General features: G+C 62.5%; 60 protein-coding genes (2 of these 60 cut by a window edge). 27 read left to right on the forward strand and 33 right to left on the reverse strand.

Annotation, left to right across the window (positions count from 1 at the left end):
* Nucleotides 1-140, forward strand: partial view of a SulP family inorganic anion transporter gene (locus ACFQ6H_RS06225; protein WP_378532343.1) — the 3' portion only. 2,137 nt of this gene lie to the left of the window's left edge; the window shows 140 of its 2,277 coding nt (coding positions 2,138-2,277); the start codon falls outside the window, past its left edge; the stop codon is at nt 138-140.
* Nucleotides 141-145: 5 nt separating this feature from the next.
* Here the strand turns inward: ACFQ6H_RS06225 and ACFQ6H_RS06230 are convergent, their stop codons facing one another.
* Genes ACFQ6H_RS06230 through ACFQ6H_RS06240 form a run of 3 tightly spaced genes read right to left on the reverse strand, consistent with a single transcriptional unit; the run spans nt 146 to nt 2,806 of the window.
* Nucleotides 146-1,489 (reverse strand): sensor histidine kinase, encoded by a 1,344-nt coding sequence (locus tag ACFQ6H_RS06230; RefSeq protein ID WP_378532345.1) that lies wholly within the window; start codon nt 1,487-1,489, stop codon nt 146-148.
* Complete coding sequence (locus ACFQ6H_RS06235) at nt 1,486-2,190, reverse strand: response regulator transcription factor (protein ID WP_378532347.1); 705 nt, start codon at nt 2,188-2,190, stop codon at nt 1,486-1,488. The genes ACFQ6H_RS06230 and ACFQ6H_RS06235 overlap by 4 nt, the downstream gene beginning before the upstream one ends.
* A 40-nt stretch (nt 2,191-2,230) precedes the next feature.
* Nucleotides 2,231-2,806 (reverse strand): TetR/AcrR family transcriptional regulator, encoded by a 576-nt coding sequence (locus ACFQ6H_RS06240; protein ID WP_378543261.1) that lies wholly within the window; start codon nt 2,804-2,806, stop codon nt 2,231-2,233.
* Nucleotides 2,807-2,895: 89 nt separating this feature from the next.
* On the opposite strand from ACFQ6H_RS06240, the gene ACFQ6H_RS06245 reads away from it, so the two are divergent.
* Nucleotides 2,896-3,891: an ABC transporter permease gene (locus ACFQ6H_RS06245; protein ID WP_378644723.1), complete on the forward strand. Its 996-nt coding sequence runs from the start codon at nt 2,896-2,898 to the stop codon at nt 3,889-3,891.
* Here ACFQ6H_RS06245 and ACFQ6H_RS06250 read toward each other — a convergent pair.
* Complete coding sequence (locus tag ACFQ6H_RS06250; RefSeq protein WP_378543265.1) at nt 3,888-4,265, reverse strand: DUF952 domain-containing protein; 378 nt, start codon at nt 4,263-4,265, stop codon at nt 3,888-3,890. The genes ACFQ6H_RS06245 and ACFQ6H_RS06250 overlap by 4 nt on opposite strands.
* Nucleotides 4,266-4,341: 76 nt before the next feature.
* Here ACFQ6H_RS06250 and ACFQ6H_RS06255 point away from each other — a divergent pair, with 76 nt between their 5' ends.
* Together ACFQ6H_RS06255 and ACFQ6H_RS06260 are read left to right on the forward strand one after the other, a co-directional pair.
* On the forward strand, nt 4,342-4,929 hold the full coding sequence (locus ACFQ6H_RS06255) for a TetR/AcrR family transcriptional regulator (protein ID WP_378543267.1): 588 nt from the start codon (nt 4,342-4,344) through the stop codon (nt 4,927-4,929).
* Nucleotides 4,930-4,939: 10 nt separating this feature from the next.
* Nucleotides 4,940-6,286, forward strand: coding sequence for a cryptochrome/photolyase family protein (locus ACFQ6H_RS06260; RefSeq protein WP_378644726.1), 1,347 nt, complete (start codon nt 4,940-4,942; stop codon nt 6,284-6,286).
* Nucleotides 6,287-6,290: 4 nt separating this feature from the next.
* Here the strand turns inward: ACFQ6H_RS06260 and ACFQ6H_RS06265 are convergent, their stop codons facing one another.
* From ACFQ6H_RS06265 to ACFQ6H_RS06275, 3 genes are all read right to left on the reverse strand, one after another.
* Entirely contained in the window at nt 6,291-6,659 is a 369-nt protein-coding gene (locus tag ACFQ6H_RS06265) for a VOC family protein (RefSeq protein ID WP_020970460.1), read from the reverse strand.
* Between the two features lie 138 nt (nt 6,660-6,797).
* Nucleotides 6,798-7,250 (reverse strand): hypothetical protein, encoded by a 453-nt coding sequence (locus ACFQ6H_RS06270; protein WP_378446279.1) that lies wholly within the window; start codon nt 7,248-7,250, stop codon nt 6,798-6,800.
* 134 nt (nt 7,251-7,384) lie between these two features.
* The gene (locus tag ACFQ6H_RS06275) at nt 7,385-8,623 is read right to left on the reverse strand and encodes an MFS transporter (RefSeq protein WP_378644728.1); all 1,239 of its coding nucleotides are present in this window, start codon (nt 8,621-8,623) and stop codon (nt 7,385-7,387) included.
* Between the two features lie 113 nt (nt 8,624-8,736).
* Between ACFQ6H_RS06275 and ACFQ6H_RS06280 the strand changes: the two genes are divergently transcribed.
* Nucleotides 8,737-9,324, forward strand: a complete 588-nt coding sequence (locus ACFQ6H_RS06280) for a TetR/AcrR family transcriptional regulator (protein ID WP_378532361.1) — start codon at nt 8,737-8,739, stop codon at nt 9,322-9,324.
* Here the strand turns inward: ACFQ6H_RS06280 and ACFQ6H_RS06285 are convergent.
* Both ACFQ6H_RS06285 and ACFQ6H_RS06290 read right to left on the reverse strand, forming a co-directional pair.
* Nucleotides 9,314-9,913, reverse strand: coding sequence for a GNAT family N-acetyltransferase (locus tag ACFQ6H_RS06285; RefSeq protein WP_378543275.1), 600 nt, complete (start codon nt 9,911-9,913; stop codon nt 9,314-9,316). The genes ACFQ6H_RS06280 and ACFQ6H_RS06285 overlap by 11 nt on opposite strands.
* A gap of 56 nt (nt 9,914-9,969) precedes the next feature.
* Nucleotides 9,970-10,554 carry a TetR/AcrR family transcriptional regulator gene (locus ACFQ6H_RS06290; protein WP_378446283.1) on the reverse strand — a complete coding sequence of 195 codons (585 nt, stop codon included), beginning with the start codon at nt 10,552-10,554 and terminating at the stop codon, nt 9,970-9,972.
* Between the two features lie 87 nt (nt 10,555-10,641).
* On the opposite strand from ACFQ6H_RS06290, the gene ACFQ6H_RS06295 reads away from it, so the two are divergent.
* The gene (locus ACFQ6H_RS06295; RefSeq protein WP_378543279.1) at nt 10,642-11,028 is read left to right on the forward strand and encodes a DUF1304 domain-containing protein; all 387 of its coding nucleotides are present in this window, start codon (nt 10,642-10,644) and stop codon (nt 11,026-11,028) included.
* 8 nt (nt 11,029-11,036) lie between these two features.
* Here ACFQ6H_RS06295 and ACFQ6H_RS06300 read toward each other — a convergent pair whose 3' ends face one another.
* From ACFQ6H_RS06300 to ACFQ6H_RS06310, 3 genes are all read right to left on the reverse strand, one after another.
* The gene (locus ACFQ6H_RS06300; RefSeq protein WP_378532367.1) at nt 11,037-11,546 is read right to left on the reverse strand and encodes a hypothetical protein; all 510 of its coding nucleotides are present in this window, start codon (nt 11,544-11,546) and stop codon (nt 11,037-11,039) included.
* Between the two features lie 301 nt (nt 11,547-11,847).
* Entirely contained in the window at nt 11,848-12,693 is an 846-nt protein-coding gene (locus ACFQ6H_RS06305; RefSeq protein WP_317828775.1) for a mycofactocin-coupled SDR family oxidoreductase, read from the reverse strand.
* Between the two features lie 92 nt (nt 12,694-12,785).
* Nucleotides 12,786-14,702, reverse strand: coding sequence for a propionyl-CoA synthetase (locus tag ACFQ6H_RS06310; protein ID WP_378644731.1), 1,917 nt, complete (start codon nt 14,700-14,702; stop codon nt 12,786-12,788).
* 191 nt (nt 14,703-14,893) lie between these two features.
* Between ACFQ6H_RS06310 and ACFQ6H_RS06315 the strand changes: the two genes are divergently transcribed.
* On the forward strand, nt 14,894-15,580 hold the full coding sequence (locus ACFQ6H_RS06315) for an MFS transporter (protein ID WP_378644734.1): 687 nt from the start codon (nt 14,894-14,896) through the stop codon (nt 15,578-15,580).
* Between the two features lie 9 nt (nt 15,581-15,589).
* Nucleotides 15,590-16,165: an MFS transporter gene (locus tag ACFQ6H_RS06320; RefSeq protein WP_378644806.1), complete on the forward strand. Its 576-nt coding sequence runs from the start codon at nt 15,590-15,592 to the stop codon at nt 16,163-16,165.
* Nucleotides 16,166-16,169: 4 nt separating this feature from the next.
* Here the strand turns inward: ACFQ6H_RS06320 and ACFQ6H_RS06325 are convergent, their stop codons facing one another.
* The 6 genes from ACFQ6H_RS06325 to ACFQ6H_RS06350 form a co-directional block, all read right to left on the reverse strand.
* Nucleotides 16,170-17,225 carry a hypothetical protein gene (locus ACFQ6H_RS06325; RefSeq protein WP_378644737.1) on the reverse strand — a complete coding sequence of 352 codons (1,056 nt, stop codon included), beginning with the start codon at nt 17,223-17,225 and terminating at the stop codon, nt 16,170-16,172.
* Nucleotides 17,222-18,709 carry a carboxyl transferase domain-containing protein gene (locus ACFQ6H_RS06330; RefSeq protein ID WP_378446289.1) on the reverse strand — a complete coding sequence of 496 codons (1,488 nt, stop codon included), beginning with the start codon at nt 18,707-18,709 and terminating at the stop codon, nt 17,222-17,224. The genes ACFQ6H_RS06325 and ACFQ6H_RS06330 overlap by 4 nt, the downstream gene beginning before the upstream one ends.
* 93 nt (nt 18,710-18,802) lie before the next feature.
* Nucleotides 18,803-19,996, reverse strand: a complete 1,194-nt coding sequence (locus ACFQ6H_RS06335) for an ABC transporter permease (RefSeq protein ID WP_378644739.1) — start codon at nt 19,994-19,996, stop codon at nt 18,803-18,805.
* Nucleotides 19,993-20,889, reverse strand: a complete 897-nt coding sequence (locus ACFQ6H_RS06340; RefSeq protein ID WP_003939757.1) for an ABC transporter ATP-binding protein — start codon at nt 20,887-20,889, stop codon at nt 19,993-19,995. The genes ACFQ6H_RS06335 and ACFQ6H_RS06340 overlap by 4 nt, the downstream gene beginning before the upstream one ends.
* Nucleotides 20,890-20,932: 43 nt before the next feature.
* Entirely contained in the window at nt 20,933-21,478 is a 546-nt protein-coding gene (locus tag ACFQ6H_RS06345; RefSeq protein ID WP_378644742.1) for a hypothetical protein, read from the reverse strand.
* Entirely contained in the window at nt 21,471-21,821 is a 351-nt protein-coding gene (locus tag ACFQ6H_RS06350) for a helix-turn-helix transcriptional regulator (RefSeq protein WP_378644745.1), read from the reverse strand. Before ACFQ6H_RS06350 ends, ACFQ6H_RS06345 begins: the two co-directional genes overlap by 8 nt.
* Before the next feature lie 106 nt (nt 21,822-21,927).
* Here ACFQ6H_RS06350 and ACFQ6H_RS06355 point away from each other — a divergent pair, with 106 nt between their 5' ends.
* The 3 genes from ACFQ6H_RS06355 to ACFQ6H_RS06365 all read left to right on the forward strand — a co-directional run bounded on the left by ACFQ6H_RS06355 (nt 21,928) and on the right by ACFQ6H_RS06365 (nt 23,413).
* Nucleotides 21,928-22,347 (forward strand): hypothetical protein, encoded by a 420-nt coding sequence (locus tag ACFQ6H_RS06355; protein ID WP_378644748.1) that lies wholly within the window; start codon nt 21,928-21,930, stop codon nt 22,345-22,347.
* Between the two features lie 76 nt (nt 22,348-22,423).
* Entirely contained in the window at nt 22,424-22,837 is a 414-nt protein-coding gene (locus tag ACFQ6H_RS06360) for a VOC family protein (protein ID WP_378644750.1), read from the forward strand.
* The gene (locus ACFQ6H_RS06365) at nt 22,838-23,413 is read left to right on the forward strand and encodes a TetR/AcrR family transcriptional regulator (RefSeq protein ID WP_378644752.1); all 576 of its coding nucleotides are present in this window, start codon (nt 22,838-22,840) and stop codon (nt 23,411-23,413) included.
* A 12-nt stretch (nt 23,414-23,425) separates the two neighbouring features.
* Here ACFQ6H_RS06365 and ACFQ6H_RS06370 read toward each other — a convergent pair whose 3' ends face one another.
* The 3 genes from ACFQ6H_RS06370 to ACFQ6H_RS06380 all read right to left on the reverse strand — a co-directional run bounded on the left by ACFQ6H_RS06370 (nt 23,426) and on the right by ACFQ6H_RS06380 (nt 26,726).
* On the reverse strand, nt 23,426-24,265 hold the full coding sequence (locus tag ACFQ6H_RS06370) for an aldo/keto reductase (RefSeq protein WP_378644755.1): 840 nt from the start codon (nt 24,263-24,265) through the stop codon (nt 23,426-23,428).
* A gap of 143 nt (nt 24,266-24,408) precedes the next feature.
* Nucleotides 24,409-26,040 carry an ABC-F family ATP-binding cassette domain-containing protein gene (locus tag ACFQ6H_RS06375; RefSeq protein WP_378644758.1) on the reverse strand — a complete coding sequence of 544 codons (1,632 nt, stop codon included), beginning with the start codon at nt 26,038-26,040 and terminating at the stop codon, nt 24,409-24,411.
* An 89-nt stretch (nt 26,041-26,129) separates the two neighbouring features.
* Nucleotides 26,130-26,726: a class I SAM-dependent methyltransferase gene (locus tag ACFQ6H_RS06380; protein ID WP_378543303.1), complete on the reverse strand. Its 597-nt coding sequence runs from the start codon at nt 26,724-26,726 to the stop codon at nt 26,130-26,132.
* A 130-nt stretch (nt 26,727-26,856) separates the two neighbouring features.
* Here ACFQ6H_RS06380 and ACFQ6H_RS06385 point away from each other — a divergent pair, with 130 nt between their 5' ends.
* Nucleotides 26,857-27,705, forward strand: a complete 849-nt coding sequence (locus ACFQ6H_RS06385) for an aldo/keto reductase (protein ID WP_019744860.1) — start codon at nt 26,857-26,859, stop codon at nt 27,703-27,705.
* A gap of 63 nt (nt 27,706-27,768) precedes the next feature.
* Here the strand turns inward: ACFQ6H_RS06385 and ACFQ6H_RS06390 are convergent, their stop codons facing one another.
* Nucleotides 27,769-28,920, reverse strand: coding sequence for an NADH:flavin oxidoreductase (locus ACFQ6H_RS06390; protein WP_378644809.1), 1,152 nt, complete (start codon nt 28,918-28,920; stop codon nt 27,769-27,771).
* A gap of 203 nt (nt 28,921-29,123) precedes the next feature.
* Here ACFQ6H_RS06390 and ctaD point away from each other — a divergent pair, with 203 nt between their 5' ends.
* Genes ctaD through ACFQ6H_RS06405 form a run of 3 tightly spaced genes read left to right on the forward strand, consistent with a single transcriptional unit; the run spans nt 29,124 to nt 31,872 of the window.
* Complete coding sequence (ctaD, locus tag ACFQ6H_RS06395) at nt 29,124-30,878, forward strand: cytochrome c oxidase subunit I (RefSeq protein ID WP_378644761.1); 1,755 nt, start codon at nt 29,124-29,126, stop codon at nt 30,876-30,878.
* A 45-nt stretch (nt 30,879-30,923) separates the two neighbouring features.
* Entirely contained in the window at nt 30,924-31,397 is a 474-nt protein-coding gene (locus ACFQ6H_RS06400; RefSeq protein WP_378446301.1) for a MarR family winged helix-turn-helix transcriptional regulator, read from the forward strand.
* A gap of 55 nt (nt 31,398-31,452) precedes the next feature.
* Complete coding sequence (locus ACFQ6H_RS06405) at nt 31,453-31,872, forward strand: DUF5313 family protein (protein WP_378543847.1); 420 nt, start codon at nt 31,453-31,455, stop codon at nt 31,870-31,872.
* Nucleotides 31,873-31,880: 8 nt separating this feature from the next.
* Here ACFQ6H_RS06405 and ACFQ6H_RS06410 read toward each other — a convergent pair whose 3' ends face one another.
* Nucleotides 31,881-32,909 (reverse strand): NAD(P)/FAD-dependent oxidoreductase, encoded by a 1,029-nt coding sequence (locus ACFQ6H_RS06410; protein WP_378543309.1) that lies wholly within the window; start codon nt 32,907-32,909, stop codon nt 31,881-31,883.
* Between the two features lie 71 nt (nt 32,910-32,980).
* On the opposite strand from ACFQ6H_RS06410, the gene ACFQ6H_RS06415 reads away from it, so the two are divergent.
* Complete coding sequence (locus ACFQ6H_RS06415; protein ID WP_037128769.1) at nt 32,981-33,568, forward strand: helix-turn-helix domain-containing protein; 588 nt, start codon at nt 32,981-32,983, stop codon at nt 33,566-33,568.
* Between the two features lie 56 nt (nt 33,569-33,624).
* A complete protein-coding gene (locus ACFQ6H_RS06420; protein ID WP_378644763.1) occupies nt 33,625-34,083 on the forward strand; it encodes a GNAT family N-acetyltransferase in 459 nt (152 codons plus the stop codon).
* A 7-nt stretch (nt 34,084-34,090) separates the two neighbouring features.
* Here ACFQ6H_RS06420 and ACFQ6H_RS06425 read toward each other — a convergent pair whose 3' ends face one another.
* From ACFQ6H_RS06425 to ACFQ6H_RS06450, 6 genes are read right to left on the reverse strand one after another with little or no spacing between them, the layout of a single operon-like run.
* Entirely contained in the window at nt 34,091-34,633 is a 543-nt protein-coding gene (locus ACFQ6H_RS06425) for an AAA family ATPase (RefSeq protein ID WP_378644765.1), read from the reverse strand.
* A gap of 53 nt (nt 34,634-34,686) precedes the next feature.
* Nucleotides 34,687-35,481, reverse strand: coding sequence for an MHYT domain-containing protein (locus tag ACFQ6H_RS06430; protein WP_378644766.1), 795 nt, complete (start codon nt 35,479-35,481; stop codon nt 34,687-34,689).
* A 40-nt stretch (nt 35,482-35,521) separates the two neighbouring features.
* Entirely contained in the window at nt 35,522-36,109 is a 588-nt protein-coding gene (locus ACFQ6H_RS06435) for an ATP/GTP-binding protein (protein ID WP_378446307.1), read from the reverse strand.
* Entirely contained in the window at nt 36,090-36,464 is a 375-nt protein-coding gene (locus tag ACFQ6H_RS06440; protein ID WP_019744850.1) for a DUF742 domain-containing protein, read from the reverse strand. The genes ACFQ6H_RS06435 and ACFQ6H_RS06440 overlap by 20 nt, the downstream gene beginning before the upstream one ends.
* Before the next feature lie 5 nt (nt 36,465-36,469).
* The gene (locus ACFQ6H_RS06445) at nt 36,470-36,886 is read right to left on the reverse strand and encodes a roadblock/LC7 domain-containing protein (RefSeq protein WP_003940329.1); all 417 of its coding nucleotides are present in this window, start codon (nt 36,884-36,886) and stop codon (nt 36,470-36,472) included.
* Entirely contained in the window at nt 36,883-39,747 is a 2,865-nt protein-coding gene (locus ACFQ6H_RS06450) for an ATP-binding protein (RefSeq protein WP_378644767.1), read from the reverse strand. The genes ACFQ6H_RS06445 and ACFQ6H_RS06450 overlap by 4 nt, the downstream gene beginning before the upstream one ends.
* Before the next feature lie 353 nt (nt 39,748-40,100).
* On the opposite strand from ACFQ6H_RS06450, the gene ACFQ6H_RS06455 reads away from it, so the two are divergent.
* A complete protein-coding gene (locus tag ACFQ6H_RS06455; RefSeq protein ID WP_378644769.1) occupies nt 40,101-40,643 on the forward strand; it encodes a hypothetical protein in 543 nt (180 codons plus the stop codon).
* 4 nt (nt 40,644-40,647) lie between these two features.
* Here ACFQ6H_RS06455 and ACFQ6H_RS06460 read toward each other — a convergent pair whose 3' ends face one another.
* The gene (locus tag ACFQ6H_RS06460) at nt 40,648-42,090 is read right to left on the reverse strand and encodes a phospholipase D-like domain-containing protein (protein WP_378543321.1); all 1,443 of its coding nucleotides are present in this window, start codon (nt 42,088-42,090) and stop codon (nt 40,648-40,650) included.
* The gene (locus ACFQ6H_RS06465) at nt 42,087-43,190 is read right to left on the reverse strand and encodes an NAD(P)-binding domain-containing protein (protein ID WP_378543323.1); all 1,104 of its coding nucleotides are present in this window, start codon (nt 43,188-43,190) and stop codon (nt 42,087-42,089) included. The genes ACFQ6H_RS06460 and ACFQ6H_RS06465 overlap by 4 nt, the downstream gene beginning before the upstream one ends.
* 112 nt (nt 43,191-43,302) lie before the next feature.
* Between ACFQ6H_RS06465 and ACFQ6H_RS06470 the strand changes: the two genes are divergently transcribed.
* Nucleotides 43,303-44,034: an enoyl-CoA hydratase gene (locus ACFQ6H_RS06470; RefSeq protein WP_378446313.1), complete on the forward strand. Its 732-nt coding sequence runs from the start codon at nt 43,303-43,305 to the stop codon at nt 44,032-44,034.
* A gap of 62 nt (nt 44,035-44,096) precedes the next feature.
* A complete protein-coding gene (locus ACFQ6H_RS06475) occupies nt 44,097-45,212 on the forward strand; it encodes an MBL fold metallo-hydrolase (protein ID WP_378532416.1) in 1,116 nt (371 codons plus the stop codon).
* Nucleotides 45,213-45,247: 35 nt separating this feature from the next.
* Here ACFQ6H_RS06475 and ACFQ6H_RS06480 read toward each other — a convergent pair whose 3' ends face one another.
* Entirely contained in the window at nt 45,248-45,835 is a 588-nt protein-coding gene (locus ACFQ6H_RS06480) for a hypothetical protein (RefSeq protein WP_378644772.1), read from the reverse strand.
* 137 nt (nt 45,836-45,972) lie between these two features.
* Here ACFQ6H_RS06480 and ACFQ6H_RS06485 point away from each other — a divergent pair, with 137 nt between their 5' ends.
* Nucleotides 45,973-48,477: an HAD-IC family P-type ATPase gene (locus tag ACFQ6H_RS06485; RefSeq protein WP_378532418.1), complete on the forward strand. Its 2,505-nt coding sequence runs from the start codon at nt 45,973-45,975 to the stop codon at nt 48,475-48,477.
* Between the two features lie 6 nt (nt 48,478-48,483).
* On the opposite strand, the gene ACFQ6H_RS06490 is transcribed toward ACFQ6H_RS06485, so the two are convergent.
* Nucleotides 48,484-49,626 carry a diguanylate cyclase domain-containing protein gene (locus tag ACFQ6H_RS06490; RefSeq protein WP_378644774.1) on the reverse strand — a complete coding sequence of 381 codons (1,143 nt, stop codon included), beginning with the start codon at nt 49,624-49,626 and terminating at the stop codon, nt 48,484-48,486.
* A 180-nt stretch (nt 49,627-49,806) separates the two neighbouring features.
* Here ACFQ6H_RS06490 and ACFQ6H_RS06495 point away from each other — a divergent pair, with 180 nt between their 5' ends.
* From ACFQ6H_RS06495 to ACFQ6H_RS06520, 6 genes are all read left to right on the forward strand, one after another.
* Nucleotides 49,807-49,998, forward strand: a complete 192-nt coding sequence (locus ACFQ6H_RS06495; protein ID WP_214884047.1) for an antitoxin — start codon at nt 49,807-49,809, stop codon at nt 49,996-49,998.
* Nucleotides 49,999-50,120: 122 nt separating this feature from the next.
* Nucleotides 50,121-51,764 (forward strand): Na+/H+ antiporter, encoded by a 1,644-nt coding sequence (locus ACFQ6H_RS06500; protein WP_378532423.1) that lies wholly within the window; start codon nt 50,121-50,123, stop codon nt 51,762-51,764.
* Nucleotides 51,765-51,779: 15 nt separating this feature from the next.
* Nucleotides 51,780-52,997: a lipase family protein gene (locus ACFQ6H_RS06505; protein WP_378644776.1), complete on the forward strand. Its 1,218-nt coding sequence runs from the start codon at nt 51,780-51,782 to the stop codon at nt 52,995-52,997.
* Between the two features lie 4 nt (nt 52,998-53,001).
* Nucleotides 53,002-53,388 carry an MmcQ/YjbR family DNA-binding protein gene (locus tag ACFQ6H_RS06510; protein WP_378644778.1) on the forward strand — a complete coding sequence of 129 codons (387 nt, stop codon included), beginning with the start codon at nt 53,002-53,004 and terminating at the stop codon, nt 53,386-53,388.
* Nucleotides 53,385-54,602 (forward strand): sensor histidine kinase, encoded by a 1,218-nt coding sequence (locus ACFQ6H_RS06515; protein ID WP_378532429.1) that lies wholly within the window; start codon nt 53,385-53,387, stop codon nt 54,600-54,602. Before ACFQ6H_RS06510 ends, ACFQ6H_RS06515 begins: the two co-directional genes overlap by 4 nt.
* A 12-nt stretch (nt 54,603-54,614) precedes the next feature.
* Nucleotides 54,615-55,119, forward strand: the 5' portion of a protein-coding gene (locus tag ACFQ6H_RS06520; RefSeq protein WP_378543337.1) for a LytR/AlgR family response regulator transcription factor. It continues 326 nt past the right edge of the window; 505 of the gene's 831 nt are visible here — the first part of the coding sequence; it begins with the start codon at nt 54,615-54,617; its stop codon lies beyond the right edge, outside the window.

Genomic DNA, 55,119 nt, shown 5'->3' on the forward strand with positions numbered 1-55,119 from the left:
AGACTCTCGAACGACATCCACTCGTCGGTAAGGCCCGCGTCGACGGTCGCCTGCGTATCGCCGGGTTGTTCTTCGACATCGGATCGGCTCGGGTCATCGAAGTGAGTTCGTCCGGGATCGGGGAGCTGATCGAGACCTGAAAGGGCTAAACGGATCCGGGTTGATCCCTGAGCTCGACCAGCAGGCGAGCCCCGCCGAGCGGACTGTCGTGGAATGTCGTGCGTCCGCCGTGCAGGGCCGCCTGTTGCGCCACCAATGCCAGGCCCAAACCGGAGCCCGTCTTGCCTGCCGTCGACCCGCGGGTGAACCTTTCGAAGACGCTCGAGCGTTCCTCGGCCGGTATTCCGCAACCGTTGTCGTCGATCGTGATCGTGACTGTGTCCGGTGAATCGACCGGGCGCGCGAGGGTGATGCGCACGGTGCTCGCGCCACCGTGGCGGACGGCATTGGTGATCGCGTTGTCGAGGATCAACCGGATTCCGCCGGGAAGAGCCCGGATGCAATAGGGGAGTGGGGAATCCACGGTGACGACGCTGACGTCGAGGCCGCGATGATGTCGGCGTGCGTCGTCGGCAGCGATGTCGCAGACCTCGGTCAGATCCGTGTCCTTGAAATCCTCGGCAGTCGAGAGTTCACCCTTCGCCAGTCGCTCGAGGTCTCGCAGCGTTGATTCGACGCGGCCCTGCGCGCGGGCCAGATCTGTGAGGATCTCGCGTCTTTGTTCGTGATCGAGGTCGTGAATGGACAACACCTCGATGTCGGTTCGCATCGCCGTCAACGGAGTTCGGAGTTCATGAGCCGAGGCGGAAGCGAAGTCTCGCGCGGCGGCAAGGGCCGAGTCGGTCGCGGCCTGTGCCCGGGCGACATCGCTGAGCATCGATTCTGCTGCTGCGGCAAGCTCGTCCGCTTCACGGATGCCGGAAATTTCGGTGGCGAGATCGGGATCGCGTCGGGCGATCCGGCGGGTCAGTTCCACGAGTGGGCGCACCGCCGGGCCGCCGAACAACCACCCGAGAGCTGCAGCGGCCCCGACGGCACCGACGCCGAAGAAAGCGACCTGGCGTTGTTGGTCGACGGTGATGTCCCGCGCTTCGGCGTAGGGAACTGCCAGCGAGACAAGGGCGTTGATGCCGTCGGCCTCGGCGGTGTATGCCCGGTACTTGGTGCCGTCCACATCGACGGTGGCCGAGCCGACCGGGAGTTCGGGCAGACGGGTCGGGGTGCTGGATTTGACGGTTCCGTCGGTGTCGGAGCGGATGGTCACGGAAAACGCGCCGCCATCTCCGAATGCTCCCAGGAACGGTCCCGCAGTGGCGGCGTTGGCCACGATCACTGTCGACGCCGTCTCCAGCCGACGGTCCAGCTGGGACAGGTTGTTTCGAGCGATGGCCAACGCAACGACTACACCGAGAGCGATGACGATGAACGTCGCCCCCAGTGCCGCGGCCGCGGCAACGCGGGTTCGAAGTGAGAAGCGGCGACGCTTCACGGGTTCTCCCGAAGCACGAACCCGACGCCGCGGACGGTATGGAGAAGGCGAGGTGAACCGCCGGATTCGAACTTGCGACGCAGGTAGCCGATGAACACGTCCACGACGTTCGTGTCGGCGACGAAGTCGTAGCCCCACACCAGTTCGAGGAGGCGTTCGCGAGTGAGCACGATGCCGGAATTGTGAGCGAGTACTTCGAGGAGTTCGAATTCGCGTTTGGTGAGCGGTACTTCCTTGCTGTCGACACGAACTCTGCGGCCGGAGAGGTCGATGTCGAGGTTGCCGACGCGCAGGGTGTTCGTTCCCTCGGTGTGATCGCCGGCAGGGGTGTTGCTGCGCCGGAGCATCGCGCGGATCCGGGCAACCAGTTCGGCGAGGACAAAAGGCTTGACCATGTAGTCGTCTGCACCGGATTCTAGCCCGGCGATGCGATCGTCGACCGAGTTGCGTGCGCTGAGCACGCAGATCGGGATTTCGTTGCCGGCGGCTCGAAGCGCCGTCACCACTCCGGTGCCGTCGAGCACCGGCATGTTGATGTCGAGGACGACCGCGTCCGGTCGCTTGTCGGAGATCACTCGGAGCGCGTCGGCGCCGTCCACTGCCGTCAGTACGGTGAATCCCGAGAGCCGCAATCCGCGTTCGAGCGAGGTGAGGACGTCTGCGTCGTCGTCGACTACGAGGATTTTCGGTATCTCGGTCACAGCCCCATTGTGCCTTGCCTGGTACGTCGTGTTTCGCCGATCAGACCGGCAAGTCGGTACCGTCCGGACGCAGACCGGCCATGAACACCGCGACCAATCGAGGGACCAGGTTCGGCATGGCCTCGTCGGACAACTCGATTTGCGGGCGTGTCAGTTTGGCCAGAGCCATGACGAATTCGAGCGGTTGTAGATCGGAGCGAACCAGTCCGGCGCTCTGAGCGGCGCCGATTGTCGCGGTCATCTTCGCTTTCGTCACCTCGCGCACGGCCAGAACTTCGGGGGCCAACTCGGTGAAACTGCGTTCCACCAGTGCGGGAATGAGTGCACCCAGTCGCAGTTCCACGAGCCGATCCACCAACGTGTGCCACGCGCTTGTCGGATCGGTGGGCATGTCCGCAAGCGCGATGTCGGCGGCCTCTCGGACGTCGGTCAGCGTTGCGACGGCGACGGCGGTCACCAGGTCCTCGCGCGTCGGAAAGTTCCGATACAGCGTGGCTATGCCCACTTTCGCGAGTTCCGCGACGGCGTCGAGGGGCGCATCGTGCCCGCGCTCGGTGAACACCGCTCGGGCGGCGTCGACTATTGCGTTCCTGCGTTCGCGTGCATCGGCTCGCACATTCACCTCCGGTATTGACAGTTCATCATAACTGGAGGAATATCTTCCATAAAGAGTGGAGGAAAAACTTCCACTTAGGGAAGGTAGTGATGAACGTCGAAGCCGAAGCGCGGGACCGTAAGAAGCTGGTGGCCGTGGTGTTGGGCCTGTCTGCTGTGATCGGGCTGATGTTGCTCGCCTTCGTGTTGCCGTCGGTGAACAGTGGCCCGCACGAACTGAAGTTGGGTATATCCGGTCCGGCTCAGGCGACCACTCAGATCAGTGCCTCGCTCGAGGCGAGCAAGCCGGGTGCCTTCGACACCCAGGACTTCGCCGACGCCGACGCGCTTCGTGACGCGATTCGAAATCGAGACGTGGTCGGCGGAATCGTTGTCGATGCGACCGGCCCTCACGTGCTGATCGCGACCGCGGGCGGTACCCCGATCGCGCAAACCCTGACCGGAGTGGCCAGTGGACTCTCGGATGCTTCGGGAACGGAGGTTCCCGTCGAAGACGTGGTGCCGTTGACGGCGGACGACCCGACCGGTGCGGGGCTCACAGCCCTGGCCTTGCCGCTGGTGTTCGGTGGAATCATGCCCGCTGTTGTTCTCGTGCAGCTGTTTCCGCGAAGCATTGCCAAGCGAGTGCTGGGCGCCGTCGGCGTCGCGGTTGTCGCAGGTTTTGCCCTGACTGCCATTCTGCAGTTCGGCACGAACAGCCTTGACGGAAACTACCTGCTCACCGCACTCGCACTCACCATGGGCATTTCGGCTATCTCGCTTCCCATTCTGGGACTCGAATCCCTGCTCGGGATGAAGGGATTCGCATTGGGGGCCGTCACGATGATGTTCGTCGGCAATCCGCTCTCGGGGATGGCGACAACTGCGGCCTGGTTGCCCGCGGGGTGGGGTGCATTGGGACAACTGCTCCCGCCTGGTGCCGCAGGGGCATCCGTCCGATCGATGGCTTTCTTCGACGGCCACGGTGCCGCCGCACCACTTCTGGTGCTGGTGTGCTGGATCGCCGTCGGGATCGCGCTGTGCGTGGCTGCCGGTCGGAAGAAGGCGTCGACGCCGGTGGTCGAACCAGAGGTAGCCCTGGTCTAGCCGGTGCGGGTTGCGTACGGGGTGAGGTCGGGAAGCGGCCAGACCCCGTCAACGCGTTCCACGGCCAGTTCGGCGACCACCGTGTCCTCGTCCATCGGTAGGGGTCGGAGGATTCGGGGCTTTCCGGCCTCCCATTCGACGTCGATGCCTGCGGAGGTCAGCGCGTCCTCGTCGATGACGGCGACGATCAGTGGCAAGGTCAGGTCGCCGAACACCAGATCGAGCACCGAAGCGAGTGCGTCCGGGGTGGTTGCGCGAATGAATCCCGCCTCGTCGTAACTGATTCCGCGCGTCGAGACCTCGTACTCACCGAAGCGCTTGCACGCTTCCCAGTCGTCGGCGATGGCGACGTGGACGAGTCGTTGTCCGGTCATGCAGTGCTCCTGTAGTGTTCGAAATAATGAAACGTCAACGTAGCATTAATACACTGGCACGGTAACAGGAGACTTGATGGAGCAACCGCGCAGACGTGGGAGAACCAGTGACGCCGAGCGCGCCGATCGACGCAACGAGATTCTCGACGTCGCGGTCGACTCGTTTCGGGAAGTCGGGTTCGCTCGAACAACGATCGACGCGATTGCCACGGCGGCCGGCGTCGCAAAGCGCACCGTGTACAGCTACTTCGGCGACAAGTCCGCGGTCTTTGCAGCTGCGGTAGCGCGTCAGCACGCGTACGTCGACAATGCCGGCGAGGGCCAGTCCGACCTGCTGGCCGCCGCAGTGGACATCGTCATCGCCCTGCACAGTGAAAACTCGATTGCGCTGCACCGCATGATGATCGGCGAGGCACTGCAGTTCCCTGAGCTGGCTGCCGCGTTCTACGAATCCGGACCGGCCAAGTCGATTGCCTTCCTGGAGAAAATCTTGCTCGATCAGCACGGACAGAAGGCTGCGCTGAGTGCGGATCAGTTGTACACATTGCTACTCGGTGAGGAACATCGGCGGCGACTGCTCGGGCTGGCCCCAGAGCCGACACCCGAGAGAGCTGCGCAACTTGCTGCTCGTGCGACGGGGTGCATTCTGGGATCTGATCGGTAGGCTCGACGGGGTGAACAACTCTGTGGTCTGGTTTCGACGCGATCTGCGGGTAGGTGACCTTCCCACCCTGAGCGCGGCGTCGGATGGCGGCGGGCAGGCATTGGGATTATTTGTTCTCGACGAGAAACTGCTCGGACCGGCGGGCTCACCCCGCCAGGATCAACTGTTCGCCAACTTGGCGGCCCTCGACAACCAGCTCGACGGAAAATTGATGGTTGTTCGAGGTGATCCGGTGGACGTGGTGCCCCGTATGGCGGAATCCGTTGGCGCCGAAGAAGTTCACATCAGTGCAGACTACGGACCATACGGCCGACGCCGTGACGCAGCAGTGGCGGAGAAGGTGGAGTTGATCGCCACCGGTTCTCCGTACGCCGTCGCGCCCGGTCGCGTCACCAAGGCCGATGGCGATCCGTACAAGGTGTTCACACCGTACTTCCGTCAGTGGATGGAACACGGTTGGCGAGGTCCCGCGTCGACCGATGCGCAGACGGTCACTTGGTTCGATCCGAGTGAGAAGGACGGCGGCCCGCGCCGGGTGAACATTCCCGTGCCGTCTCGCGAGGTCAGCCAATTCGTGGGTGAGGCCGGTGCGCTTGAACAGTGGAAAGAATACTGCGAGAACGATCTTGACCGGTACGACGATGAACGAAATCGGCCGGACCTCGACACCACGAGCCGGATGTCGATCCCGCTCAAGTACGGCACGATCCATCCGCGAACCATGTTGGCAGATCTTTCCAAGCGGCTCGGCGACGGCGCTCAGGCTTACCGTCGCCAGCTGGCTTGGCGAGACTTCTACGCAGAGATCCTGTTTCAACGCCCCGACAGCGCACGGAAGAACTACGACAACAAGTTCGACCGCTTACGTCACGACGGCGGAGTCGACGCGGACGCTGCCTTCACTGCCTGGTGTGAGGGCAAGACCGGCTTCCCGATCGTCGATGCGGGCATGCGGCAACTCGCCGCCGAGAACTGGATGCACAATCGGGTGCGAATGATCGTTGCGTCATTCCTGGTGAAGGACCTGCACATTCCGTGGTGGCGCGGCGCACGGTACTTCATGTCGCAACTGGTGGACGGTGACTTGGCGTCCAATCAGCACGGGTGGCAGTGGACTGCGGGGTCGGGCACGGATGCCTCGCCGTTCTTTCGGGTCTTCAACCCGATCACTCAGGGGGAGAAGTTCGATCCCGACGGCACATACGTCCGTCGGTGGGTCCCCGAACTTCGCGATGTTCCAGGCAAAGCGGTCCACTCACTGAAAGCGATGCGGCCGGTCGACTATCCGGACCCGATCGTCGACCATGCGCATGAGCGTGAGGAAGCCCTCCGCCGGTACGGCGAGATCAAAGGCTGAGTGCTCAGTGATCGGCGGGCGCTACGCGGAGGCGGTTTCCGTCCAGATCTGAAATGACGAATGTCAGGCCGAAGACATCTTCGTTGGGTTCTTCGACGACCTCGACGCCCTTTGCCACCCACTCGTCGTAGATCGCCCGAATTTCGTTGCTCCCGCCGTCGACCAATATGCCGACTTCGAAATTTCGTGGTGTCGCGGGATCGAGGTCGCGTGACTTGCCGCTCCACAGTGCAAGGACCACACCGCCGCCCAGGTCGAAGGTCATGTACCGAGGGCTGAGTACCTCCGGCTTCGCGTCGAACAATTCGCCGTAGAACGCTGCTGCGGAGGCTGCATCGCTGACGTAGATCAGAAACTGATTGGGTAGTCGCACTGTGGTTTTCCCTCTCCCGTTGACATTCGGACCACCTGCAACGAGGCGTGTGCCTTCTCGTGCGGGGCCGCGTTCAACAATCCCCTCACGCCGGACGAATGTCCAAGAACGAGTGCGTCTGAGAGGCAGACGGATTTCTTATGACGACGCCGCACCGAGGTGGTAGCCGACGCTCAGGTTCGGGTAGTAGCCGTCGATGTAGCTCGAGATGAAGTAGTGATCAGGGTCGGTTGTGCGAGTTCCGTCGGTGTCGAACTGCGGATAGTCGTTGGCCATGAAGACTGCTTGTCCGCCGCCGGGGGTGGAGTAGACGACGTCGACCGTCAGGCCTCGCGGGTCCTGGTTGTATGCGGTGACGATCTCGGTCTCGTGGGGCGCGAGCGACTGGCGTGGGCTCTGCATCCACTGTCCGTAGGGATTGTCGGCGCCTACGAGATGAATTGTCTGTTCGGTGTCGTTGCTGATCGTCATCGTGATGGTATTGCCGGTTGCCGGAAGAGTTCCGGCGCTGGCGATTCCGCTCAACCCCAAAGTGAGGGCACCAGCGGCCAGGGCCGTGATTGCGGCAACTACGTAGCGTGGGTTCGTCATCGTCGGTGTCCTTTGTCCGGGTGAGCGTTCGGTTGGCTCTCTCGAAGACAACTATGTCGAAGCGGATCGATGCCGTATGTCCACTGCCCGGACCGTACGAAGGAGGAACTGTGTGTCCACCGATCGGGGGACATCTACTCCGACACTGGGACAGCTTTGACCTTTCGCTCGCCGGTGACCAGCAGTCCGATCAGTGCGACGGCCGCGAGAACCATGACGAGTGCTCCGTAGCCGCGCGTCGTATCCACCAACCCCACCTTGCCGACCAGGTAGCCGGCCAGCAATGCCGGAAGGCTGTTGGCCAGATAGGCGATGACGTAGACGGTGGACAACAAGCCCGCGCGTTCGTGGTTCTCGGCCAGCGGCATGACTGTGAGGATGGTTCCCTGGAATCCTGCTCCGAAGCCGATACCTGCCACAGCCGTACCAACCAGAATCAATACTGCAGAGGACGTTTCAGCGCCGATGAGCGTGATGGCCACCCCGAGCACCAGGGCGGTGGTTCCGATCAGCATCACGGTTCGCCCGCCGAGTTTGCGGAAGGTGAGTACCGCTGCAGCTCCGAATCCCGTCAGTGTTGCGACCATGATGGCACCGATGAGTGAGCTGTGAACGTCAAGTGCGTTGCGCGCCAACGCCGGTCCGAGTGAGAGGTAGAAACCGCCCAACGCCCAGACTGCGATCAGGCACGGTGCGGTGAGCGCAATCATCGTTCGGGCTTCCCGAGGAACGGCAAGGGTGGGGCGTAGCGACTGCCAGGCTCCGGGTCGTCCGCCCGATGTCTCGGGAGCGGCCCAAACCCCGAGGATTTCGAGAACGACCAGTACGAGAAGGACCAGGTAGACAGTGCTGGTGGGCCGGGGGAGGTGCTCGCTGATGAGACTCGAACCCACGGCGCCGACGGCAAGTCCCACTGTCGGAGCGACGCTGTTGATGATCGATCCGCGGCCGGGAGTGCGTTCGAGGTCGATCAAGGCCGAGCCCAGAGCGCTGATTGCAGCGCCGGTGGCAACACCTTGTACGACGCGGGCGATCAGCAGAATGGTCAGACCGTCGGCCGAGGCGAACAGTGCAAGCGAGATCGCCTCGAGGACGAGTGCTCCGAGCAGGACCGGGCGCCTGCCGATGTGATCGGACAGGGAACCGGCGGTCAAGAGTGTGGCGAGCAGTGCGAGAGCGTAAATGCCGAACACGAGCGTCGACGCGAGCGAGGAGAATCCCCACAACTGTTGATAGTGCTCGTACAACGGTGTCGGGGTCGCGGAGGCGCCCAGGAACGTAGCGATGATGACGGCGATGAGTGCGAAAGCGGCGCCTCGCCCCAAGCGTCGGCGTGAAGTGCTCTCGGTCGGTGGTGAAACGGTCGTTGTCATTGTCGTAGCGCTTCCCGTGCGGGTGGTGAAGACTTCAAACGCAAATACTTTGCGTTTGGGACGCTACGCCTGGCCGTAGCCTAATGCAACATCTTTGCGTTAGTATTGGATTTATGAGTCCGTCCGCAGGTCCGCGCCCCGGTGGCCGTAGTGCGCGTATCCAACAGGCCGTGCACGCGTCGGCGCGCAAGTTGCTGGAACAGCGTGATCGAGCCGAGATCACGGTGCCGATGATCGCGACCGATGCGGGAGTGACCCCGTCGACCATCTATCGGCGGTGGGGCGACATCAACGAAGTTTTTGCCGATGTCTCGATCGAGAGATTGCGACCGGACGCCGACCCGCGTGAAACGGGTTCGCTCCGAGGAGATCTGACGGTCTGGGCGCAGGACTATCTCGAGGAGATGTCGGCGCCCGTCGGTCGTGCTTCGCTGCGAGACGTGTTGATGAGCGACGATCAGACGCACGCACCGGACGGTACGAAGAAGTTCAAGTGCGCCTTCTTCTGTCGGACGCAGATCGATGTGATCCTCGCGCGTTGGCCGGAAGCTGCTGGTGTGGATGGTGATTCGGTGGTGGACCATGTGGTGGCACCGATCGTCTACCGAATCCTGTTCGACCTCGAGCCGGTCACGCCGCAGAGAGTTGCGGAATTGGTGGATCAGACTCTTGCCCTCTCGGCGCGGGTGGTTATCGAGTGACCTGCGGCTGATCGCTGCCTAGTCGGGCGTGGACGTGCATGTCGTGCCAGCCGTCGGCGTGCCTCGCGGAGCCTCGTCGAACGCCTTCTTCGCTGAACCCTGCTTTGGTGGCGACTCGGCATGACGGTGGGTTGTGGATCGAGTGCTGGAGTTCGAGTCGGTGAAACCCTGCTTTGCGAAATGCCCACTCGGACAGTGCGACTACAGCCTGGGTGCAGAGTCCACGGCCGCGCGCTGCTGGGGTCATCCAATACGCGAGTTCGGCAGTGCCGTCCCACAAGTTCACCCCCTTTACTGCGATTCGGCCGAGGAGTTCATTTGTCTCGGGAGCGGCGATCGCCCAATGGCATTCGGATTCGCGTGCCCACCCGTCTCGCCACGCGGTGAGCCAATCCCGCGCCTCGTGGATCGAGTCCGCACGGCGGACGTGCCAACGCTGAATCGACGGATCCCGAAACGCTTCCATCACGGCCGGTGCATCGTCGGGGGTCCACGGCCGGAGAATCGCGGAAGTCCCCACGCGTATCGAGGGTTGGTCCATTCCCCGGAGATATCCAGCGGCGATAGCGGGCGTGGTCAACTTGGGCACGTGAAGCATCATCGCCTACCCGTCCGATGGCAGGCAATGGCGTGAGCTTCCTGTCTTTATCGCTGCCACTCTGCGTTCAGTCGGCGCGCAGATTCCAGAGTCGCGATGGCCTCTTCGGTGTCAACTCGCGCGAGGACCAGTGCACTTACCGTGCAGGAGAGAAGGATTCGAGTGCGATCGGAGAGCGTGGCGTCTGTCTCGGCTGGAAATGCGGCATGTAATCCACTGTTGATCGCGTCTGCGAGTTCTTGGCGGTAAGCGCGGATGACGGCGGCCGCCGCGTCGTCGTGCGCGCCGAGTCCGGCAGCAGTGTTGAGGAGTAGGCAACCTCGCCGCGGTGAGTCGGCGGTCATGGTGCCGATCGCTTGTTCCAGCGAGGAAAGGTAGTCGTCGACGGCGTCCGGTCCCGGATTCGTAGTGAGATTGCGCAGACGCGGACGGATGACATGTTCGAGGTACAGCTGCACTGCGGCGTCGAACAATCCGCGCTTGTTGGTGAACGAGTTGTAGAGACTTGACCGGCTCAGTCCCGTCGCGGATTCGAGGTCGCCGAGCGATGCGCCTTCGTACCCATGTGCCCAGAACACGTCCAAAGCGGCAGCGACCACGGCTGTTGTGTCGAATTCTTGTGATCTGCCCATCAAAGCCTCGCTCTTTCTGTATCGTTCGGTCCAGTATATATTGGACCGAACGATACAGAATTCACTCTATGCAACAGGAGCTCACCGATGAACGTCGCCGGCTACATCTTCGCGGGACTGGCCGCAGCAGTGCACGTGTACATTTTTGTCCTCGAATCGATTCTCTGGACGACCCCGAAGACACGCGCCACATTCGGCGTCAAGTCAGAGGAAGAGGCGATCACTACGCAGTCGCTTGCCTTCAACCAGGGCTTTTACAACCTTTTCCTGGCAATCGTGTCCGTGATCGGCATCGTGATTGCGGCGACCGGTTCCGCGTCGGTCGGAATCGCCCTCGTACTGGCGGGCACAGGATCGATGGTTGCCGCGGGGTTGGTGTTGATTCTCTCGTCTCCCGACAAGGCCCGCGCAGCCGTCGTGCAGATGCTTTTCCCAGCCATTGCCGTCGTTCTGCTGGTTATTCACCTGCTCTGAGTTCGGCCTTACCCGCCGCCGAGCACCAGTGATTCGATCAGGGCAAAAGCGCCGTTGAGTGCTCCGCAGTCGAATGCTTCGGCCAGGGCGTAGCCGATGACGACTTCGTCGTTGCTCGGAGTGCTCGACCAGACTGCGTCGGTCTGTCTGGGGTCGGATTCCTCGTTCTTGGAGAACAGCGCGATGCGAACCCCGTCCCGGGTGAAGGCGCTGTTCGCGTCGTCGACGGGCGCGAAGGTCAGTGTCACGCCCTCGACGAGTGCCGATACCGAATACGAGCGCCGGGACAGAAACCCTTTGCCGACAGTGAGTTCGACTTCGTCGCCACCAAGAGTGAAGAACAGGTCCGCGGCAGCCCGCGTTCCGATGGGTGTGCCTTCGCGGCGTGGGGCGTCGACTCGGCGCGTCAAGAGAGCGCGTGATTCGCCGTTTCGGACGTCCACGACCCCGGTGTCGACGTCGAAGGAGATCTCGACTTTTCCGTGAATCGGGTCCATCGCGGCGTAATTGACCGTCACTGTGCCTACCCCCTGTAAGTGTGAACTCGGGTCCATAATACGTGGTGGGAGCGTTGTCCAGTATGCCCGAATCCGAAAAAATACTGCCGAATGACGCGCGTTTGAGGCCAAATGCTTCTACTCTGGGTCTTGGGTTTGTTGCGCATCCCACAAAGGTTTTTCCCACGCCAGACGAGGAGCGCCTATGAGGTTGTCGACTACTTGTTCTGTTGCTACGAAGGCTTGATCAAGCCGGAATTGCCTCTGCCGGATGGTGCTCGAGACCCATCCGGCAGAGGCAATTCTGCATCAGTTCGGGCCTTTAGCCGCCGGCGAATTTTTCCGAGGTGCCGAGATCGATCGGCAGTGCGATCCCGGTGATCCCGCGTCCGGCCGGCCCCACCAGGTAGAACACCGCATCCGCAATCACTTCGGGGTCGACCCACGGATGGGGCAGCAGATTCAGCTTCGACATGATGGGAGCGGTGTCCGCGAGGACGGGATTCTCCAAGTCTGGACGGAACGCGCGAACCATCGGTTCGTTGTCGATCATCGTGGTTCGCACATTGCCCGGGTGCACGGAGTTGACCCGAATGTCCGCCCAGCCGAGTTCGTTGGCCAGAGACTTCGCCAAACCGCGAACGGCGTGCTTGGACGCGGAATAGTGTGCGATACCCGGCACGCCGCGAAGGCCGGCCATCGAGCTGATCAACACGATCGACCCACCCCGATTGCCGTTCATGATGTGCGGAATCGACACTTTGGTCGTCAACCAGACGCCGGTGACATTGATGTCCATCAGCTCGCGGAACTCTTCGGCGCTCAGATCCCAGGACAGCTTTGCCGACGCCGCGATTCCCGCGTTGGCAATCACGATGTCCAGCCGGCCGAGCTCCTCGACTCCGGCGTCGACTGCCGATTTCAGGGCATCGAGGTCGCGAGTGTCCGCTACGGACGCGACGATGCGCCTGCCCTGAGCTTCGACCAGTGCGACGGTCTGGGCGAGGTCGGCCTCGGTGGCCATGTCGTACCCCGCCGTTGCGACCGGCGCGCAGAGATCCACCGCGATGATGTCCGCGCCCTCGGACGCGAGCTTGACGGCATGCGCGCGCCCTTGACCACGCGCCGCTCCGGTGATGAATGCGACCTGACCGTCCAAATTGCCCATCGAACTTCCCCTGCCCGTGTAAAGCGCCAAAACTGGAACGTGTTCATACTGCTATGTCCGGTGCCGGGCAGGCAGGGGAATTCGCGAAATCCTTATCCGCGAAGGAGTTTGGACAGCTCGTCTAATACGCTCGCGTCCTCGATGGTCGACGGGACCGTGTACTCCTCGTTGTCGGCGATCTGCCGCATGGTCTTGCGGAGGATCTTGCCGGAACGAGTCTTCGGTAGTGCGGCGACGACGGTGACGTCCCGGAACGTGGCGACAGCACCGATCTGGTCGCGCACCCGCGCGACCAGTTCCTGTCGGAGAGTTTCGGGATCGATGTCGACGCCGGACTTGAGCACGACGTAACCGCTCGGCCGTTGCCCCTTGAGTTCGTCGTGAATGCCGATGACGGCGCATTCGGCGACCGCCGGGTGGCCCGCGACGACAGCTTCCATGCTTCCGGTCGAAAGACGGTGTCCGGCAACGTTGATCACGTCGTCGCTGCGCCCGAGGACAAAGACGTAGTTGTCCTCGTCGATGTATCCGGAGTCTCCGGTGAGGTAATAGCCTTCGAATGTCGACAGGTAGGACTTCACGTACCGATCGTCGTCACGCCACAGTCCGGCGAGTGTTCCGGGAGGAAGTGGCAGGCCGATCACGATGTTGCCCTCGGTGCCCGGTCCCACGAGTTCGCCCTTGCCGTCGACGATTTCGACGCGGTATCCGGGGCAGGCGACGGTGGGTGAGCCCGCTTTGATCTCCATGGGTTCGAGGCCGCGCAGATTCGCGCAGATTGCCCAACCGGTTTCTGTCTGCCACCAGTGATCGACCACCGGGCGATCGAGAATCCGAGTAGCCCACTCGTAGGTGTCGGGATCCAAGCGCTCGCCGGCCGCGAACAGCGTGTCGAGCGACGAGATGTCGTACTTGGCGAGCTCTTTTGCGTCCGGGTCGGCCTTGCGGACCGCGCGGATGGCTGTCGGAGCGGTGAAGAGTGCCGATACCTTGTATTCGGAAATGATGCGCCAGAATGCACCAGCGTCGGGGGTGCCGACGGGCTTGCCTTCGTACATGACCGTCGTGGCTCCGGCGAGCAAAGGTCCGTAGACGATGTAGGAGTGGCCGACCACCCAGCCGACGTCGGAGGCGGTCCACCAGACCTGGCCGGGGCTGATGTCGTAGAGATTCTTCATCGTCCACGTCAACGCAACGGCATGGCCACCGTTGTCCCGGACGACGCCCTTCGGCTTACCGGTTGTTCCCGAGGTGTAGAGGATGTAGAGCGGATCCGTCGCGGCGACCGACACCGGGCCGGCAGGTGTGGCATCGGCGATCAGCTCGTCCCAGTCGAACCAGGCTGCGGCACTTGACTTGTAGTCGGCAGCAGCGCCGGGAATCTGCTCACGATTCTTCACGATCACGGTGTGAGCGGGGGTGGCGGACAGTTGCAGAGCCTTCTCGACCATCGGCAGGTACTCGATGGTTCGGCCGGGCTCGAGGCCACCGGACGCCGTCACGAGCACCACGGGGCCGGCGTCGTCGATACGCGTGGCAAGTTCCTTGGCTGCGAAGCCGCCGAACACCACTGAATGCACAGCACCGATACGGGCACACGCCAGCATGGCGATCGCAGCCTCGGGGATCATCGGCATGTAGATGATGACACGGTCACCCGCGACAACACCCTGATCTTTCAGGAGACCGGCGAAGAGTGAGACCTGCTCGAGGAGTTCGGAGTAGGTGTACGTGGCCTTGGTGGGGACCATCGCGGAGTCGAAGATCAACGCGGTCTGATCGCCGCGGCCGTCGCGGACGTGCCGATCGAGGGCATTGAAGCTGGTGTTGAGCGACGCATCCGGGAACCAGCGATAGATCGGTGCGGCGGAATCGTCGAGGGCCCTCGTGGGCGCGACATCCCAGTCGACGGCACGCGCTGCATCGAGCCAGAACTTCTCCGGCTGATCCATGCTCTCGCGATACGCGTCGGCATACGTGTTGTGGGACGCCTGCTCAGAAGAGCTCATCGACGTGTGTCCTCTCGTGAACTTCGCTAACCCGTGACTTGAAACACCTTAGGTTACTGCCAGTGCCGTGCGCCTCAGTGTTTGTGCGAGTACCGTCCGTTTGCGCCGGACGGGCCTGTCCCGTCGGCCAGTGGTGCGTCGCGGGTGGGATAGGCAGGTGGGATCAGGCAGCGACTGAAGGGGGAATCGGTGTGACGGATACGGCGCAACGTGCGGGCTTCTGGGGAGTCCTCACTCAGCGCGATTTCCGGCTTCTGTGGACCGGCGACGCCGTCAGCGGCATCGGAAACGGTGTCACGACCGTCGTGCTGCCGCTGATCGCGCTTCGCGAATTGGAAGCGAGTAACTTTCAAATCGGGGCGCTGGCCTCGGCGGTGTGGTTGCCGTGGTTGATCGTCGGACTACCCGCCGGTGCCTGGATCGACCGGCTGCCTCGCCGTCCGATCATGGTGATCGCGAACGCTGCGTGCGCGCTGCTCTTCGCGAGCGTCGCGATCGCCGGCCTCATGGAGGCGGTGACATACGGCCACTTGCTTCTGGTTGCGCTGCTCACCGGTACGGCCACCGTTTTCTTCCAGGCGGCCTACCACGCATATCTCCCCACGGTGCTCGACGAAGCGGATCTGGTCGAAGGGAACTCGAAGATACAGGGCGCCGAGGCCGCAACCCGGGTGATCGGCCCGAGTATCGGTGGACTGTTGGTAGCGACTGTCGGGCTGGCAGCCGGTCTGCTGGTCGATGCTTTCACCTTCGTCGTCTGCTCAGTGTGCATCTGGCTGATTCGTGCGCAGGAAACGGTTGACCGCGGACAGGGCCGCCGAGAACCGTTTCGGCGCCAGATAGCGCTCGGACTGCGATTCGTCGCAGCTGATCCGTAGCTGCGGCCCATCGTCGTCTACGGGACTCTTCTCAATTTCGGTCTCGCCGGGTACACCACGATCCAGATCGTTTTCCTCGAAAAGACAGTTGGCGTGGGGGAGTTCGGACTCGGACTTCTGTTGGCGATTGCCGGGGTCGGCGGAATTGTCGGGTCGATGGTCGCGCGCCCGCTCGGGCGCCGATTCGGTACTGCCCGAAGCGTTCTCATCTGTCAGTTGGTGACGGGGCCGTTCATCCTGTTGGCACCTCTGACGACGTACGGCGCCGGCCTGTTCTGGTTCTGTGCGGGAGGAATGGTGATGATTGCCGGCGTCGTGTCCTGCAACGTAGTGCTCGGCAGCTTCCGTCAGAGTTACTGTCCGCCGGACCGTCTCGGTCGAGTGGTGGCGACGAGTATGTTCCTGTTGCACAGCACTATTCCGCTGGGTGCACTATCCGCAGGCTTCCTGGGTGATCTCGTAGGTGTGCGCGGAACCATGTGGATCATGGCCGGGTTGATCGCGCCGTGCGGATTGGTCTTGCTCTTCAGTCCACTGCGCGGCATCCGCGATCTACCGAGTCGGCCCGCCGAGTCACTGCGCTAGAGAATCACTGTGGCAGCGAATCACGGCGGTGAGCTGCTGCGGCCTCTTCGCTTCGAATCGCGATACGAAGAGTCGCGAGCATGAACAGCGAGACGGCAAAACCGAATAGCGCGCCGAACTGGTCCTGCGTGAACAGGTACACCTGCGTCACCAGAAGGCTCACCACGATCGATGCGCGCAGTAGCCGCAAGGCCCGGAGGTAAGGACCGCGGAAGAGGAACCACACTCCCAGAACCACAAGAACTCCGGTTGCAGCCGTGGAGATCTGGACGACGAGGTCGGAGACGTCGTCAGCTTCGACGCCGTTCTCGGAGACGAGTGCGTAGATCACCTGGGCTATCGCGAGGAGGGCCTGCAAGACGAACAGTGTCAGTACCAGTCGGCGGACAATTCGGTGCCCGAGCAGTGCTTCGGCCCGTTGGAAGAACACGTTGCGAGCACGCGTGATCTTCGATTCGATACCGCCGACCGGCGGAGTCTGTGTGTGCAAGCCGGCCTTGATCGAGTCGACGAGACCGATGAGGCTGCGGTCTTCGACGCCGTCGAGTACGCGGAGGGCGTGGTTGTACTGGATCTCGTCGAGCTGACCGAGAGCGAGGTCCGAGAGCGCTCGCGCGCCGATGGCGAGCCGATGACGATCATTCATACCGCGCCGAATCACCACCTCGCGCGCGGCCAGATAGAAGAGGACGAAGACGACGTACATGATCGCGATGGCAGGCTGGTAGAAGTAGTCGACGTCGGCGGTGACAAATTTTCCGACCTCGTCGATGAAGAGGCCGAATCCGATTCCGCCGACGAGGGTCGCCAGATCGCGCATGCGAGAGCCCTCGGTGATGGCAGTCGAGACGATGGCGACGGCCATCAGCAATCCACCCCACAAAACGTGGGCGATGTGGAGGGAACCGCCCCCGATCTGGGGATAGCCGGTTGCCGCAAGGTAAGCGCGGGTGATCAGCACGGTCGCAATGGCAGCGAACAGGAAGAGCTCGAAACGAGCCAGTGCTGCACGGTCGTAACTGTGCGGCAGAGTCAGTGCAGTCCGATCCTTCGTCGTCATTGCGGAACTCCCAGGTTTCGATAGCGCGCGATACGGGAGGACTGGCGATCGGTGTCTGACTCCTCGGCGAGAATGAAGAGCTCGTGCGCGATTGCTGCCCCTACTCTCTTGGAGAATTCCACGGGCTCGTCGGCCGCGTCAGGGGTTTCGGGAATGATGGCGTCGATCACGCCGTCTCGAAGCAGATCCAACGAACGAATTCCCTGCGCTGCGGCCATCTCCGGGGCGTGACTGATGTCGCGATGGACAATCGCGCTTGCGCCTTCCGGTGGCAGGGGAGCGAGCCACCCGTTCTGTGCCGCGAGTACCCGGTCGGCAGGTAACAGCGCCAGAGCGCCACCGCCGGTTCCCTGACCGAGCAGCACTGACACTGTCGGGGTTTTCAGCGTCACGAGGTCGGCGATGCAGCGGGCGATCTCAGGGGCCAGTCCACGTTCCTCCGCTTCTTTGGACAACGACGCGCCCAAAGTGTCGATCACGAGGACAAGCGGGAGTTGTAGTTCTTCGGCAAGTTTCATGCCCCGTCTCGCTTCACGAAGCGCGGCCGGTCCCATCGTGGTGAGCGCGGATTGTCCACTGCGGTCCTGGCCGAGCAGGATGCACGGAAAGCCTCGGAAGCGGGCGAGCGAGAGCAAGATCGTCTTGTCGGTTTCACCCTGCCCGGTGCCGCTGAGTGGTACCTGTTCGGTCGCGGCATGGCGGAGCAACTGCCGGATGCCTGGTCGATCCGCCCGGCGCGAGAGCATCACCGACTGCCAGGCAGGGACATCGGGAATCTCGGGCGAGGGAATCGGGTCCGCGACTGCCGGAGTCGGGGGATCGGTGAGCACGCACAGCGCTCGGTTGACCAGCAGACGGAGGCGGTCCACCGGGACGACGCCGTCGATCACGCCGTTGCGGTACAGGTTCTCGGAGGTTTGGATCCCGTCGGGAAACTTTTCGCCGTAGAGGGATTCGTAGACACGGGGGCCGAGGAAACCCACCAGGGCGCCCGGTTCCGCGACGGTGATGTGGCCGAGAGATCCCCACGACGCAAAAACCCCGCCAGTGGTGGGATTACGCAGGTACACCAGGTAGGGCAGGTGTGCAGCCTTGTGAACAGCCACTGCCGCAGCGATCTTCACCATCTGAACGAACGCGACGGTTCCCTCCTGCATTCGTGTTCCGCCAGAGGTGGGCGAGGCGAGCAGTGGGAGTTGTTCTGCCGTAGCACGTTCGACGGCGGTCACGATCCGTTCGGCTGCAGCAACTCCGATCGAACCGGCGAGAAAGCTGAATTCACAGGCAATCACCGCGACCCGACGCCCCCGAACTGTGCCGACGCCGGTGACGACGGACTCGTCTACTCCGCTCTTCTCGCGGGCCTTCTTCAGGTCTTCCGCGTACTTCGGCCCAGGCCCGACGTCGACGGGCGGGGAGTCCCACGAGACGAAGCTCTCGGGATCGAGTACCGCAGTGAGTAGTTCTTCGGCCGAGATTCGCACAACGTCCTCCAAGTAAGCAGCACCCCGTCCAGGATGAACCTACCTGGACGGGGTGCCGCCGGGATCGCGTGGCGTCAGTTGTGCGCCGGAGAATCAGCGTCCGAACGCTTCCTTCCATGAAACGACCTTGCCGATGCGAAGGATGGAGCGCTGGTAGATCTTTGCCGCGATCATCGACAACGCAGCAGTCACGACCAGCATCAACAGAATGGTTCCTACGATCTGGAAAGGAGAAGCTACACCGGCGGAAATGCGCAGGGGCATGAGGATCGCCGAGAACGGCGGAATCCAACTCAGCACGTTGCTCAGGGTTCCTTCGGGATTGCTCACCGAAACGAAAGCCACGCTGACCATTGCCATGACAAGCAGTGCGAGTGGCATCGCGGTGGCATTGACGTCCTCCTGCCTCGAGACCATGGACCCGGCAGCGGCGTACAGCACGGCGAAGAAGAGGAAGCCGAGAATGAACCACCCGAGAGTGCCGAACAGAACACCGATCGCGGTGCCCGTCACGGTCAGGACGCCCGTCGCCAATCCGGTCGCGACGCCCGCGACAGCATAAGCAGCCATCTGGATCAGGCCGACAGCGCCGATTCCGAGAACCTTGCCCCACAACAACTGCAGCGGACGCAGAGTCGAGAGCAACAACTCGACGACGCGACTGGACTTCTCCTCGACGACGCCCATCGCCACGTACGTTCCGAACAGCAAGATCTGCATGTACAGGAGCACCACGGCAGCGATCGACATCGCTATGCGTTGTCCCTGTTCGGGATCCGGCGGATCGATGGCATCGATGGTGACCACTGCGGTGGACGTGGCTTCGGTGAGCTGAGCCGGATCGATCCCCGCGGCGGACAGCGCATTCGACTGTGCCTGTTGTGCAACGGAACTCTCGATGACGGCGCGCAGATTCGTGGGCACTTCTTTCTTGGTCACGACAGTGACGCCGCCGCCCGATCCAGCGATCACGGCCACGTCGAGGTCGCCGTCCTTGACCTGACCACGCGCGGTCCCGTCGTCGGAAACCTCCGTCACCGTCACCGGATTTCCGAGGGTGTCGCCGATGGACACCATCGTGGCACTGAGCGACTGGTTGCCGACCAAGCCGATCTTCGACTTGTCCTCGTCGCCACCGGAAAAGAGTGAGAAGGCGATGATGCCGCCGATGATCGCGACCAGAATGATGACGTTGCTGATCACAAAACTCTTCTTCGAGATCTGCGTCATGAATTCGCGTCGAGCGACCAACCCGATGGCTCGACCTCCACTCAACTGGTTGCTCATGCGGCTACTACCTCTCGGAACAGATCGGTCAGTGACGGACGTCGTAGCGTGAACTCGTGCACCGGACCGGTTTTCAACGCTGCATGCAGGATCTGCTGATCGTCGGCGGTGCCGTCGACGCTCAGGAGTGTTCGACCGTCGAGGTGGCTCAGCGTGGTGACACCGATCAGATGGTGTGCCCAACCGACCGGCGCGTCAGGGGCGAAGACTTCGATTCGGCCGTCCCCCTTGCCTCGTAGTTCGTCGACAGTTCCGATCTCTCGCATGCTGCCGCGGCTGATGATGCCCACGCGATCGCACAGGCGCTCCACCAGATCCAGCTGATGGCTCGAGAAAATAACGGGAACACCGGTGCGGGCCTTCTCGACCAACACGTCACTCATGACGTCGACCGCTACCGGATCCAGACCCGAAAATGGTTCGTCCAGAACGAGTACCGAAGGATCGTGAACCAGCGCCGCTGCAAGCTGAACTCGTTGCTGATTGCCGAGGGAGAGGGAGTCGACGGTGTCCTTGACGCGTTCGGCGATGCCCAGACGTTCGGTCCACCGCTCAGTGGCCGCATGCGCGTCGGCTTTCGAGAGTCCATGTAGTTCGGCCAGATAGGAAAGTTGCGCTCCCACCTTCATCTTGGGGTAGAGGCCGCGTTCTTCCGGCATGTATCCGATAGTGCGACGCACGTCGAGGTCGACGGGTTTGCCGCCGAGACGAACTTCCCCCGAATCTGCTCCGAGGACACCCAACGCAATGCGCATCGTGGTCGTCTTGCCGGCGCCGTTACTGCCGACAAATCCGAAGATCTCGCCCGGGCGGACTTCGAAACTCAGGTTGTCGAGTGCAACGACGTCGCCGTAGCGTTTCGAGATGCCGTCGATCGTGAGGGTGGCTGACATGGGTCCTTCCCATCGGTCGAGTGGTGCGCTTCGGTAATACGGGTCAGAAGTCGAACTCTTCCGAATCAATCGGATCCGGGTCTGGATTGGTCCACGAGAGAATCATCGCGGGCGTGCACGCGCCGATCAGCATTGCAGTCAGTGCCAATAAACCTCCCGTGTAAGGCAGCCTCTCTACATTCCACTGCACCGACGAGGTGAAAATGAGGAAAATGGCGACAATGAACACCAACGTTTGGGTCACGCTCAACCCGACAGAGCGAGCGTCATTGCGTTGCTGGATCTCCCATTCGTCCAAAGCCTGCCGCGGCGCATCCCCTTGCCGACCCGACACGATTTGAAGTGAGGACCACGTCGGCAGGAACAACAGGGTGAGGATCGGCCAAGCCACCGCGAAGAGCGGATTGAACAGGCACGCTATGCCGACGGCAACCATGGTGGTGAACAGGACTCCGAGGGCGACGACGAGTACGCGCCGACGTCGACGGGTCCGCCACTTCGGGAGCCAATGTCGGAACGTCTCCTCGTTCTGCAGGAACCGCCGAGTGCGATGGGCCTGGTAGCGGTCGATCAGATTCGATTCAGGCACTTGGCTTTTCACTCCCCTCGATAATGCGGTCAGTCCGGTAGACCTCCGTCGACGGTGCGTTTCGGTAGACCTCCGTCGACAGTGCATTCCGGTAGACCTCCGTCGACAGCGGCCCGAACTCCGTCCGCGAGAACACCGCCTCGACCGGTAGGTCGAATACCCAGCAGATCCGAAATGCAAGATCCAGGCTGGGGTAGTGGTCGCCGCGTTCGAGTGCCCCCACCGTCTGCGGATTGACGTCGACGAGTTGTGCAAGCTGGGCCCGACTCATCTTCCGCTCGGCGCGAAGCACTCCGATGCGATTGAAGATAGGGAGCGCGTCTCCCCGCCGGACTGGGCTCATGTATCAAAGTGTTGTAAAAACCCAACAGTTTGTCAACACGAACCGCGATTGTCTCGCTTCTGGGTGATGCCGGCGGATAAGGTTCGGGCAATGGAAGGGGCTTCACATGGTGGTCGAACAGTTGGTGCTCGAGAAGTCCCGCCTGGTCGTGCAGGTGCGCGAGGACGGTAGCTACAGCGTGGGACCGCAAGGGCGCGAACCGCTCTGGCGCGATCCGATGGAGAAAGGTGCCGTCATCGGTATCGGTCAGCACACTCCGGGGGATGTCGAAGGTGAGTCATGGTGGGTCGTGTACGGCCAGTCGGACACGACGGGTGACGTCACCGTTCGACTCGAGGACGGGTCGCACGTGCCGGTTTTGCGTCTCGGCGAGATCTTCGCCAGTGAATGGGTGAGCACCCCGCAGCAGGCGTTGTTGTACCGGTCTGATCGCCCGGTGGAGTCGCAGCCCACCAAACTGTCGGTCTTGTTCGCCAGACCGAAGTTCATGCCCAAGGCGGCGTTTCCGGAGAATGATCGTTTGTAGGTCTCGCGAGGTCGGCTGTGGAGGGGCGGTCGGGCTTGTGCTCAAAATGTTACGGTACGTACTGTACCGTTTGATGATGACAACTTGGCCGAACGACCTCGCAGTGGCGCAAGTGCGCGTAGCGCGACCCACCGACCGACTCGACGACGTGATTGCGTTCTATCGCGACTGCCTTGGATTGCCGGAGCTCTACCGGTTTTCCGGACATGCCGGCTACGACGGAATCATGCTGGGTCTGCCGGATGCGAACTATCACCTCGAATTCACGACCCACGAAGACGGAAGCCCGTGCCCGGCGCCGACGCAGGACAACTTGTTCGTGCTCTACTTCGCCGGCGAGTCGGCGATGTACGAGGTGGTTCAGCGACTGGGTGAGGCGGGGCACGAACCCGTCGAAGCCGAGAATCCGTACTGGGAGGAGAATTCGGGAATGACTTTCGAGGACCCTGACGGCTGGCGGCTGGTGCTCATGCCGCGGCCGGTGCTGTAGATGGTGCGCGCCCGCGACGAGCGGATCGACGATGCAGTACTGTCCGCGACCCTGGAATTGCTGGGGGAGAACGGGTATGCGGAGCTGTCGATCGGATCGGTGGCGACGAGGGCGGGTGTGCATCGTCCCGCCATCTACCGGAGATGGCAGTCGAAGCGGCACCTGGTGGTGGACGTCGTCGTGGCGCATATCGGCACTGATCCAACGCCGGACACCGGCGATCTCAGGGCGGACCTGGTCGCCGGCATCACGACATTGGTTGTGGGACTGAGCGAAACGGTAGTTGGTCGGATACTGCCCGCGTTGGTCGCGGATCTGGCCGCGGACCCGGAATTGGCGCGGGATTTCCAGTCGGCGTTCTTTCAGCCGCGACGCGATTCCACTGCAGCAGTGCTGGAATCGGCGCGTCTACGCGGCGACATTCGGAGCGACTTCGACCTGGACTTCGTCCTGGACGCCTTGGCGTCCCCGATCTATTACCGGGCGTTGTTCCGTCACTTACCGCTGGACACGCTCCTGGCTGAGCAGGCCGTCGATTCTGTTCTGCTGACGTTGGCTCCGCACGAGAATCTCTGAAGACGTTTGGGCTCAGTTCAATTCGAGTGGATCAGGTCCGACACGGCTGTCGGTGTTCAACGATGCGATGGCAGCTGACTCGTCGGCATCGAGTGCGAAGTCGAAGATCGCGGCGTTCTCGCGCATGCGGGCTGGTGTGACCGACTTCGACAGTACGGTGTGTCCCTGCTCGAGATGCCAGCGCAGAATGATCTGCGCCGGGCTCTTTCCGTGTGCTGCAGCAACTTTCCCGATGGTCGGGTCGTCGAGGATAGTTCCCTGTCCCAACGGACTCCAGGCCTCGATTTCGATGCCGCGGCTCTGTGCGTACTCTCGTGACGCGTGCTGTTGCAGTCTGGGATGCAGTTCGACCTGGTTGACGGCTGGGGTGATCGAGCTGTGCTGGGCCAGCAGGTCGAGGTGTTCGGGGAGGAAGTTGGAGACACCGATCGCACGGGCGCGACCGGAGGCGAGAATCTCTTCGAAAGCGGCCCAGGTCTCCACGAACAGGCCCTTTGCCGGCGCCGGCCAGTGGATCAGATACAGGTCGACGTAATCGACGCCGAGCTTGTCGAGGCTCGAGTCGAATGCGGCGAGCGCTCGGTCGTGGCCTTGATCGTCGTTCCACAGCTTGGTGGTGACGAACAGCTCTGACCTAGGGATATCCGAACCTGCGATGGCGCGGCCGACCCCGGCTTCATTTCCGTAGATCGCGGCCGTGTCGATGTGGCGGTAGCCGATCTCGAGAGCGGTGGCAGTGACCTCTTCGGTCTGGGCGTCCGGTACCTGGAAAACGCCGTACCCGACTTGCGGGATGGTGATCGGTTCGCCGGTGGTTCCGTGAGTCAGTGTGCGGTCGGGGATCGACAACATTGAAGAGCGCCTTTCAGGACTGTGTATGGCGGTCCGACCGGGGATCGTGTCGCCCGTGAACCACCTATGCCGCGCATGCAACTATTGCGTGCGCCTGATAAATAGTTGCACACGCGGGTTGTCTGCGCAAGCAGCGCTGTCGGCTACTCCTCGAAGAGTTGTCCGTTCTCCATCCGCCACCGCCGCGTGCTGCGGGTGGATTGGAGCATGCGTCGATCGTGAGTGACGAGGAGGAGGGTTCCCTCGAACGACTCCATCGCCTGCTCGAGTTGTTCGATCGCCGGAAGGTCGAGATGGTTCGTCGGCTCGTCCAGTACCAGTAGATTCACGCCGCGAGCCTGCAGTAAAGCCAGTGCAGCCCTTGTTCTTTCGCCAGGGGAGAGTGAAGCGGCAGATCTGAGCACGTGGTGTCCACGCAGGCCGAACTTGGCGAGGAGCGTGCGGACATCGGCGTCTGGCCAGTCCGGAACCTGAGCACCGAAGGCCTCGACTACTGGTTGATCGCCTTCGAACAATCCGCGCGCCTGATCGATCTCACCGATCGCGACACCTGAACCCAAAGACGCGATGCCCTCGTCTGGGACGAGTTTGCCGAGCAGGACGTTCAGGAGGGTGGTCTTGCCTGCACCGTTCGCGCCCGTGACGAGGATTCGATCGCCCCAGTCGATTTGCGTCGTAACCGGACCGAAAGTGAACTGACCGCGCGTCACCTTGGCGCCGTTCGTGGTTGCGACAACGGAACCGGACCGCGGAGCCGCCGCGATCTCCATACGAAGTTCCCACTCTTTACGCGGTTCCTCGACCACTTCGAGTCGCTCGATGCGGCGTTGAGTCTGGCGGGCCTTCGCGGCTTGCTTCTCCGTCGACTCGGTCCGCAATCCGCGTCCGATCTTGTCGTTGTCCTTGGCCTTACGACGCGCGTTGCGGACGCCGTGTTCCATCCAGTTGCGCTGCATCTGTGCACGATCTTCGAGATCGGAGCGGGTGCCGGCATATTCCTCGAAGGCCTCACGTGCGTGCTGGCGGGCTATCTCACGTTCGGCGAGGTACGACTCGTAGCCGCCGTCGTACACTGCGATGTCCTGTTGTGCCAGATCGAGTTCCACGATCCCCGTGACGGTGCGCGAGAGGAACTCGCGATCGTGGCTCACGACGACCAGCGCCGCTCGGGTCTCGGCGACAAATCGTTCCAACTGCTCGAGACCTCGCAGGTCGAGATCGTTGGTGGGCTCGTCCAACAGGAGAATGTCGTAGCGCGAAAGCAGCAGCGACGCGAGGCCGGCGCGGGCGGCCTGACCGCCGGACAATGCCGTCATGTGAGCGTCGAGGGATACGCCAAGTCCGAGTTCTTCGACTACCTTCTCGGCGCGCTCGAACAGATCGGCGCCGCCCAGCGCGAGCCAGCGCTCCAGCGCCGGGGAGTACAGATCCTCTTCGGCTTCAGCCAGCGTTTCGGCCGCGGTGTTCATAGCCGCCTCGGCGTGCGCGACCCCGGTGCGTCGGCCGAGGAACTCGAGGACGGTTTCACCCTCGATGCGGTCAGGTTCCTGCGCGAGGTAACCGACCGCAGCATCCGGCGGGCTGAGGATGATCGAACCCTCGACGTCGGCGGTTCCGATTCCGGCGAGGGCAGTGAGAAGCGTCGACTTGCCGGCGCCGTTTGCCCCGACGAGGCCGATGACGTCGCCAGGCGCCACTGTCAGATCGAGGTCGGAGAACAGGGTGCGTTCTCCCCGGGAAGCAGAGAGGCCGCTGATGCGCAGTGTTGCAGTCACCTGAGAAGTATCCCTGGTGCTGTGCGCCTCTGTTAATCGGTGCTGTGCGCCTTTAATAACCGCGGGCGGTTAACAAAGGCGCACAGCAGTCAGTCCCGAACCAGGTGATACCAGCACGGATGCGCCGCACGGACTGGAAGTGGCGATTCGCTCACGTCCGCGGCCATGCTCGAGGCCGTCGACCATCCGTCGAATGCGCGCATGACGTCTTCTTCGGAGACGCCGTGTGGCATCGGCCAGCGGTGACCTGGCCCGAACGCGAACATGACCATGGACGCGCCCGGCGCGGTGATCGCGTTGACCGACCTCCCGTAGTCCCGTCGTTGATTTTCGGACAGCCCGTGAAAGCAGCCGATGTCGAGCACCAGCATGTGCCCACCGTCGACGGCTATGTGCAGGTCTGCCGCGTCCTCGTGGAGAAACCGGACGTCGACGTGGGCTTCACGTGCATGGATGCGCGCTTTGTCCAACGGTTCCTGCTCGGCGTCGACGCCGGTGACGTGCCAACCGCGTTGCGCCAGCTCGATCGAATGACGTCCGGTGCCGCAGCCGATATCGAGGGCACGGCCACCTTCCGGAACGGGAATCGCGTCGAGAAGTCCGGACAGCTGAGCGTCGAACCCGTGCCCGGTGTGCTCCCACGGAGTGACGCCGACCTTGTAGGCGAGACGATATGAAAGATTCATCGCTCTCTCTTTTCTCGAGGCGATTCCAATACTTGTCTTCCAAGGTAGACCGGCATTTCGGGCGGTACAAGGGCACTCACCGGATGTTCGGCGGGGAATGCCTCCGTGCTCTGACGCGTTGGTTCCGAATATGACCGAAACCAACGATGTGACCTCTGTACCGACAATTGTTCTGAACGACGGTAAGACGATCCCCGCGCTGGGATTCGGTGTGTTCCAGGTTCCGGACGACGAAACGCAGGAAGCCGTCTCCACCGCCCTGAAGACCGGCTACCGCAGTATCGACACCGCCAAGATCTACGGCAACGAGGTGGGCGTCGGCCGCGCTATCGCCGAATCCGGCATCGCCCGCGAAGACCTCTACATCACGACCAAACTGTGGAACGACGACCAGGGCTACGACTCGACGCTTGCCGCATTCGACGCCAGCCTCGACAAGTTGGGTCTCGACTACCTCGATCTGTACCTGATCCACTGGCCGGTTCCGTCGAAGGACCTGTACGTCGAGACGTTCAAGGCATTCCAGAAGCTCAAGGCCGACGGACGGGTTCGATCCATCGGCGTCTCCAACTTCACCATCGAGAACCTCGAGCGTGTCATCGGTGAAACCGGAGAGGTGCCGGTCCTCAATCAGATCGAGCTTCACCCCAAGTTCAACCAGGCAGAACTGCGCGCCTTCCACACCGGCAAGGGAATCGCGACGGAGGCGTGGAGCCCGCTCGGCCAGGGAACCGTTCTCGGCGACCCCGTCATCACTGCCATCGCCGACGCTCATGGCGTCACCGCGGCTCAGGTCATCATTCGCTGGCACCTGCAGATCGGCAACGTGGTGATCCCGAAGTCGGTGACCCCCGAACGTATCGCCGCCAACTTCGACGTCTTCGGCTTCGAACTGACTCCGGAACAGATCAACGCGATCGGCGCTCTCGACGACCCAGCCGGCCGTATCGGCCCCGACCCGGTCACGCTCGGAAGCTAGAACTTCCGGTAGATCCACAAACGGCACTCCCGCAGTCGCGGGAGTGCCGTTTGTCGTGTGCGGTCAGTTCAGATGTGTTCGATGTTCTGCAGTGAATGCGATGTGCTCGTCCGTGCGTCCGGTGCGGAGCTTGTCGACCCACTCGGGATCGGCGAGCAGCGCGCGTCCGATGGCAACCATGTCGAATTCGCCGTTCTCGTACTGAGCTTCGAGACGCTCCAGTCCAGTCACAGCCGATGCAGCGTCGCCGGTGAATGCCGTCGTGAACACGGAATCGAGTCCGACCGAGCCGACGGTGATAGTCGGCAACCCGGTCAGCTTCTTGGTCCAACCGGCGAGGCCGAGCTTGCCGTCTTCACCGTCGAGCTCAGCGAATGCCGGTTCCCAATGACGCCTCGTCGACGGATGCAGGACGTCGACGCCGGCGTCGACCAGGGGAGTGAGGATGCGGCCGAGTTCTGCCGGGCTCTGCGCGATACGAGCGTCGTACTGGCCGGACTTCCACTGCGAGAATCGGTAGACGATCGCGAACTCGTCCCCGACTGCCTCTCGGATTGCGGCGACGACCTCGGCCGGGAAACGGGTGCGAGCTTCGAGCGATCCGCCGTATCCATCGGTCCGGACATTGGTTCCTGCCCAGAGGAATTCGTCGAGCAGGTAGCCGTGTGCGCCGTGCAACTCGAGACCGTCGAAGCCGGTGTTCTTCGCGTTGAGCGCGGCATCCACCCACGACTGCTTCAAGTCGTCGAGATCCGACGTGGTGAATTCGCGTCCCAAACGGGTGCCGTCCAGCGCCAGACCGGAGGGGCTGACGGTTTCGACCTCGGGGTTCAGGTGCGAGTTCTCGCCGCGCTCGACTCCGAGGTGCCACAGCTGAGGAATGATCGATCCACCCTCGGCGTGGACGGCGTCGACAACCGACTTCCAGCCGCCCAGGCTCGAATCACCGTAGATGCGCGGTACGCGGGTGTGCGGGCCGGCTGCCGGGTCGGGGATGTAGGTGCCTTCGGTGATGATCAAGCCGACACCACCTGCTGCGCGACGACGGTAGTACTCGGCGACGTCGGCGCCGGGGATTCCGTCGGGAGAGAAGGCGCGCGTCATCGGGGCCATCGCGAAGCGGTTGCGCAACGAGAGTGATTTGACCTCGAAAGGCTCGAAGAGGCCGCGCAACGCGGAGGCCTCGGGTGCTGTCGATGTGTCGGGAAGAGTCACGGGTTTGTTCAACACAGCGGACCCTCGACCTATTCCGGCGCATGAGTTTATCTCCCTGAAACCTGCAAAAGGTTGCGTACGTTCGGTTTTCGATCAGTGGTTATGTAAACCCAACTTAGTTTGTGCATTAACTATTAACATGCGATATAGTCGTGCGGAAAGTTTCTGAGGGCGGTATCGAGCACGAAAGAGGACGCGCGAGCATGACAACGACGGTGCCGAACGAGCGGGCCGGAGAGTTGGAGCCGATTCCGGAGCGGCCGTATCCGAAGCGTCGTGATCCCAAGGGGTCGTGGATGCTCGAGATGATCAAGACGACCGATCACAAGAAGATCGGGATCATGTACTTGATCACTGCGTTCGTGTTCTTCCTGATCGGCGGTCTGATGGCGCTGTTCATGCGCGCAGAACTGGCCGTTCCCGGGATGCAGTTCCTCTCCAATGAACAGTTCAATCAGCTGTTCACCATGCACGGCACGATCATGCTGCTGCTGTACGCGACCCCAGTCGTCTTCGGATTCGCGAACTACATACTTCCGCTGCAGATCGGTGCGCCCGACGTGGCGTTCCCGCGCTTGAACTCATTCGGGTTCTGGCTCTTCACTTTTGGTGGCCTCATCGTCCTCGGTGGATTCCTCACTCCGGGCGGCGCCGCCGACTTCGGTTGGACGGCGTACACCCCGCTCTCCGGCGCGGTGCACAGCCCCGGTGTCGGCGCCGACCTTTGGGTATTCGGTCTGACGGTTGGTGGCCTCGGCACCATTCTCGGTGCGGTCAACATGATCACCACCGTGATCTGCCTGCGAGCACCCGGCATGACGATGTTCCGCATGTCCATCTTCACCTGGAACATCTTCATCACCAGCATCTTGATCTTGATGGCGTTCCCGCTCTTGACCGCCGCGTTCATGGGTCTGTTCGTCGACCGTCACCTCGGTGGACACATCTTCGACCCGGCGTCGGGTGGAGTTCTGTTGTGGCAGCACCTGTTCTGGTTCTTCGGTCACCCTGAGGTGTACATCATCGCGTTGCCGTTCTTCGGCATCGTCTCGGAGATCTTCCCGGTCTTCAGCCGTAAGCCGATTTTCGGTTACACCGGATTGGTCTATGCGACGCTCGCGATTGCTGCCCTCTCGATCGCGGTGTGGGCTCACCACATGTACGCGACGGGTGCTGTTCTCCTGCCGTACTTCTCGTTCATGACGTTCCTGATCGCCGTGCCGACAGGTGTGAAGATCTTCAACTGGATCGGAACGATGTGGAAGGGGCAGTTGACTTTCGAATCGCCGATGCTGTTCTCGGTGGGTTTCTTGATCACCTTCCTCTTCGGTGGTCTGTCGGGTGTCATCCTTGCGAGCCCGCCGCTCGACTTCCATGTCACCGACACGTATTTTGTTGTGGCCCACTTCCATTACGTGGTCTTCGGTACGGTCGTGTTCGCTACGTATGCCGGTATCTACTTCTGGTTCCCGAAGATGACGGGGCGTCTGCTCGACGAACGGTTGGGCAAGTGGCACTTCTGGACCACGTTCGTCGGCTTCCACGGCACGTTCCTCGTGCAGCACTGGCTTGGCGGCGAGGGCATGCCGCGTCGTTACGCCGATTACCTGCCCTCGGACGGATTTACCGTGCTCAACTCGGTGTCCACGATCTTCGCCTTCGTACTCGGTGCGTCGACGCTGCCCTTCCTGTGGAACGTCTTCAAGAGTTACCGCTACGGCGAAGTTGTCACCGTCGACGATCCGTGGGGCTACGGAAACTCGCTGGAGTGGGCGACAACCTGCCCGCCGCCGCGTCACAACTTCACCGAGCTGCCGCGCATCCGCAGCGAACGCCCGGCCTTCGAACTGCACTACCCACACATGGTCGAGCGAATGAGGGCGGAAGCGCACGTGGGTCTCACCGGGCAACCCACGTCGACGTTGGAGAAGAGTGACGATCATCGCCAAATTGATTAGTGCAATAATAGTTACTGCACTAATTAATCTGATAACATCGGATTCATGACGACGAAGGCTCCGCAGACGCAGATGGACGATCCGCTGGCTCTCGACCGGCAGGTGTGCTTTGCACTTGCGGTCGCGAACCGGGCGGTGCTGTCCGTTTACCGGCCACTGCTCGAGCCGATGGGCCTCACGCATCCCCAGTATCTGGTGATGCTGGCACTGTGGGGAAAGTCGCCGATGGCGGTCAAGGAAATCGGGCAGGCACTGCAGCTCGATTCGCCGACGCTGTCGCCGCTCCTCAAGCGACTCGAGGCGTCCGGGTTGATCACGCGAACCCGTAGCCGCGCCGACGAACGTCAACTGGACGTGGACCTCACCGAGGCGGGTGTGGCGCTGCGCACGGAGGCGGAGAAGATCCCCCCGGCGGTTGTCGCGAAGCTCGGCGTGAGCCTCGCCGAACTCGAAGAACTCCACAACGTTCTGACGCGGGTCAACGAGGCCGCGCTCCGCGCCGGAGCCTTGGACCAATGAGAGAAATGTGATGACTGCATCCGAAAGAAACGTGATGACTGCGTCAGTACCGTCGATGCGTACCGAACAGGTGACTTCCGTGACTTCCAAAAAGCAACGTACGAGCCCGAATCCCCTTCAGTGGTTGGGTTATTCAGTGGGGCGCAAGCTGCCCGATTCCATGCAGGAATGGGTGCGAAACGACCTGATCGGTGACTGGGCTGTGCCGCGTCACCTGATCCGAAGCATGGTGCCGTTTATTCCAGTCTTCGCGGCCTTCATGCTCTTTCCCGGGCCGTTGGCCCTGCGGGCATCGATGGTGCTGCTCGGAGTACTTCTGGCACTGTTCTATTCGGTCTCCTACATGGCTCAGAACAGGTCGCGTCGCCTCGAGCGTCACGGTTTGCCTTCCGACCTCGAGAACCCGAAGAAGATCTCGCGCCACGACGCCGAGAAGGCCGCCTACGAGAAGCTGCACGGCGGCCCCGCGACGTAGCACCTCGGTCACATGCCGTGGAGGGCGCTGCCGCCGTTCATCTCACAGACGCGTTGCTCCACGGCCGCCGAGAAGCCGCCCACAGGCTCGGTCGAACGAAGAGCCGATGCGACATCTTGCTCGACCAGGTATCCGTTGATCGCGATTGCCGCCGTCGACCCGGCAGCGGCAGCGCCTATCACCTGAGCGCGAGGGTCGACGACGTTGCCGGCGCCCCAGACGCCTGGAACGCTGGTGGCGCCGGAAGGGTCGACAGCCACGAATCCCGTAGGGCCGGTTTTGCACCCGAGTCGCGTCAGATGCGCGTCGTTCGGAATGAAACGCGGCGCAACGAACAGTGCTGAGCGAGGGACCAATTGCCCGTTGTCGAGTTCGACGGCCTTCAGTTCGCCTCTCTCGCAGATCAATCCAGAGACTAGTCCGTCTACGACAGTCACCCCACGCGCAGCAAGTCGCGCGCGTTCGTCACGGGTGAGCGAGATGTGGTGGGGGAAGAACATCACATCCGACGACCACTGTCGGAGTAGAAACGCCTGGTGAAGTGACATCTCGCGAGCGTCGCCGCCGAGAACGCCGATCGGCTCGTCACTGATCTCGTATGCATGGCAGTACGGGCAATGGAGCACGCTCTGTCCCCAAAGCTCCTGGATACCCGGTATTTCCGGGAACGAATCCCACAAGCCCGTGGCAACGAGCAGAGTGCGGGTCTCGAGGGGTGTGCCTCCTGAAAGTTCGACGACAAAGCCGGGTTCGATACCGCGCCAGGAGACGTCGACAACGTCATCCTGTTTGAATTCCACTCCGTACGTCTGCAATTCGCTGCGCCCGACGGCGAGCAACTCACCGGGCGCCATGCCGTCTCGCGAGAGGAAGCCGTGCATGTGTGCTGCGGGCGCGTTGCGCGGTTTGCCGGAATCGATGACGGCGACCGTGCGTCGCGCACGACCCAACACCAGGGCTGCGCTGAGTCCGGCGGCGCCACCGCCGACGATCACGGCGTCGAGGATCTCTGTTTCAGTGTGTGTTCGCATGAGCACAGGTTGCCTGCGGACGCGAGGGGTTAGCAACTATTGTTGCCATTTCTGGGAATCGTCGTCAGACTCGGACCATGAATGTCAACGGTCCGCACATCGATGCCGCTATTTCGCAGATCGGCGCGCGCCTCAAACGCATTCGTACTCAGAGGAACGTCACGCTCACAGCGCTGTCCGAGTCCACCGGTATTTCGAAGAGCACTCTGTCGAGGCTCGAAGCGGGCGAGCGCCGCCCGAGTCTGGAGTTGCTGCTTCCGATCGCGCTTGCCCACCAAGTGCCGTTGGACCAACTGGTGGCGGCACCGCAGGTCGCCGATCCACGCATCCAGAGTGCGCCTCGAAGCGTCAGCGGCCGAACGGTATTGCCGTTGACTCGGCAACCGGGTGGGCTGCAGGCATTCAAGATGACCATCCCGGCAAGCCAGACGGAACCGGACCCTCAAGTGCACGACGGTTACGAATGGCTGTATGTGTTGTCGGGGAGGTTGCGGTTGGTGTTGGCCGATCACGACATCGTGATGGGCACGGGTGAAGCTGCTGAATTCGACACCCGAAACCCACATTGGTTCGGCAGTGACGGGCGCGGCCCGGTCGAGGTGCTGAGTCTGTTCGGCCCGCAAGGAGAACGCATCCACGTACGGGCCAAGCCTTCGGCGAAGTGACGGACAGTCATACTTTGTTCGATGCAGGCGGAAGCAAAGTGGACGGTGAGGGATCTGTGCGAATCGAAGTTGACGACTTGAGCCGGGATGCGGTCCGTGCCTTACTGACCGAACATCTCGCCGACATGCATGCGACCTCGCCTGCGGACAGCGTTCACGCGCTGGACGTCGCAGGTCTGACGGATAGCTCCGTGACCATGTGGACGTTGTGGAGCGAAGGCGACGAGCTACTCGGTTGTGTAGCTCTGAAGGAACGGTCGTCGAGCGGTGGTGAAATCAAGTCGATGCGAACATCTTCGGCAGCTCGTGGGCGCGGAGTGGGAACGCGACTTCTTCAACACGTCGTGGACGAGTCAAGACAACGAGGCTACCGGCAACTCGAATTGGAGACCGGTACGCAAGACTTCTTCGATCCGGCACGTCGACTGTATGCAAAATTCGGGTTTGTGCCGTGTCCACCATTCGGGGACTACCGCGAAGATCCGAACAGTGCCTTCTTTGTTCTCACGCTGTGAGCAGTCCTCACGCAATGAACATTCGGGCAGTGATGCGTTGTACTGCGCTGTCGGAGTTCATGATTGCGGTGTCGAGCACCAGCCGTTCCGTGGTCCACGGCTCGTAGTCTCGATCCAGGATGTCCTGCCACGTAGGTAGTACAAGATCCGGGATGTCGACGACACGCTGCTCCGCGCGTCGGCGATGCTCGTCGGGATCCGAACAGATGACCTCGACGTTGAGCAAGCGCGCCGAATTTTGTTGTGCGGTAGCGGACCAGGCGTTTCGAGTGACCTCGATCGGGTTGACGCATTCGACCACGACCGAGATTCCCAGTCGCAATTGTTCGGCGGCGAGCGCGTACCCGGTGATGTATCCAGCGGTCCCGGATACATCAGCGATACCGCTGCGGGTCAGTGCCTGTTCGATGGTATCGATCCGCACGTAGGGGATCTGGTGTTGCCGGGTAAGTGCCCGCGCGATCGTCGACTTGCCGGTGGCCGGCAAACCACCGATCACGACCAGTGTTGCGCGGGCCGACGGCTGGGGGTTGTGTCCGGCATCCACCATCCTCGAAATGTACGGGGCGTCGTCGATTTACGCCGACTCGCCCCGTACTCCTCTCAGTTCGGGATCGCGAACTCTCGAGCTTCGAACGCCAGGTCGTCGGCGGCTGATTCCATCCGAGCCGTCGCACGGTTGGGCGCTGTCAGCACTGCGACAATCGGAACTGCCAACGCCAGCAATCCGAGAACGAAGACGGGGAAGAGGAAGGAGAACACTTCGAGCCCCTGTGGCGCCGGGGCTGCCGCGTCGTGGACAACCTCGACTGCGGCCATTCCGGTGTAGTGCATACCGACCACGGCGATACCCATGATGATTCCGGCGACAAAACGCAGAATCGTGGACTCGAGCACCATGGTGAACCACAATGCGGCGGTGCCGGCGACGACTGCGATGAGAACCGACAGTGCAACGAAGAGCAGGTCGTAGCGGATCTCGCCCTGAAAGCGCAAGGCGCGCATACCCGTGTAATGCATGATGTTCACGGCGAGACCGGTCACCAGGCCCCCGATCAGAAGCCGCGTCCAGCGGAATTCGGTCCCGATGATCAGCAGACCGACGAACACGGCGCCCACCGAGATGATCGCAGAGATCACGGTCCATCCGAGGTTGTATCGAATGGGACTGCCGGGGACTGCGAAGCCGAGCATGGCGATGAAATGCATCAGCCAGATGGCGACGCCACCGATCGACAGGGCAGCCATGGCGAGCCATCGCATGCGTGTGGCGGTTGTCGTCGCCGACGCTGAATGCCTGGTGCATGCCAGGCCGACTACCGACCCGACCACGGACACGACGTAGGCGAGCCCGAGCAGCCAGATTCCCATCGAGAAATGGTGCATTTCATCCGACATGCCAGTTCCTTTCGGCGAACATTCGCATCTGGTGATTCATCTAGACGACTGCTTCGGCTGCAAGTCGTTCGAGGGAGTACTCGGTGATGGCGATCAGCGCACGTTTGGCCGATTCGCGGTTACGGGCGTCGATCTCGATCATGGGAACGCGATTGGGCAGAGCCAACGCTTGCCGGAGATCGCTCGCCGAATGGATTGGTGCGCCGTCGAAACGGTTGACCGCCACGATGAACGGGAGCCCTCGCGCCTCGAAGAAGTCGACTGCAGCGAAGCTGTCTTCAAGGCGGCGAGTGTCGACCAGAATGACCGCACCGATCGCACCGGTGATGAGGTCGTCCCACATGAACCAGAAGCGGCGCTGCCCCGGGGTTCCGAATAGATAGAGGACCAGATCGTCGGCGAGAGTGATACGTCCGAAGTCCATCGCGACCGTCGTGGTGCTCTTGTCGGGAGTTGATCCGAGATTGTCGATACCGTCGCTGGCGTCGGTGACCATGGCCTCCGTGCGAAGGGGGACGATTTCGGAGACGGTCCCCACAAGCGTTGTCTTGCCAACACCGAAACCCCCGGCGATCACGATTTTGGTCGATTTCACGCGAGACGATGAGTCAGAGTGCCCGAAGTCCACTGAGGGTCCTTTCGATCAGTTCGCGTCGCTCGACTCGAGATGCGTCGCTTCGCAGAGTGGCATGTATTTCCAGTGATCCGGCTACTACGAGGTCGGCAACCAGTACCCGCACGACTCCGATCGGAACACCCAGGTGGGCAGCGATCTCGGCTATCGAGATCCGCTGCTCACACAGTGCGACGATCGACGCACGAATATCCTGCGGTGCAAGATTGTTCGAGACCACGTCTTCGATCGTCGCGATGATCGCTTCGAGCGGGAGGTCGATGGACGGCAGGGTCCGACCTTCGGTGAGCGCGTACGGCCGGACCAAGCTCGGTTCGGCGTCGTCGTACTCGGATTGGTGGTGAGGCATCGGACTCAAATACCCTGCGATGTTCGCGGAGCAATGTCCATGGTTGTCCCGACGCGATCGACGAGAGTCGCCATTTCGTAACCGATCTGGCCGATGTCGCATCCGGCAACGGCGAGGGCGGCAAGGTAAGCACCACTACCGACACCCATGAGAAGTAGGTACCCGTTCTCCATCTCGACGACGGACTGCATGACGGCCCCACCGTCGAAGAGGCGTGATGCACCCGCGGACAGGCTGGCGAGTCCGGAAGTGACAGCGGCCAATTGATCCGCCCGATCGAGCGGCAGGTGTGTGCTCGAGGCCGTCAACAACCCGTCGGCTGAGACGATGATCGCGTGACTCACACCCGGCACGTCTCGGGCAAAAGCCGAAACCAGCCAGTCGAGTGCGCGGGGAGTCTCTTGGGCTCCGACAGTGTTCACTGTTCTCCTTCATCGTTGTGCAACATCGTGGATGATTCGAAAGACTGTCCGCCATCGCGCTGATGGTCGGCGGCGTGCCGCCGCCCTCGTTGTACTCCGGATTGGTAACTGCTCCAACCGCGTTGGACGTCCGCCGGATTGGATGCGTGACGCTGAGTCGAGCCGCCACCGCCGACGGCGCCAGGAACCAGCCGGGCTCCGCGGTCCCGAATGGGAAGTCCGGAATCGGCGATCTTGGTGACCGGCATTTCGAATGACGTTCGAGCAGCCACCCAGCCTTGATCGGCGTCCGTGGTCCACGAGCTGCCGGTGGAAGCCGCCGACGTCTCCGCCGTCGGATCGACAAGCCACTCCGACACCATCCGGGCAAAAATCGGCATCGTGGACGGGGCGGCGGGCGCGCCGTTCGAGTTGCCGTCGCCTGCGCTGTCAGCGCGCGCCGATGGTCGGGCAGAGAGCCCGTCACGGGTACGCGAGGAGAAGAACGCCGCAGTATTTGTCGGTGTCGGGGCTGAGAGCCGGTGCCGTGGCGGCGGAGTTGTCGACGGTTGGGGACCCACCGGAATCTCGGGACCCTGTGCCGGCGAGGTGAATTCCGGCGACGGAGCCCGAACGGGAAGGGCCGTTGGTGCGTCTGTCCCCGAGGGATCGAGCAGAGGAGCGAAGGATGACACCGACGAGGTGGGTGCCGGAGAAGTCGGAGTCGAGGTGCTGACCGCCGGTACTCCGCTGGTGCCCGGGGTTCGACGCGGTAGCCCCGAAGGTGCCGTTGCCGGCGGCGTCGAGTGCGGTGTGATCGGGGCGAACGTCTCAGTCCGATCGGTGCTGTTGGCGGGCGTTCGACGCGGGAGATCAGCGAAGCTTCTGGTCGCAGGCCGCGGAGGTGTGGATTCGGTCGGGACGGGCTGTGACCATGACGGTGCGGACTGCGCGAACGGTGCAGACGTTGCGGGAGGGGGAGTCCGATCGAGCGTGGGAACGGGTCCGGTTCGCGGCGTGCGGATCTCAGGTGCCCGAGAAGAATCGAGAATCGACGTCGGTAGGAGCACCGTGGCGGTGATGCCGCTGTGTGTCGACGACGTTGCCGTCGGGCGCAGGCGCACAGAGATGTTGTAGCGACGACTGATTCGGCTCACGACGAACAAACCCATGCGACGCGCTGTACCTGCGCTCATCTCGCCGCCGGCGGCGAGGCGTTCGTTGGCATCGAGGATATCGGCAGGTGACATGCCGATACCGAGATCAGCGACCTCGACGATCATGGAGCCGTCGATGGTGCGGGCGGCGTTGATGGAGACGGTGGTCTCAGGTGGGGAGTACCGCAGCGAATTGTCGAGCAGCTCGGCGATGAGGTGAACGACGTCCGGGGCCGCATGACCGGTGACGACCCCGGGCGGAATCTGCCCGAGTTCGACGCGTCGATACTCCTCGACGCCTGACACGGCGGCACGAAGGGTATCGCCGAGGGCGATGGGGGCGGTCCTGGCGCGGCGTACATCGGTTCCGGCGAGAACCAACAAGTTGTCGCCGTTTCGGCGCATTCTCGCGGCGATATGGTCGAGGCGGAACAGATTCTCGAGGCGACGCGGGTCGTCTTCGTCCTGCTCGAGCTGTTCGATCAAACCGAGTTGCTGGTCGACGAGGGACTTGTTGCGCCTCGACAGCGTTTCGAACATGTCGTTGACCTGGCGCCGCAGGGTGGCCTGCTCGCCGGCGAGCGTGATCGCCTGACCGTGCATGTCGTCCACGGCGCGTGCGAGCTCGCCGATTTCCTCGTGGGTGCGGATCGGGACACGGGCAAAGTCGAGTTCGTCGGTACTGGCACCTGCGCGAATTCGTTCGATCGCGTCGGGAAGTCCGCGTCTCGCTGCCTGCAAGGCGGCAAATCGCAACCGGCGGATCGGATCGATGAGCGATCGGCTGATGACGAGGGCGATGGCCAGCGCCAGCAGGACCGCGCCGAGCACAATTGCGGTATCGCGAAGTGCCGCGGTTCGTGCGGCGTTGGATTCAGCGGTGACGGTATCGCCGAACTCGGTGACGGTGGTGTCAGTCAGGCTGTTGTACTGCTCGTTTCCAGATTTCAGATCGGTGCCGACGCGGCTCCCCAAGGGAGAAGTCGACGGAGTGGATCCGAGTGCGTTGATCCGGTTCTGAGCCGAGTTGCTGAGTGCCTGGACGGTGTCGTTGGTTCCGTCGATCGTGAGGATGTTGTTCAGAGCGACCAGTTCGGCGCCGGCAGCGCTGACCATCGAGGTGCGAGCCTGCTGGTCCGGATCGCCTGAGCCGAAGAGGATTCGTTGTTCGGCCAAGGCTCGTCGCGCTTCCCAGAGTGCGGACAGTCGACCACCCTGTTCACGCAGGACTGGGCGCTGAGAATGCTCGACGACGCTGGTGAAGGTGCCGGAAAGGGCTCGTGAGACCTCACCGACCCGCGAAACCAGGCGAGCGGGTGCCACCGCGCCGGCGGCGATCTCTTCGGTGATGGAACGGCTCTCGGCCAACGCCGAAGTCACTTGGTCGTTGAGGGCATCGTCGGACTGGAACGTGCGGGCGGCATCGACAAGTTGGTCCATCGCGTCGGAGACTGCTTGCGTGGCAGGAGCGGTGTCGGAGCGTGCCGATGCCGCTTCGGCGAGTTCGTACAATGCCGATTCCAGATTGATCGCTGCTGGCACTGCGAGGGCGCGCTCGGACGAGGAACTCAGCTGCGCGGCTTCTTCGAGTTCTGTCTGAACTCGAAGGGCTCCGAGGACAACGGCGACGATCATCGGCAATGCGAGGACAGCGATGACCTTCCATCCCAGGCGCCATTCGCCGATCGACCACCAAGAGGTTGTCGTGTGTGAATCGTGTTTCATGCGGAACATGGCCCCTTCACGTCAACCCCCCGTGGGTCATTGCCCGAACCCCTTCGATCCGGTTTGACCAGAAGGAGTAGTTAGCTGAACGGTAACAGACTGTTCGCTGGCTCGCTACATTCCAGTTGTCTCAACGGATCGACCATGACTATATCGGGATTGTAAGACCAGGTGAAAGGCTAAACGGACAAGTGCGGCGAATAGGATAGCCGAGTTGTTCGATTTGGTAGCTATCTGAACTTTGGTTCGTAAGCGTGAGGGAACTCTCCGCAACGGTGTCTGACTCTGCACCGAACGTCGAGGACAGGTCCGTACGAGGCGGACCCGCGTGTCAGACTGTGGAAACCGCGCCGATGACCGAATCGAACCTTGGAGCCATAGTGGGTGGACCTGCTCGCGATGCGTTGCGCGCGATCGCGGAACTGCTTGCCCCGAACAGCTCGACAGTCATCGACCGTGTGACTCTCGCAATCGACTACCCGGAACGGTATGTCGCAGTACAGAACGAGCTGTACTCACAGAAGCTCGAGAAGCCACACCCCGAATTGGCGTGGTTCGCTCTCGTCGACGCGTTGCACGAACAAGAACTCCTCGTCTGGGTGGACTGGAACGAGGACGCGGGCGAGGTTCTCGGCCAGCTGCGAGAGCTGAAGTCTTCGCCCGCAAGTGCGGGATCGTGGGAGTGGGCAGACAACCTTGCCGCTGCCTTCGATCGAGCTGCCGGACTGGAATCGCTTCTCGCGCGGGTGGGCGACAACATCGCCGGGGCAGGCGTTTCCGTGGCCTGGCTCGACAGCGACAGCGATACGTTTCTCGTTGTGCTCGTCCCGAGTGATCGAGCCGCAACACTCGTCGAACTCTCACTGACAACCGGGCACAGCGTCCGCGTGTTCTAGCGTCTCAGCGTTTACCGAGGAGACGACGGAATCCCTCGATTCGGTCGCTCAGTCTGGGCGGCGTGCGCTCGGGATCCATCAGCGCGTTTTCAGCGAGCACGTGGTCTTCGCCGTCCACTGTGTTCCGGTCGAATTCGCGCAGACTGCGAGCGTTGGAAGACGCAAGACTGCGAACCGTCGACAACAGTGAGCGCTCACGCAATGCGTCGTCGACTTCTTCCTCGGTGACGTCGAGGTGCTCGCTGAGTAGACGGCGCCTCAAACCGATGATCGAGGCCCGCAACTCGACGTCTGCGGCGTCGTCGGATTCGACGGCGATGTCACACTCCGTATCGAACCCCATCGAACGGTTGTTGAGGTTCGACGAACCGATTCGCAGGAGACGATCGTCCATCACGAGAACCTTGGCGTGGACGTAAATAGGTGCGCCAGAAGAGGTCACGGGATAAAATGCACCGAATCGGTTGTGGATATCGGCGGCCCACAGCAGATGCAACAGGTCGTGGCGCGCCCCGTCCATCGCCTTTTGTTCCAGCCAACCGTCGGCGTTGCGCGGAATGACCAGAACGATCTCCGGTCCGTCGTCCTCACGCAGGCGCGCGGCAATCGCCTCTGCCAGAGTGCGTGAGGCGAGGTACTGGCTTTCGATGTACAGCGTGCGCTCGGCCCCGGCGATGGCCGCGAGATACAGCGCCTCGATCTCACGCACCTCCGTGCGTTCGCCGAGCTCCGGCAATGTTCTGGCGACGGCTACGTCGACAACCCGCAAGGTGGGCGCCAGATTGACGGGCCACGGAGTCGCAGTGCTCTCGACCGGTGTGAGATCCTCGCCGGTTGCGGATTTCCAGCGTGCCCGCGCCAATTCGCCGATGGCCGCCGCCGCATTGCCGTCGACCGCCGTGGTCGCGTCATGCCAAGGGCCGTAACGCCTTCCGCTCGGCGTGATTCGGTAATCGTTTCGGTCGACGTGATCCGAGGTGTCCCAGCGGTCCACAGTCATGTCGATGCCGCCGCAGAACGCCAGGGCGTCGTCGATGACGATGATCTTCTGATGGTGCGCCGCGCCCACCGGATGGGCGCCGTCGATCTCGAACCGAAGGCGCTCGTCGGTCAACCAGTTGGACACGAAGACAGGAGTCATACCGCGGCCGATTGCGGTGAACGCCCCGATGTTCCATTTGAGTACGAGGATTTCGAGGTCGGGTTTCTCGCGGACCAGCCAGCGGAGGAACATTCCCAACCGGTTGGGGCCGTCGAGCGTCTGCTTGCCTGGTTCGAGTTTGATACGCGTGTCGAAGTCCCAGCCGATCAACATGATTCGCTTTTCGGCTTGCAACATCGCGGACTTCGCATGATGAAAGTAGTCAGCGGCGTCGACGATGCAGGCAAGATTGTCTGCCGGCTCGATGCGCCAGCAGGTTTCGCCCGGAACAAGAATTCTGTTCATTCGCCGATCCCCAGGTAAGCCGTCAGTTCGCGAGCTGCCGCTTGGCCCGCGCGGTTGGCTCCGATCGTCGAAGACGACGGACCGTATCCCACCAAGTGCACGCGAGGGTCGGCTTCGACCTGCGTGGCGAGGCGTCCTGTCATCGGGATTCCGCCACCCGGCCCTCGTAGGTGCAACGGAGCCAGGTGATCGAGCGAGCTACGAAATCCGGTGCACCACAAGATGACATCGGCATCGATAGCGGTGCCGTCGGCCCACTTCACGCCGTTCGGAAGGATTTCGGAGAACATCGGGAGTCGATTCATCACACCACGCTCACGTGCTGCCCGAATGGCAGGCGTTACGGGGAGGCCGGTGACCGAAACAACGGATCCCGGTGGCAGACCGCGTCGTACACGATCCTCGACCATGGCCACCGCAGCGCGGCCGATGTCCGGCGTGAACGGCTCGTCGCGGAACTCCGGTTCGCGGCGCGTCACCCAGGTGGTGGTCGTGACGCGTGAGATCTCGTCGAGCAGTTGGACGGCCGAGATCCCGCCGCCGACCACGACAACATGTTTGCCTTCGAACTCCGCGGCGGTTCGATAGTCCTTCGTGTGGAGCTGTCGGCCACGAAATGAATCGGCCCCAGGGTAATGGGGAATGAAGGGTCGCTCCCAGGTTCCCGTCGCGTTGATCAAGCCTCGGGCCGCGAACACTCCGTGGTCGGTCTCGATCCGCAGTCGCTCTTCCCTCGGGCACACCACTCGCGTGTGTACCGGGCGGTGGACGGGAAGTTCGAATTGCTTTTCGTACAGTTCGAAGTAGTGGGGGACCGCCACCGATGCAGGCACCTGTTGGGCGTCGGTCCCGGTGGTTTCCGCGAAAGACATTCCCGGGAGGTCATGCACACCGTTGACGGTGCTCAGTGTCAGGCTCGGCCAACGGAACTGCCACGCTCCGCCCGGACCGGACGCATGATCGAGCACCACGAACCCCGATTCGGGTGCGATTCCGAACTTGCGCAGGTAGTACGCGGCGGAGAGTCCGGCCTGTCCTGCGCCGATCACCACCACGTCAACCGGGTGTGGTTGCTGTGCGGCAAGGTCGTCTGTACTCATCGGTAATCTAACCTCCTGATGTACAGAACTTAGCTGCAGAGAAGTATGCGGACGGTATCGGCGCCTCGGAACATCCCTGTGTCGAGCCTTCCAGAAACGAAAGAGAGCGGACATGATCGGGTTCTCCCGTGACGGCAACGTCGTGACCATCGAGTTGCAGCGTCACGAGCGTCGTAATGCGCTCAGCGCGGAACTCTGCATCGCGATACGGGACGCGATGAATGCGGCAGTCGCCGAGCATGCGCACGTCGTCGTCATCACCGGTGAGGGATCGGCGTTCTGTGCAGGGGCAGACCTCTCCGGTGACGTCTACATGGAGGGCTTCACCGACCGCCTGTTCGAGATGCTTCGGTCGATCGACACGGCGCCCATCCCGGTCATCGCTGCCGTCAACGGTCCGGCCATCGGCGCGGGTACGCAGTTGGCCATCGCGTCGGATCTGCGCGTCGTAGCACCGAGCGCTCGCTTCGGAATCCCGGCAGCCACCCTCGGTGTCTCGGTGGACAAGTGGACGATGCGCCGGCTCGCGTCGCTGGTCGGCGGCGGTCCCGCGCGCACCATCCTGCTCGGGATCGAGCAGATCGGCGCTGAGGAAGCCTTCACCCGCGGCCTCGCCAACAAGATCGGAACCCTCGCCGACGCCCAGGAGTGGGCGCACCGCATCGCGAATCTCGCACCGCTGTCCTTGCGGCACATGAAGATGGTCCTCAACGACGACGGCACCATGGAGGAGCAGTCTCCCGAGCAACTCGACGCCCTTCACGCCGCCTGGCTCAGCGAGGATGTCCAGGAAGCCCGCGCCGCCCGCATCGAAAACCGCCCTCCCGTATTCAAGGGAAAGTAAAGCCAGTTGCAGGGTACTCAGGCGCCACGCACGCGGGGCAGATAGTGGCTACGCTCGTCTGAATGAAGAAGACGACGCTTCTCGGAGTTGCTGCAGTTGCCGCGGCAACAGGGTGGGTGGCGCGAGCCGCATGGGGAATCCCGACGCAGATCGGGGCATCGCGGAACACGGTGCAGCCGTATGCGGCGATGTCCCCGCGATACCGGGACCGGCAGTTCCACAATTCGGAGCCCAGCAGCACGTTGGTCCCGGGCACCGATGCCGGGATGTTCAAGTCGATGGCTACGCGAGGGTCGACGGGTCGGCCGCGTCAGCCGATTCCGTTGGCCACTCCGCTGGCACCGGCGGTAGCGGGCGACGCGGCGGTGACGTGGTACGGCCATTCGAGCGTTCTCGTCGAGGTCGACGGATACCGTGTTCTCGCCGATCCGGTGTGGAGCGAACGCGTATCACCCTCGGCCACAGTGGGTCCCGCACGAATGCATCCCGCTCCGGTGGCCTTGGCCGATCTGCCGGCGGTAGATGCGATCGTGATCTCGCATGATCACTACGACCATCTCGACATGGCGACGGTCAAGACTCTGACTCGCACACAGACGGCTCCGTTTGTCGTGCCGATCGGTATCGGTGCTCACTTACGGCACTGGAAGGTGCCCGAGAACCGGATCGTGGAATTGGACTGGGACGAGTCGACAAAAATCGACGAGCTGGTTCTCACGTGCACCGAGGCTCGTCACTTCTCCGGTCGCGGTCTCGTCCGGAACACGACCCAGTGGGCGTCATGGGTGTTCGCCGGTCCGAAGCACCGGGTGTTCTTCGGTGGTGACAGCGGATACACATCACGTTTCGAACAGCTGGGTGAAACCTATGGGCCTTTCGATCTGACGCTTCTCCCCGTCGGCGCGTACGACGTGCGCTGGCCGGACATTCACATGAATCCCGAAGAGGCAGTGCAGACGCACATCGACCTCAACAAGGGCGACGGGTCGCGCGGTGTATTCGTCCCGATTCACTGGGCGACCTTCAACCTCGCGTTTCACTCGTGGTCGGAGCCGATCATTCGCCTCAACGAGTCGGCCGCAGAGGCAGGCACGACCGTGTCGGTTCCGATGCCGGGCGGCAGGATCGACGCGTTGTCGCCCACACCTCCGTCGAAGTGGTGGATACCGCTGGGATGACCGAGGCAGTTGCTGGAAAGCCGCCCTCGCCTTCCTCAATCCAGTCGGAGTCCGAACCAACCTCCACGTTGATACTGCGGTTGGTACGTCACTTGTTCACTGGTGAGGTCAGGTTTGGGTTGTCGTTTCGGTTCCCATAGTTGCGTGACACTTTCGCACGCGGAGGCGATGACTCCTCCGTCGAGGGTGACGACCTTCTCGTCCATTCCCAGCTGTGGCCATGCTGTCGCGACTTCGATCGGCCCGGCAGGAGGTGTCGGAACCAGCAGGTATTCACCCCGCACTGAGCCCGAGCGGCTTTCGGCCGAGCGCAACTCCAACAGAAGGCCCCGCGTTTTCTGCGCGGTGGTCACTGATGTTCCGTCGGCGAAACCGAGACCGAGGAGTAGCGGTGCGCTGAAATGTGTGAACGTGGGACGCCCGTCGAAAGAGCCGAGACTCAGCGAGAGCGCCGGATCTTTGTAGCGGGCATCAATCGCGAACATCATCCCGAATGAGTAGACCCGCACTGCCGACAACCAGAGAACCAAGTCGTCGGTCCGATTGAGGTCGAGAGAAATCGGCAGGTCGACGGGCCGTTCGCACCGAAGCGCCTCGTCGAGACCTTTGTAGACGTACTTCATACCGTTCCTCGCTGGTCTTCTCTGCTCGTGTCGACCAGCATCGCAGAACGGCGGCCCACGGGTGTGATCTTCGTGTAGCAGCCATTGCCACACGAGTCTGCCCCTGATTAGTTGCTCCGGGTGCGTAATCTTTGACCATGGCTCACGAGCACACCAGTTCAGAAGAGACAGCAGTGGCGGTCGCCCCTGAGCGATTGCCGGACGACGTCGACGTCGCCCGGGGTTTGACCGCCGATCAGGTTGCGGCCCGGATCGCGTCGGGGCAAACCAACGACGTGCCGGACCGGGCGTCCCGCTCGGTCAAGGACATCATTCGCGGCAACGTCTTCACTCGCATCAACGCGATCCTGACCGTGTTGTTGGTGATCGTGCTCGCGACGGGCTCGATCATCGACGGCATGTTCGGGTTGTTGATCATCGCGAACAGCGGCATCGGCATCATCCAGGAGATCCGCGCCAAGCGCACGCTCGACGCTCTGGCCATCGTGAGTCAGGCCAAGCCGATGGTCAGGCGTGACGGCGTCGCCGTGGCAATGGCACCCAAAGATGTTGTGCTCGACGACATTATCGAACTCGGATCTGGTGACCAGATAGTCGTCGACGGCGAGGTGGTCAGTTCCGCCGCACTCGAGGTCGACGAATCGCTCCTGACGGGTGAAGCCGATCCGGTTCACAAGGCGAGCGGCCAGCAAGTGTTGTCGGGCAGTTTTGTTGCCGCGGGCAGTGGTGCATACCGCGCCACCAAGGTCGGCGGCGATGCATACGCGGCCAAGCTGGCCGAAGAGGCGAGCAAGTTCACCCTCGTGCATTCCGAACTGCGCAGCGGCATCGACAAGATCCTGAAATTCATCACCTACCTGATGATTCCGGCGGGAGCGCTGATCATCTTCAACCAGCTCTTCACCATCGGCCTGCCGATCCGACCGGCCCTCAACGGCATGGTGGCAGCTCTCGTTCCCATGGTTCCCGAAGGTCTTGTGCTGATGACCTCCATCGCATTTGCGGTCGGGGTCATCCGATTGGGCAAGCGCCAGTGCCTCGTTCAGGAGTTGCCGGCGATCGAGGGTCTGGCCCGCGTCGACGTGGTGTGTGCAGACAAGACCGGAACGCTGACCGAGAACGGCATGCGCCTGTCCGAGGTCGATGTCGCACCGGGCGGATCGGGGGAGGCTGCGGTCAAGTCGGCGCTGAGCGCGATGGCTGCTTCCGACCCTCGTCCCAACGCGAGTGTCCTGGCGATTCGCGAGTCGCTCTCCGACGATTCCGGGTGGGGCGAGGCGACAGCGGTGGCGCCGTTCTCCTCGGCGAAGAAGTGGAGCGGCCAGTCGTACGGCAGTCACGGTAACTGGGTACTCGGTGCCCCGGACGTTCTGCTCGATCCCGACTCGGAAATGGCCCGCAAGGCCGAGGAGGTGGGGTCGAGCGGACTTCGTGTCCTCATGCTCGGCAGCAGCGACCTCCCCGTCGACGACGCCGACGCACCGGGAACTGTCACCCCCGAAGCGCTGGTCGTACTCGAGCAGAAGGTGCGTCCGGACGCACAGGAGACGTTGGAGTACTTCGCCAGTCAGAAGGTGGCGGTCAAGGTCATTTCCGGCGACAACGCGGTTTCCGTCGGCGCCGTTGCGGGGTCACTCGGACTCGAAGGTGGCGACCGTCCGATCGATGCGCGGGAGCTGCCCAGCGATCAGGAAAAGCTGGCGGACACTCTCGACGGCGCAACAACCTTCGGTCGCGTGCGGCCGGATCAGAAGCGGGAAATGGTCGCTGCCTTGCAGTCTCGCGGACATACCGTCGCGATGACCGGTGACGGCGTCAACGACGTGCTCGCCCTCAAGGACGCCGACATCGGGGTCTCGATGGGTTCGGGCAGCCCGGCTACGCGAGCCGTGGCCCAGATCGTGCTGCTGGACAACAAGTTCGCGACGCTTCCGTACGTCGTCGCGGAAGGCCGCCGAGTGATCGGCAACATCGAGCGTGTGTCGAATCTGTTCCTGACCAAGACCGTCTACTCGGTGGTGCTTGCGTTCCTGATCGGCATCACCGGCGTCCTGTCCCAGGTCTTCGACTTCGAACCGCTGCCGTACCCGTTCCTTCCCCGCCACGTCACGATCGCAGCGTGGTTCACGATCGGTATCCCGGCCTTCATCTTGTCTCTGGCACCCAACAACGAGCGCGCGCGAACCGGTTTCGTCTCCCGCGTCATGCGCTTGGCGCTGCCGTCAGGTCTGATCATCGGCATCACCACGTTCATCTCCTACGTGCTGGCCTACCAAGGTCCGGACCAGACGGAGACCCAGAAGATCCAGGCCGGAACCAGCGCGCTCATCACGTTGATCATGATCGCCGTGTGGGTTCTGGCCGTTGTGGCCAGGCCGTACGTCTGGTGGAAGCTTGTTCTGATCGGTGGATCGGTAGCCGGTTATCTGATTCTGTTCGCTCTGCCGTTCACCCGAGAGTTCTTCAAACTGGATCCGAGCAACGTCGCTGCTACGACGCTCGCGATCACCCTCGGCGCGATCGGTGTTGTACTGGTGGAACTCTCGTGGTGGATCAGCGCACGCCTGCACGGGGAGAAACGGAAGATGTTCGCCACGCCGGACGACTTACCCGGCGAGCATCACCACGCGCACAGCGAGTAGACAGTTTCAGCGCCTGAACATCTGCACCCAGGCAATGCGATTGCCGCCGCGCTTCTTGGCCCGGTACATCGCATTGTCTGCGTGCTCGATCAGTTCGTTGACAGCTCGATCCGGTAAGTCCGTCTCGGGACTCAGATAGACACTGACGCCGGTACTGGCGGATACGGGATAGGGATCGGAGTCGGACGAGACCGCCGAATGTATCTCGGTGGCGACCTGTTCGATATCTCCTCGATCGACTCCGCGCAGGACGACGAACTCGTCCCCACCGATTCGCGCCACCACCGCATCGGGTCCGGCGGCAGCGATGAGGCGGTCGGCGACAGCGGTCAACGCATCGTCGCCCGCGACGTGGCCGTGAGTGTCGTTGAGGCTTTTGAACGAGTCGACGTCGATCAGAAGTGCGATCAGCGCCTGTGTTCGATCACTGCGCAGCAGATGCTGTGCCTCGTCTTGAAGTCCGCGGCGATTGAGCGTCGCGGTGAGGTAGTCCCGGTGGGCATTGCGTGCGTCGTCGGTCAGACGCAGCCAGACGATCTGCAGAATCCAGGCGGTGGAGAAAACCACACCGGCAACCATCAGATAGAGATTCACGACCACCCAGTTGTCGTTGACCGGTTCGGACATCGCCATGGCGGCCAGCGTCGTACAGACGGCAAGAGCCCAGCCGATGTGCGTGATGGCAACGCGTGGACTGTGAACTATCGCCGCGTAGAAACCGATCATGATGAACAGGATGCAGCCGATGGTTCCGACGAAAGCGGTGCGGACAGCGAAGAAAAGAGTGACGGCGAGCCACAGGTCGGCCCAGACGACAAAGGCCACGGATTGTCGCCAGGTGGGCCACGATTCGTTTCGTGCCCAACGGCAACCCGCGTAGATCCCGCTGATGCTTCCGACAGCGAGGACCGACCGCGCCAGGCCAGTGTCGGAACCGAAGCGACTCAACTGCATCGTCGCCGCGATCAGGGCGAAGAGGAAACACCACAGCGCAACCAATTTGCGCCCGGGAACGGTCAGCCCGCGGGTGTCGAGGAATCGGGGGAGCCAACTGTAATCGGTACGGTCTGACCACCACCGAGACAGCAGTTCACGCGTCGGGTGGGGATCGCTCCCCGTCCCGCGCAGTCCTGCATTCAAACCGGGCACCTGTCGATGTCGATGGGCGGTCAATCAGCTATTGGCGGGTTAACGCTACCTCGAGTAGTGCGAGGATCGTGAGCACGGACCTGCTTTCTGGCGCGGAGGCCGTCGACCTGTGAGAATCGAAGGGCGCGGAGGAACGATTCCGCCGAAGGATGTGCGTCAGCACCGGGAGAGGACACGGACATGGGTTTCTTGGACAACGTCAAGGGATTGGTCGAAAAGGGCCAGGAGCTCGCAGCGGAGAACTCCGACAAAGTTCACGACGCGATCGACAAGGTCGCCGACATTGCTGACGACAAGACCGGCAACAAGTACGGCGACAAGATCGACAAGGCAGCCGAGGCCGCCAAGAAGGCTGTTCCCGAAAAGCAGTAAGACCGGATTCGGCAATACCGTTTTTCGGTAACACCGTTGCTCAGGAGCCCGTAACCGAAAAGGTTGCGGGCTTCTGTGCGTCCGCTGGGTGAACTCCCAGGGTCGGCGGGCAGAATGAACGCGTGAACTTCACCTGGATTCTGCTGGTCGTCATTGCCGCCATTGCAGTCACCGGGCTGTCCAATCGACGAAACCTGCAGGCCCCGCTGGTTTTGGTGACGGTAGGTTCGGTCGCATCGTTCATACCCGGTATGCCGCGACCCGAACTCGACCCCCACGTCATTCTCGGTGTGGTCCTGCCGCCGCTGCTCTACTCGGCCGCTCTGAAGTTTTCGGTGGCGACCTTCAAACGCAACCTGGCACCGATCCTGCGTCTCGGCGTCGGAATGGTGTTGGTGACGGCGTTCGTGGTTGCCTTCTTCGCCGAATGGATGGTGCCCGAGTTCACGATCGGCGCCGCCCTCGTGCTCGGGGCCGTGATCGCGCCTACCGACGCCGTCAGCGCGGTGGCGGTCGGTCAGAAACTCGGGCTCCCGAAACGGGTCATCGCCATCCTGACGGGCGAGGGGCTCGTCAACGACGCCACCGCGCTGACGCTCTTCACCGTCGCCGTCGCAGCAGTGACCGGAACGCGAATTGCCACAGATTCGCCCCTGCTGTTTTTCGCGTACGAAGTGATCGGTGGCGTCGTCGTCGGCTTGGTGCTCGCGTTTGTCGTCAAGTTCGTTCGTGCCCGCATGTACGACTCTCCACTCGAAACCGGCTTGGGGCTGGTGCTCCCGTTCGCTGCGTACCTGGCCGCCGAAGAACTGCACGCGTCCGGTGTTCTGGCCGTCGTGGTCGCAGGCTTGGTGATCGGGCACTATTCGACGGATGCGTCGATCATGACGAGACTGCAGGAGCGCTCGGTGTGGTCGAGTCTGGACACTCTTCTCGAGATGTTCGTCTTTGCATACATGGGTCTACAACTGAGCTTCGTGATCGACGATGTTGTCGCCGACGGGCTTCCGGTGCTTCACGTGTTCGCATACGGTCTCGCAGTCCTTGCCGTGGTCATCGTGATTCGGCCTCTGTGGCTGTTCCTGAGTTACTCGCGTGTTCGATTCGGTGTAACCCTGCGCCGCGATCGCGAGAATCAACTGACGTGGAAACAGAATCTGGTGGTCTCGTGGGCGGGCATGCGCGGCGTCGTGACTCTTGCTGCCGCCGGCGGTATTCCGTTTGCGCTCTCGTCCGGCGAGCCGTTCCCCGGACGCGGCGTCATCCAGGCGATCGCGTTCATCGTCGCTGTCGGGACCCTGCTGATTCAGGGTTCGACTCTGCCGTTCATGATTCGCCGCCTCGACGTCGCGGATCCCTACGAGCAGTTGCGCACGCAGGAACAGATGGAGCTGGCACGCAACATTTCTCGCAAGGCCGGTGAGAAGGCGTTGGCCGACGCTGCGGCGCACCCTCCACCGGGGATCGACGGAAAGGAACTGCAGGCAATCGTCGAACGTGTGCGGCGTTCGATGCAGGCGAGGCTTCAACTCCAGGAGGTCGACGAAGACGCCGATCGCGAGGCTGTCCTGTGGAACGCGGGAGCGTTGTTCGACAAGTTCCGGCATCAGTCACTGCGCTCGCAGCGAGTTGCGCTGATCGCCGCACGCGACGACGGCGATCTCGACGACGAGGTATTGCGTACCGTATTGGAAGGACTCGACATCGAAGAGGCCGCAGCCGAGGAACGTGTCAGGCGTCGCCGAGCAGGCAGCGCGGGCAAATAGAGGGGAACACTGCGTATGACGGTTCGGAGTTCGAGAGTTCGCGCAGGCTGGGGAGTACTGGTGGCGAGCGCACTTCTCGTGAGCGTCGCCTGCGGATCGGATGTCTCGCCTGACATATCTGTCACCGACACCGAGACCACCACCACCCCGCCGGTCGAGAACAGTGCTCAACGCGGCGTCGTGTTCGACAGTCAACCTTTCACCAGCACAGCGGAAGTGGCGGCGTCCGGAGCGAGTGCGGTCAAGATCCTTTACGGCTCCACCTCCGGCATCGACGGCCGGGAGACTCAGGTATCGGGAACGGTGTTCACGCCGCCTGGAACTCCGCCGGAGGGTGGCTGGCCGATCGTTTCCATCGGCCATGGCACGACGGGTATTTCGGACGACTGTGCGCCGTCGACGTCGCCGACTCTTTTCGGCACGATCGGTCTGGTCGCGCCGTTCCTCGACTCGGGATACGTTGTCGCTGTCTCCGACTTCGAGGGTCTCGGCACTCCGGATCCGCATCCTTACCTGCAACCCGACACCGCGGCGTTCAACGTCATCGACGCGGTTCGAGCGGCGCGCAACGTCGTTCCGGACACCTCGACTCGGTGGGCGACTCTGGGGCTTTCCCAAGGCGGACAGGCCTCCTGGGCTGCAGCCGAGGAAGCCGAGACGTACGGCGACGGCCTCGAATTCGTGGGTGCGGCAAACCTGTCCCCGGCAGCGGATATCTCACCGATCATCTCGAGTGATTCCGAGGTGAATCTGTCTCTCCCACAGCAGCTGTTGCTCCCGTACGTGCTCGAAGGACTCTCACTCACCCATCCCGAACTCGAACGAACCGACTACGTGCGCGGAGCATTCGAGCAGAACTACGATCTACTCACCTCGTGCCTGACCTCTCGCGCGACCGAAAAGTTGGGCCTAGTCGGAAAGGTCACACCGGCCGACACCCGGCCCGCCACCGCCGAGGACGCGGATCGAATTCACGCGTGGCTCAGCGACGTTGCTCTCCCACGTCAACGGGCGAGTGGTCCCATGTACGTCGTCGTCGGTACAAACGACAACCTCATCCGTCCGGAGTGGACCGAGGCGGCGGTGGAACGTGCCTGCGCCGACGGTGACGTCATCGAGTTCCACGCGCGGCCGGGCGAGGGTCACGCGGACGGCGCCGCTGTGCCGGGAGCTGTTGCGTGGGTCAAGGATCGATTTGCAGGTGTGCCGGCGCCGAATACCTGCGGGTCGTGAATAGATGACGCCGTTGGAGCGAATCCGCGCTCTTGCACTGGCATTGCCGGAAGCAACCGAGCGGGTCAGCCACGGTGAAGCGTCGTGGTTCGTGCGCAAGGCGCCGCAGTTCGTCACCATGGCGGATCACCACCACGACGATCGCGTTGCGATCTGGGCCGCGGCACCCCTTGGGGCGCAGGCAGATTGGGTCAGACGCGATCCGTCGAGGTTCTTCGTCCCGCCGTACGTGGGTGGCCGCGGATGGATCGGCGTGTACCTCGACGTGCCGAGCGCCGACGAAACCGGGGACGAGAAATTTTGGAACGACGTCGCCGACGTCGTCGAAGATGCGTACCGCACGGTGGCTTCGAAAACTCTGATCCGGAAACTGGACGAGGATTCGCGTTGAGCCCGGCCGTGGTCGCGCTTCTGAGCGTACTGATTCTCGCGGTGGCCGGGGCGCTGACCGCGGTGTGGATGCGCACGAGACGTGAGGTGACCACCCCCACCGAGCGTGCCGTCCACGCGGCGCTCCATACGGCTTCGCTTGCAGCGCGACCACTTCGGCGCGGACTCGACAAGGATTCGGCGGCGGAGGCGGCGCCTCACCTACGCGAGCTGACCGGCGGTTCCGGCTTGGGCCTGGCGGACGCGTCGGGAAATCTGCTTGCCTGGGACGGTCGTCACGAAGCGTTGGCCGATCAGTTCCACGACGCCGCCATTCGCGCGATCGAAGGTGAGCGCCGGGTGCTCGTCACCCACGCAGACCTGGTGCGCGGATCGAGCGATCACAGCGTGCGAGCGCTGATTGCGCAACCACTGCTGATCGAGGACATCGGCGTAGTCGGGGTGATGGGAATCGTCACCAGCGAAGATCCGTGGCCGGGGATGCTCGGAGCGGTCACCGAGGTCGCTCGGTACGCCTGCAGCCAGATCGAACTCGCCGACCTCGACGCGTCCCGGGCCCTGTTGGATCGAGCGGAAGTGCGGGCTCTGCGCGCGCAGATCAGTCCCCACTTCATCTACAACGCGCTCAACACCGTCGCGTCCTTCGTGCGGACCGACCCGGCGCGTGCCAGAGAACTGATTCTCGAGTTCGCGGACTTCACCCGGTACTCGTTTCGATCAGCGGGCGAGTTCACCCTGCTCGCCGACGAGCTACGCAACATCGATCGGTATCTGACTCTCGAACGCGCGCGATTCGGGGAGGCGCTGAACGTCCGCCTTCAGGTTGCACCCGAAGTGCTCAACGTGGTGCTTCCCTTCCTGGCACTCCAGCCGCTGGTCGAGAACGCGGTTCGTCACGGCATTTCGAGTAAGCCGGAGGGCGGCACTGTCAGCATCGTGGCCGCGGACGAGGGACCGGACTGCATCATCAGCGTCGAGGACGACGGAGTGGGGATGGATCCCGAACTACTGCGCTCCGGTTCACTCGACGCCATCGAGTCGGGATCGGGACGACCCAGCGCGCGGGAAGCCGCTCACGTCGGATTGGCCAACGTCGACGACAGGCTTCGCGCCGCGTTCGGAAACGACTACGGACTCGTGGTGGAGACGGCGCCGGGCGCCGGAACGAAGGTCAGTATGCGTGTTCCCAAGTTCAAGCAGGGGATTCACGTCTGATTCTCGCCTTCGATGATCAGGCTGAAACCGTCGTGGGAACATGGACCTGTTGTGAACGAGACTGACACTGATGCCCAGCTAACCGTCCTCGCCGTCGACGACGAGAAACCAGCCCTCGACGAGCTGGCGTTCTTGCTGCGCGCAGAGGGCTCGGTCGCGCACGTTCACACTGCATCGGATGCGACGACCGCGTTGAGGATCCTGCGCGGTGGAAGCATCGACGCGGTATTTCTCGACATCAACATGCCCGGACTCGACGGTCTCGAACTGGCCGGCATTCTCTCCAACTTCGCCACGCCGCCGCCCGTGGTGTTCGTGACAGCGCACGACGATCGAGCAGTTGCGGCATTCGATCTCGGTGCCGTCGACTACCTACTCAAACCGCTCCGGGAGGAGCGTCTCGCTCAGGCCGTTCAACGGATCGTGGGGTTGGCCGGGCGCGCCAAGAGCGAGAGCAAGCCCGAAGCTGCGTCGACCGACGAGGTGATCCCGGTGGAACTGGGCGGTGTCACGACGC

It is taken from the genome of Rhodococcus sp. NPDC056506 (assembly GCF_042794945.1).
In the GTDB taxonomy this organism is placed as follows: domain Bacteria; phylum Actinomycetota; class Actinomycetes; order Mycobacteriales; family Mycobacteriaceae; genus Rhodococcus_F.

Excerpts from the sequence above, each read along its gene's own strand:
- ACFQ6H_RS06245 (WP_378644723.1), top strand. The coding sequence starts at position 2,896 with ATGAACGTCGAAGCCGAAGCGCGGGACCGTAAGAAGCTGGTGGCCGTG.
- ACFQ6H_RS06250 (WP_378543265.1), bottom strand. The coding sequence starts at position 4,265 with ATGACCGGACAACGACTCGTCCACGTCGCCATCGCCGACGACTGGGAA.
- ACFQ6H_RS06255 (WP_378543267.1), top strand. The coding sequence starts at position 4,342 with ATGGAGCAACCGCGCAGACGTGGGAGAACCAGTGACGCCGAGCGCGCC.
- ACFQ6H_RS06270 (WP_378446279.1), bottom strand. The coding sequence starts at position 7,250 with ATGACGAACCCACGCTACGTAGTTGCCGCAATCACGGCCCTGGCCGCT.
- ACFQ6H_RS06275 (WP_378644728.1), bottom strand. The coding sequence starts at position 8,623 with ATGACAACGACCGTTTCACCACCGACCGAGAGCACTTCACGCCGACGC.
- ACFQ6H_RS06280 (WP_378532361.1), top strand. The coding sequence starts at position 8,737 with ATGAGTCCGTCCGCAGGTCCGCGCCCCGGTGGCCGTAGTGCGCGTATC.
- ACFQ6H_RS06290 (WP_378446283.1), bottom strand. The coding sequence starts at position 10,554 with ATGGGCAGATCACAAGAATTCGACACAACAGCCGTGGTCGCTGCCGCT.
- ACFQ6H_RS06295 (WP_378543279.1), top strand. The coding sequence starts at position 10,642 with ATGAACGTCGCCGGCTACATCTTCGCGGGACTGGCCGCAGCAGTGCAC.
- ACFQ6H_RS06305 (WP_317828775.1), bottom strand. The coding sequence starts at position 12,693 with ATGGGCAATTTGGACGGTCAGGTCGCATTCATCACCGGAGCGGCGCGT.
- ACFQ6H_RS06310 (WP_378644731.1), bottom strand. The coding sequence starts at position 14,702 with ATGAGCTCTTCTGAGCAGGCGTCCCACAACACGTATGCCGACGCGTAT.
- ACFQ6H_RS06325 (WP_378644737.1), bottom strand. The coding sequence starts at position 17,225 with ATGACGACGAAGGATCGGACTGCACTGACTCTGCCGCACAGTTACGAC.
- ACFQ6H_RS06335 (WP_378644739.1), bottom strand. The coding sequence starts at position 19,996 with ATGAGCAACCAGTTGAGTGGAGGTCGAGCCATCGGGTTGGTCGCTCGA.
- ACFQ6H_RS06340 (WP_003939757.1), bottom strand. The coding sequence starts at position 20,889 with ATGTCAGCCACCCTCACGATCGACGGCATCTCGAAACGCTACGGCGAC.
- ACFQ6H_RS06350 (WP_378644745.1), bottom strand. The coding sequence starts at position 21,821 with ATGAGCCCAGTCCGGCGGGGAGACGCGCTCCCTATCTTCAATCGCATC.
- ACFQ6H_RS06355 (WP_378644748.1), top strand. The coding sequence starts at position 21,928 with ATGGTGGTCGAACAGTTGGTGCTCGAGAAGTCCCGCCTGGTCGTGCAG.
- ACFQ6H_RS06360 (WP_378644750.1), top strand. The coding sequence starts at position 22,424 with ATGACAACTTGGCCGAACGACCTCGCAGTGGCGCAAGTGCGCGTAGCG.
- ACFQ6H_RS06365 (WP_378644752.1), top strand. The coding sequence starts at position 22,838 with ATGGTGCGCGCCCGCGACGAGCGGATCGACGATGCAGTACTGTCCGCG.
- ACFQ6H_RS06370 (WP_378644755.1), bottom strand. The coding sequence starts at position 24,265 with ATGTTGTCGATCCCCGACCGCACACTGACTCACGGAACCACCGGCGAA.
- ACFQ6H_RS06380 (WP_378543303.1), bottom strand. The coding sequence starts at position 26,726 with ATGAATCTTTCATATCGTCTCGCCTACAAGGTCGGCGTCACTCCGTGG.
- ACFQ6H_RS06385 (WP_019744860.1), top strand. The coding sequence starts at position 26,857 with ATGACCGAAACCAACGATGTGACCTCTGTACCGACAATTGTTCTGAAC.
- ctaD (WP_378644761.1), top strand. The coding sequence starts at position 29,124 with ATGACAACGACGGTGCCGAACGAGCGGGCCGGAGAGTTGGAGCCGATT.
- ACFQ6H_RS06400 (WP_378446301.1), top strand. The coding sequence starts at position 30,924 with ATGACGACGAAGGCTCCGCAGACGCAGATGGACGATCCGCTGGCTCTC.
- ACFQ6H_RS06405 (WP_378543847.1), top strand. The coding sequence starts at position 31,453 with ATGCGTACCGAACAGGTGACTTCCGTGACTTCCAAAAAGCAACGTACG.
- ACFQ6H_RS06415 (WP_037128769.1), top strand. The coding sequence starts at position 32,981 with ATGAATGTCAACGGTCCGCACATCGATGCCGCTATTTCGCAGATCGGC.
- ACFQ6H_RS06425 (WP_378644765.1), bottom strand. The coding sequence starts at position 34,633 with ATGGTGGATGCCGGACACAACCCCCAGCCGTCGGCCCGCGCAACACTG.
- ACFQ6H_RS06430 (WP_378644766.1), bottom strand. The coding sequence starts at position 35,481 with ATGTCGGATGAAATGCACCATTTCTCGATGGGAATCTGGCTGCTCGGG.
- ACFQ6H_RS06440 (WP_019744850.1), bottom strand. The coding sequence starts at position 36,464 with ATGCCTCACCACCAATCCGAGTACGACGACGCCGAACCGAGCTTGGTC.
- ACFQ6H_RS06450 (WP_378644767.1), bottom strand. The coding sequence starts at position 39,747 with ATGAAACACGATTCACACACGACAACCTCTTGGTGGTCGATCGGCGAA.
- ACFQ6H_RS06455 (WP_378644769.1), top strand. The coding sequence starts at position 40,101 with ATGACCGAATCGAACCTTGGAGCCATAGTGGGTGGACCTGCTCGCGAT.
- ACFQ6H_RS06460 (WP_378543321.1), bottom strand. The coding sequence starts at position 42,090 with ATGAACAGAATTCTTGTTCCGGGCGAAACCTGCTGGCGCATCGAGCCG.
- ACFQ6H_RS06465 (WP_378543323.1), bottom strand. The coding sequence starts at position 43,190 with ATGAGTACAGACGACCTTGCCGCACAGCAACCACACCCGGTTGACGTG.
- ACFQ6H_RS06470 (WP_378446313.1), top strand. The coding sequence starts at position 43,303 with ATGATCGGGTTCTCCCGTGACGGCAACGTCGTGACCATCGAGTTGCAG.
- ACFQ6H_RS06475 (WP_378532416.1), top strand. The coding sequence starts at position 44,097 with ATGAAGAAGACGACGCTTCTCGGAGTTGCTGCAGTTGCCGCGGCAACA.
- ACFQ6H_RS06480 (WP_378644772.1), bottom strand. The coding sequence starts at position 45,835 with ATGAAGTACGTCTACAAAGGTCTCGACGAGGCGCTTCGGTGCGAACGG.
- ACFQ6H_RS06485 (WP_378532418.1), top strand. The coding sequence starts at position 45,973 with ATGGCTCACGAGCACACCAGTTCAGAAGAGACAGCAGTGGCGGTCGCC.
- ACFQ6H_RS06495 (WP_214884047.1), top strand. The coding sequence starts at position 49,807 with ATGGGTTTCTTGGACAACGTCAAGGGATTGGTCGAAAAGGGCCAGGAG.
- ACFQ6H_RS06505 (WP_378644776.1), top strand. The coding sequence starts at position 51,780 with ATGACGGTTCGGAGTTCGAGAGTTCGCGCAGGCTGGGGAGTACTGGTG.
- ACFQ6H_RS06510 (WP_378644778.1), top strand. The coding sequence starts at position 53,002 with ATGACGCCGTTGGAGCGAATCCGCGCTCTTGCACTGGCATTGCCGGAA.